General features: G+C 66.3%; 52 protein-coding genes and 3 pseudogenes (2 of these 55 cut by a window edge). 34 read left to right on the forward strand and 21 right to left on the reverse strand.

Features of this window, described 5'->3' with window-relative positions; all coding sequences use genetic code 11:
• The 10 genes from ACWEO2_RS09735 to ACWEO2_RS09780 form a co-directional block, all read right to left on the reverse strand.
• A protein-coding gene (locus ACWEO2_RS09735; protein WP_452404931.1) for an alpha/beta fold hydrolase crosses the window boundary here: on the reverse strand, positions 1 to 326 show its beginning. It extends 457 nt beyond the left edge of the window; the window shows 326 of its 783 coding nt (coding positions 1–326); the start codon lies at positions 324 to 326; the stop codon falls past the left edge of the window.
• Between the two features lie 46 nt (positions 327 to 372).
• Complete coding sequence (locus tag ACWEO2_RS09740; protein ID WP_452404932.1) at positions 373 to 1845, reverse strand: aldehyde dehydrogenase family protein; 1473 nt, start codon at positions 1843 to 1845, stop codon at positions 373 to 375.
• Positions 1842 to 2555: an alpha/beta fold hydrolase gene (locus tag ACWEO2_RS09745; protein WP_452404933.1), complete on the reverse strand. Its 714-nt coding sequence runs from the start codon at positions 2553 to 2555 to the stop codon at positions 1842 to 1844. Before ACWEO2_RS09745 ends, ACWEO2_RS09740 begins: the two co-directional genes overlap by 4 nt.
• A 49-nt stretch (positions 2556 to 2604) precedes the next feature.
• Positions 2605 to 3084: a cupin domain-containing protein gene (locus tag ACWEO2_RS09750; RefSeq protein WP_452404934.1), complete on the reverse strand. Its 480-nt coding sequence runs from the start codon at positions 3082 to 3084 to the stop codon at positions 2605 to 2607.
• Positions 3085 to 3120: 36 nt separating this feature from the next.
• Positions 3121 to 3912 carry an SDR family NAD(P)-dependent oxidoreductase gene (locus ACWEO2_RS09755; RefSeq protein WP_452404935.1) on the reverse strand — a complete coding sequence of 264 codons (792 nt, stop codon included), beginning with the start codon at positions 3910 to 3912 and terminating at the stop codon, positions 3121 to 3123.
• A gap of 8 nt (positions 3913 to 3920) precedes the next feature.
• Positions 3921 to 4715: an alpha/beta hydrolase gene (locus ACWEO2_RS09760; protein ID WP_452404936.1), complete on the reverse strand. Its 795-nt coding sequence runs from the start codon at positions 4713 to 4715 to the stop codon at positions 3921 to 3923.
• Between the two features lie 90 nt (positions 4716 to 4805).
• Positions 4806 to 7607, reverse strand: a complete 2802-nt coding sequence (locus ACWEO2_RS09765; protein ID WP_452404937.1) for a LuxR C-terminal-related transcriptional regulator — start codon at positions 7605 to 7607, stop codon at positions 4806 to 4808.
• Positions 7608 to 7891: 284 nt separating this feature from the next.
• A complete protein-coding gene (locus ACWEO2_RS09770; RefSeq protein ID WP_452404938.1) occupies positions 7892 to 8848 on the reverse strand; it encodes a helix-turn-helix domain-containing protein in 957 nt (318 codons plus the stop codon).
• 399 nt (positions 8849 to 9247) lie between these two features.
• The gene (locus ACWEO2_RS09775; protein WP_452404939.1) at positions 9248 to 9826 is read right to left on the reverse strand and encodes a hypothetical protein; all 579 of its coding nucleotides are present in this window, start codon (positions 9824 to 9826) and stop codon (positions 9248 to 9250) included.
• Positions 9827 to 10746: 920 nt separating this feature from the next.
• Positions 10747 to 14235 carry a protein kinase domain-containing protein gene (locus ACWEO2_RS09780; RefSeq protein ID WP_452404940.1) on the reverse strand — a complete coding sequence of 1163 codons (3489 nt, stop codon included), beginning with the start codon at positions 14233 to 14235 and terminating at the stop codon, positions 10747 to 10749.
• A gap of 186 nt (positions 14236 to 14421) precedes the next feature.
• Here ACWEO2_RS09780 and ACWEO2_RS09785 point away from each other — a divergent pair, with 186 nt between their 5' ends.
• On the forward strand, positions 14422 to 14955 hold the full coding sequence (locus tag ACWEO2_RS09785) for a VOC family protein (protein WP_452404941.1): 534 nt from the start codon (positions 14422 to 14424) through the stop codon (positions 14953 to 14955).
• Positions 14956 to 15004: 49 nt separating this feature from the next.
• Here ACWEO2_RS09785 and mftR read toward each other — a convergent pair whose 3' ends face one another.
• Positions 15005 to 15616 (reverse strand): mycofactocin system transcriptional regulator, encoded by a 612-nt coding sequence (mftR, locus tag ACWEO2_RS09790; RefSeq protein WP_354950635.1) that lies wholly within the window; start codon positions 15614 to 15616, stop codon positions 15005 to 15007.
• A 30-nt stretch (positions 15617 to 15646) separates the two neighbouring features.
• On the opposite strand from mftR, the gene mftA reads away from it, so the two are divergent.
• From mftA to ACWEO2_RS09815, 5 genes are all read left to right on the forward strand, one after another.
• A complete protein-coding gene (gene mftA / locus ACWEO2_RS09795; RefSeq protein WP_452404942.1) occupies positions 15647 to 15805 on the forward strand; it encodes a mycofactocin precursor MftA in 159 nt (52 codons plus the stop codon).
• Entirely contained in the window at positions 15795 to 16103 is a 309-nt protein-coding gene (gene mftB, locus ACWEO2_RS09800) for a mycofactocin biosynthesis chaperone MftB (protein WP_452404943.1), read from the forward strand. Before mftA ends, mftB begins: the two co-directional genes overlap by 11 nt.
• Entirely contained in the window at positions 16100 to 17269 is a 1170-nt protein-coding gene (gene mftC, locus ACWEO2_RS09805; protein ID WP_452404944.1) for a mycofactocin radical SAM maturase, read from the forward strand. The genes mftB and mftC overlap by 4 nt, the downstream gene beginning before the upstream one ends.
• A gap of 14 nt (positions 17270 to 17283) precedes the next feature.
• Positions 17284 to 18609, forward strand: coding sequence for a mycofactocin biosynthesis glycosyltransferase MftF (mftF, locus tag ACWEO2_RS09810; RefSeq protein ID WP_452404945.1), 1326 nt, complete (start codon positions 17284 to 17286; stop codon positions 18607 to 18609).
• 512 nt (positions 18610 to 19121) lie between these two features.
• Positions 19122 to 20069, forward strand: coding sequence for an undecaprenyl-diphosphate phosphatase (locus ACWEO2_RS09815; RefSeq protein WP_452404946.1), 948 nt, complete (start codon positions 19122 to 19124; stop codon positions 20067 to 20069).
• 86 nt (positions 20070 to 20155) lie between these two features.
• Here the strand turns inward: ACWEO2_RS09815 and ACWEO2_RS09820 are convergent.
• A pseudogene (locus ACWEO2_RS09820) lies at positions 20156 to 20315 on the reverse strand (cholesterol oxidase); the annotation flags it as partial.
• Positions 20316 to 20453: 138 nt separating this feature from the next.
• On the opposite strand from ACWEO2_RS09820, the gene ACWEO2_RS09825 reads away from it, so the two are divergent.
• A complete protein-coding gene (locus tag ACWEO2_RS09825; protein ID WP_452404947.1) occupies positions 20454 to 20924 on the forward strand; it encodes a MarR family winged helix-turn-helix transcriptional regulator in 471 nt (156 codons plus the stop codon).
• Between the two features lie 479 nt (positions 20925 to 21403).
• Positions 21404 to 21539: pseudogene (locus ACWEO2_RS09830) on the forward strand (methylmalonyl-CoA mutase family protein); the annotation flags it as partial.
• A 20-nt stretch (positions 21540 to 21559) separates the two neighbouring features.
• Here the strand turns inward: ACWEO2_RS09830 and ACWEO2_RS09835 are convergent.
• Both ACWEO2_RS09835 and ACWEO2_RS09840 read right to left on the reverse strand, forming a co-directional pair.
• Complete coding sequence (locus ACWEO2_RS09835) at positions 21560 to 21853, reverse strand: hypothetical protein (RefSeq protein WP_452404948.1); 294 nt, start codon at positions 21851 to 21853, stop codon at positions 21560 to 21562.
• Between the two features lie 86 nt (positions 21854 to 21939).
• Positions 21940 to 22479 (reverse strand): MarR family winged helix-turn-helix transcriptional regulator, encoded by a 540-nt coding sequence (locus tag ACWEO2_RS09840; protein ID WP_452404949.1) that lies wholly within the window; start codon positions 22477 to 22479, stop codon positions 21940 to 21942.
• Between the two features lie 89 nt (positions 22480 to 22568).
• On the opposite strand from ACWEO2_RS09840, the gene ACWEO2_RS09845 reads away from it, so the two are divergent.
• The 15 genes and pseudogenes from ACWEO2_RS09845 to ACWEO2_RS09915 all read left to right on the forward strand — a co-directional run bounded on the left by ACWEO2_RS09845 (position 22569) and on the right by ACWEO2_RS09915 (position 41438).
• On the forward strand, positions 22569 to 24008 hold the full coding sequence (locus ACWEO2_RS09845; RefSeq protein ID WP_452404950.1) for an MFS transporter: 1440 nt from the start codon (positions 22569 to 22571) through the stop codon (positions 24006 to 24008).
• A 76-nt stretch (positions 24009 to 24084) separates the two neighbouring features.
• A pseudogene (locus ACWEO2_RS09850) lies at positions 24085 to 25116 on the forward strand (zinc-dependent alcohol dehydrogenase); the annotation flags it as partial.
• Positions 25117 to 25273: 157 nt separating this feature from the next.
• Positions 25274 to 25525, forward strand: coding sequence for a hypothetical protein (locus tag ACWEO2_RS09855; RefSeq protein ID WP_452404951.1), 252 nt, complete (start codon positions 25274 to 25276; stop codon positions 25523 to 25525).
• A 383-nt stretch (positions 25526 to 25908) separates the two neighbouring features.
• Complete coding sequence (locus tag ACWEO2_RS09860; protein WP_452404952.1) at positions 25909 to 28173, forward strand: SulP family inorganic anion transporter; 2265 nt, start codon at positions 25909 to 25911, stop codon at positions 28171 to 28173.
• A gap of 289 nt (positions 28174 to 28462) precedes the next feature.
• Positions 28463 to 30718, forward strand: a complete 2256-nt coding sequence (locus ACWEO2_RS09865; RefSeq protein ID WP_452404953.1) for a solute carrier family 23 protein — start codon at positions 28463 to 28465, stop codon at positions 30716 to 30718.
• Positions 30719 to 30868: 150 nt separating this feature from the next.
• Complete coding sequence (locus ACWEO2_RS09870) at positions 30869 to 31297, forward strand: TIGR02611 family protein (protein ID WP_452404954.1); 429 nt, start codon at positions 30869 to 30871, stop codon at positions 31295 to 31297.
• Positions 31294 to 32004, forward strand: a complete 711-nt coding sequence (locus ACWEO2_RS09875; RefSeq protein WP_452404955.1) for a (2Fe-2S)-binding protein — start codon at positions 31294 to 31296, stop codon at positions 32002 to 32004. The genes ACWEO2_RS09870 and ACWEO2_RS09875 overlap by 4 nt, the downstream gene beginning before the upstream one ends.
• 255 nt (positions 32005 to 32259) lie before the next feature.
• Positions 32260 to 34311 (forward strand): threonine--tRNA ligase, encoded by a 2052-nt coding sequence (gene thrS, locus ACWEO2_RS09880; protein WP_452404956.1) that lies wholly within the window; start codon positions 32260 to 32262, stop codon positions 34309 to 34311.
• Positions 34308 to 34898 (forward strand): HIT family protein, encoded by a 591-nt coding sequence (locus ACWEO2_RS09885; protein WP_354950673.1) that lies wholly within the window; start codon positions 34308 to 34310, stop codon positions 34896 to 34898. The genes thrS and ACWEO2_RS09885 overlap by 4 nt, the downstream gene beginning before the upstream one ends.
• A gap of 1 nt (position 34899) precedes the next feature.
• Positions 34900 to 35583 carry a phosphatidylinositol phosphate synthase gene (pgsA, locus tag ACWEO2_RS09890; protein WP_452404957.1) on the forward strand — a complete coding sequence of 228 codons (684 nt, stop codon included), beginning with the start codon at positions 34900 to 34902 and terminating at the stop codon, positions 35581 to 35583.
• A gap of 101 nt (positions 35584 to 35684) precedes the next feature.
• Entirely contained in the window at positions 35685 to 36650 is a 966-nt protein-coding gene (locus tag ACWEO2_RS09895; protein ID WP_452405129.1) for a phosphatidylinositol mannoside acyltransferase, read from the forward strand.
• Positions 36647 to 37771: a glycosyltransferase family 4 protein gene (locus ACWEO2_RS09900; RefSeq protein ID WP_452404958.1), complete on the forward strand. Its 1125-nt coding sequence runs from the start codon at positions 36647 to 36649 to the stop codon at positions 37769 to 37771. The genes ACWEO2_RS09895 and ACWEO2_RS09900 overlap by 4 nt, the downstream gene beginning before the upstream one ends.
• A gap of 47 nt (positions 37772 to 37818) precedes the next feature.
• Positions 37819 to 38862: an NUDIX hydrolase gene (locus ACWEO2_RS09905; RefSeq protein WP_452405130.1), complete on the forward strand. Its 1044-nt coding sequence runs from the start codon at positions 37819 to 37821 to the stop codon at positions 38860 to 38862.
• A gap of 536 nt (positions 38863 to 39398) precedes the next feature.
• On the forward strand, positions 39399 to 40301 hold the full coding sequence (gene pdxS / locus ACWEO2_RS09910) for a pyridoxal 5'-phosphate synthase lyase subunit PdxS (RefSeq protein WP_355178285.1): 903 nt from the start codon (positions 39399 to 39401) through the stop codon (positions 40299 to 40301).
• A 642-nt stretch (positions 40302 to 40943) separates the two neighbouring features.
• Positions 40944 to 41438, forward strand: a complete 495-nt coding sequence (locus tag ACWEO2_RS09915) for a hypothetical protein (RefSeq protein ID WP_355178283.1) — start codon at positions 40944 to 40946, stop codon at positions 41436 to 41438.
• Positions 41439 to 41825: 387 nt separating this feature from the next.
• Here ACWEO2_RS09915 and ACWEO2_RS09920 read toward each other — a convergent pair whose 3' ends face one another.
• On the reverse strand, positions 41826 to 42452 hold the full coding sequence (locus ACWEO2_RS09920) for a hypothetical protein (protein ID WP_452404959.1): 627 nt from the start codon (positions 42450 to 42452) through the stop codon (positions 41826 to 41828).
• Between the two features lie 121 nt (positions 42453 to 42573).
• On the opposite strand from ACWEO2_RS09920, the gene ACWEO2_RS09925 reads away from it, so the two are divergent.
• Positions 42574 to 43395 (forward strand): acyl-CoA thioesterase, encoded by an 822-nt coding sequence (locus tag ACWEO2_RS09925; protein WP_452404960.1) that lies wholly within the window; start codon positions 42574 to 42576, stop codon positions 43393 to 43395.
• Positions 43396 to 43513: 118 nt separating this feature from the next.
• Here ACWEO2_RS09925 and ACWEO2_RS09930 read toward each other — a convergent pair whose 3' ends face one another.
• Positions 43514 to 45205, reverse strand: coding sequence for an APC family permease (locus ACWEO2_RS09930; RefSeq protein ID WP_452405131.1), 1692 nt, complete (start codon positions 45203 to 45205; stop codon positions 43514 to 43516).
• 219 nt (positions 45206 to 45424) lie between these two features.
• On the opposite strand from ACWEO2_RS09930, the gene pdxT reads away from it, so the two are divergent.
• Positions 45425 to 46075 (forward strand): pyridoxal 5'-phosphate synthase glutaminase subunit PdxT, encoded by a 651-nt coding sequence (gene pdxT / locus ACWEO2_RS09935; protein WP_355178279.1) that lies wholly within the window; start codon positions 45425 to 45427, stop codon positions 46073 to 46075.
• Between the two features lie 113 nt (positions 46076 to 46188).
• Positions 46189 to 46944 carry a YebC/PmpR family DNA-binding transcriptional regulator gene (locus tag ACWEO2_RS09940; protein ID WP_354950687.1) on the forward strand — a complete coding sequence of 252 codons (756 nt, stop codon included), beginning with the start codon at positions 46189 to 46191 and terminating at the stop codon, positions 46942 to 46944.
• Between the two features lie 155 nt (positions 46945 to 47099).
• On the opposite strand, the gene ACWEO2_RS09945 is transcribed toward ACWEO2_RS09940, so the two are convergent.
• Positions 47100 to 47306, reverse strand: a complete 207-nt coding sequence (locus ACWEO2_RS09945) for a DUF5988 family protein (RefSeq protein WP_354950689.1) — start codon at positions 47304 to 47306, stop codon at positions 47100 to 47102.
• Positions 47307 to 47506: 200 nt separating this feature from the next.
• On the opposite strand from ACWEO2_RS09945, the gene ACWEO2_RS09950 reads away from it, so the two are divergent.
• Positions 47507 to 47758 carry a hypothetical protein gene (locus ACWEO2_RS09950; RefSeq protein ID WP_354950691.1) on the forward strand — a complete coding sequence of 84 codons (252 nt, stop codon included), beginning with the start codon at positions 47507 to 47509 and terminating at the stop codon, positions 47756 to 47758.
• Positions 47759 to 47768: 10 nt separating this feature from the next.
• Here ACWEO2_RS09950 and ACWEO2_RS09955 read toward each other — a convergent pair whose 3' ends face one another.
• Positions 47769 to 48704 (reverse strand): NADP-dependent oxidoreductase, encoded by a 936-nt coding sequence (locus ACWEO2_RS09955; protein WP_452405132.1) that lies wholly within the window; start codon positions 48702 to 48704, stop codon positions 47769 to 47771.
• An 85-nt stretch (positions 48705 to 48789) separates the two neighbouring features.
• Here ACWEO2_RS09955 and ACWEO2_RS09960 point away from each other — a divergent pair, with 85 nt between their 5' ends.
• Positions 48790 to 49767, forward strand: coding sequence for a GlxA family transcriptional regulator (locus ACWEO2_RS09960; RefSeq protein ID WP_452404961.1), 978 nt, complete (start codon positions 48790 to 48792; stop codon positions 49765 to 49767).
• Positions 49768 to 49813: 46 nt separating this feature from the next.
• Here ACWEO2_RS09960 and ACWEO2_RS09965 read toward each other — a convergent pair whose 3' ends face one another.
• Positions 49814 to 51280, reverse strand: coding sequence for an alpha/beta hydrolase (locus tag ACWEO2_RS09965; protein WP_452404962.1), 1467 nt, complete (start codon positions 51278 to 51280; stop codon positions 49814 to 49816).
• 200 nt (positions 51281 to 51480) lie between these two features.
• On the opposite strand from ACWEO2_RS09965, the gene ACWEO2_RS09970 reads away from it, so the two are divergent.
• The 4 genes from ACWEO2_RS09970 to ruvB all read left to right on the forward strand — a co-directional run bounded on the left by ACWEO2_RS09970 (position 51481) and on the right by ruvB (position 54336).
• Positions 51481 to 51966: an MmpS family transport accessory protein gene (locus tag ACWEO2_RS09970; protein ID WP_452404963.1), complete on the forward strand. Its 486-nt coding sequence runs from the start codon at positions 51481 to 51483 to the stop codon at positions 51964 to 51966.
• A gap of 109 nt (positions 51967 to 52075) precedes the next feature.
• On the forward strand, positions 52076 to 52645 hold the full coding sequence (gene ruvC, locus ACWEO2_RS09975) for a crossover junction endodeoxyribonuclease RuvC (RefSeq protein ID WP_452404964.1): 570 nt from the start codon (positions 52076 to 52078) through the stop codon (positions 52643 to 52645).
• Positions 52642 to 53247, forward strand: a complete 606-nt coding sequence (ruvA, locus tag ACWEO2_RS09980; RefSeq protein WP_452404965.1) for a Holliday junction branch migration protein RuvA — start codon at positions 52642 to 52644, stop codon at positions 53245 to 53247. The genes ruvC and ruvA overlap by 4 nt, the downstream gene beginning before the upstream one ends.
• Positions 53248 to 53253: 6 nt before the next feature.
• A complete protein-coding gene (gene ruvB / locus ACWEO2_RS09985) occupies positions 53254 to 54336 on the forward strand; it encodes a Holliday junction branch migration DNA helicase RuvB (RefSeq protein ID WP_452404966.1) in 1083 nt (360 codons plus the stop codon).
• Positions 54337 to 54346: 10 nt separating this feature from the next.
• On the opposite strand, the gene ACWEO2_RS09990 is transcribed toward ruvB, so the two are convergent.
• Entirely contained in the window at positions 54347 to 54925 is a 579-nt protein-coding gene (locus tag ACWEO2_RS09990) for a DivIVA domain-containing protein (RefSeq protein WP_452405133.1), read from the reverse strand.
• 164 nt (positions 54926 to 55089) lie between these two features.
• Positions 55090 to 55740, reverse strand: coding sequence for a TetR/AcrR family transcriptional regulator (locus ACWEO2_RS09995; protein WP_355178261.1), 651 nt, complete (start codon positions 55738 to 55740; stop codon positions 55090 to 55092).
• A gap of 98 nt (positions 55741 to 55838) precedes the next feature.
• On the opposite strand from ACWEO2_RS09995, the gene ACWEO2_RS10000 reads away from it, so the two are divergent.
• Both ACWEO2_RS10000 and yajC read left to right on the forward strand, forming a co-directional pair.
• Positions 55839 to 57329, forward strand: coding sequence for a flavin-containing monooxygenase (locus ACWEO2_RS10000; RefSeq protein WP_452404967.1), 1491 nt, complete (start codon positions 55839 to 55841; stop codon positions 57327 to 57329).
• Positions 57330 to 57598: 269 nt separating this feature from the next.
• On the forward strand, positions 57599 to 57671 hold the beginning of the coding sequence (gene yajC, locus ACWEO2_RS10005) for a preprotein translocase subunit YajC (protein ID WP_452404968.1). 290 nt of this gene lie beyond the right edge of the window; 73 of the gene's 363 nt are visible here — the first part of the coding sequence; it begins with the start codon at positions 57599 to 57601; its stop codon lies off the right edge, out of view.

The following is a 57671-nucleotide window of genomic DNA, read 5'->3' on the forward strand; positions in this document are numbered from 1 at the left end:
GCGTTGTGAATGTTGGTGATCACGGCACCGCCGTAAGAATGCCCGACGAGGACGACCGGTCCGTCGATACCAGCGAGTGTTCGCTCGATAGCGGAGGCGTCGTTGGTGGGACCGCGTAACGGATTGTCCGGCACCACGACTCGGTACCCGTCGGCTCGCAACTCGGCGGCGACTCCGTCCCAGCTGGTGGCGTCGGTGAAGGCACCGTGCACGAGCACGATGGTCGGGCGAACGGCCTCGGCGTGCGCGGGCGCGGCGGACGTGGCCAGCGCTGCTCCCAGCGCGGCGGCGGTGAACGTTGCTCGCAAGCTGCTGCGAACGTGCATAGTGGTTCCTGTTCGTGTGAGTTGCGATGAGCAGGGGCGGCAGGGCTCAGAACGAGTATCCGCGGCGCCGATGCTGGAGACTGACCCAGTGATCGGTCGTGAATTCGTTCATCGCCCAACGCCCGCCGAAGCGGCCGAGGCCGGACTGTTTTTCTCCGCCGTAGGCGGTGTTGGGCTCGGCGTTGACCGGCGAGTCGTTGATGTGGGTCATACCGACCTCGAGTTGGAGGGCGAATCGTGCGCCGCGTTCGGCGTCTGCGGTGAAAACCGCACTGGAGAGCCCGTATTCGGTGTCGTTGGCGATACGCAGGGCGTCGGACTCGCCACGAGCCTCGATGATCGTGATCGTCGGTCCGAACACCTCTTCGCGTGCGGTCGCGACATCATTGGTGCCGAGCAGTACGTGAGGCGGCACGCTCAGTCCGGCTGGTCCACCGGGCTCGCCGCCGAGCAGCAGTCGAGCACCGGCATCCTGGGCGCGACGGATCTTGTCGAGCACCGAATCCCGCTGTCCGGCATGGATGACGGGGCCGATATCGGTTTTCGGATCTGCGGGATTCCCCACCGCGAGGGTGCGCACGCGAGCCAGAAATTGCGCTACGAACTCGTCGTGGATCGACGCATCGACGATGATCCGGTTCGCTCGCATGCAGATCTGGCCGGAGTTGAAGAACGATCCGAATACCGCGGCTTCGACGGCATAGGGCAGATCGGCATCATCGAGCACGACCAGTGGTCCGTTGCCACCGAGTTCCAGACACAGCTTCTTGATACCGGCGACCCGGGTGATACCGACGCCGACGGCGGTCGAGCCGGTGAACGACACCACAGCGGGTACCGGGTGCGCGACCATCGCGTTGCCGATATCGGCGCCGGGTCCCACGACGACATTCAAAACGCCCGCCGGCAGACCGGCTTCTTCGAGGATCTTGGCGTGCAGCAGGCCGCCCGTCACCGGGGTGTCGCTGGAGGGTTTGAGGACGACGGCGTTACCGAGAGCCAGCGCGGGCGCCAGGGTCCGGTTGGTCAGGAACAACGGAAAGTCCCACGGGCTGATCAGCGCGACCACCCCGACCGGGGTGCGATAGACGCGGTTTTCCTTACCGGGGATGTCGGAGGGCAGGATGCTACCTTCCGCGTGGTGAGGCAGTGCTGCCGCCTCGTGGAATCCCGCACGAGTTACCGCCCACTCGATCTCGCATTTGCCGAGCGTGCCACCCGACTCCCGAACGAGCCAGCCGATGATCTCTTCTCGGCGGGCGTCCATGATGCCGGCCGCGGCGCGCATGACCGCAGCCCTTTCGCCGGGTAGGCGGTCGGACCAATCGCGTTGCGCGCCTCGCACGGCTGTGTAAGCCTCATCGAGGTCCTCGGTCGTGGCCATCGGCAGCTCGGCCAGCACCTCGCCACTCCAGGGATCAGTGTCGGCCAGTACGGTATCGCTCGCGCCGCGCCGCCATTTCCCGCCGATCGGCATGGTATCGAAACTGGCGTAGGGAGTTGGTGCGTCGGTTGTCATTCGCGCTCCAGGCTTCGTGCCGCCTCGATGATCAGGCCCGCCACCGCGTCTGGTCGGCTGACAGCGATGGAATGCGAGCCGGGTACTTCGATCGTCTTCGCGCCCATGCGTTCGGCGAACATGCGCTGAGCGTCGGGATGGATCGCGTGATCTTCGGTGGCGACGGCGAACCAGTTCGGCAGTGTCTTCCAGGCCGGTGTCACGGTGAGCGGTTCGCCGAGGGCGAGAGCGGCTACCGGGCGCTGACTGACCGCGCCGATGGTGGTGACGCTTTCCGGAAGGTCTGCGGCGAACGCCGAGTGAAACAGGTCCTGCTTGATGTAGAACTCCGGTTCTTCGCCTCCCGGATAGGTTTTCGGCTCGAGCGAGACGCCGAGGCCCGGATCGGGATAGTTCGACACCGCTCCCAGGGCGCTCTCGCCCGTATCGATGCCGAAGGCAGCGACGAATACCAGACCGACAGCGTTGGCGGACTTGCTTGCGGCGTAGGTGATCACGGGTCCGCCGTAGGAGTGGCCGACCAGCAGGACCGGGCCCGCGGTCTGGGTGGCGACGCTGGCGACGTATTCGCCGTCGTGGGTGAGACCACGAAGCGGATTGACGAGTGCCTGCGCGCTGATCCCCGCGGCGTGCAGGCGCTCGATGACGTGCGCCCAGCTGGAACCATCGGCGAATGCTCCGTGTACCAACAGAACTGTAGGTGTACTCATGGGTGTTCCTCTGATTCGAATGATGTGATCGCTACTCGTCGTGTCGATTTCACGAGGGTGCGAAAGGGGGGAGCGGCGGGCCGCTGAGGCGGGTGCCGAACTGCCCCGCGGCAGCGGCCAGAGCACCCAGGTCCGGTGGGATCTGTTGCACCAGAGGCGCGGTGGCCTCGAAGAAGCCCTGCATGCCGCCGGGGATGTACATGGTCAGGAATCGCACCGGAATCGTTCCGCCGTTGATCCAGGTGTGGCTGGTGCCTCGGGGAATGAAGACCAATGCTCCCTCCTCGGCATCCTGGAGTACATCGCCGAGCAGGACGCGAAGAGTTCCCTCCAGGACGAAGAAGATCTCGTCGCTGCGATCGTGGATGTGCTGCGGCGGACCCGAGACGAACGGCAACGCGGTCACCTCGGCGGCGTCGAAATGTCCACCGGTGTCCTTGGCGGTCACCTTCCACAGCAGGTGTTCGGTCTCGGTCATGGTGAACGGTTCGCCTTCTTTGGCGTGCACCACTGCGGGTTCGATTGTCATGTCTTGCCTTTGGGATGAATCGGGTAAGGAACAGGGTCAGAGCGTTTGGATGAGTCCGCCGTCGATCCTGAAGTCGGCGCCGGTGACATTGGCGGTCCGTTCGCTCGCCAGCAGCAGCACCAGGTCGGCGACCTCCTGCGGGTGGGTGAACCGTCCGGTGACGCTCTCGGCCGCGGCCTTGCGGACCACCTCGTCGGGATCGGCGGCCGCGGCGGCGCTGACGACGGCGGCGACGCCCTGATCACCCAGCCACAACGCGGTGGTGACCGGTCCCGGCGAGATGGTGTTCGCCCGGACGCCCTGCGGGCCGAACTCTTTCGACAGCGATTTGCTGAAGTTGGAGAGGGCGGCTTTGGCCGCGGAGTAGTCGATGACGCCGGGATCGGCGAGAGAGGCGTTGACCGAGCTGACCGTCACGATGGCGGTGGTGTCGCGCTGGATCAGGTACGGCAGCGCGGCGCGCGCCGTGCGGACCGCGACGAGCAGGTTCGTCGTCAGCGACCACTGCCAGTCCTCGTCGGTCACGGCGAGGAACCCCTGCACGCGGGGGATGACGGCGCCGACGTTGTTTACCACGATGTCGATTCCGCCGAACGCGGTCACGGCGTCGTCGATCAGCTGCTGGGGTCCCTCGGGGGTGGTGAGATCGATCAACGGCGCCCGCACTCCGTCGTGGGCGGCCAGTTCCGTCAGGCCCTGGCTCCCGGTTCGCGATCCGGCGACCACCGAGACTCCCTCAGCGGCAAGCGCTTTCACCACGGACAGGCCGATGCCTCGGCTGGCGCCGGTCACCACGGCCACTTTGCCCGCGAGGTTGAGGTCGAACATCGCGGCCCTCAGAGCGCCTGGCTCTTCAACCACGACAGGCAGGCATCGGCGACCTCACGCCAACCGTGATCGACGACCAGCGAATGGCCCCGGTCCGGGAACTCCAGGAGATCGGTGACCGCGTCGGAGTGGCGATACTGCTTCAGTGTCGCCCTTGTGACGGCCTCGGGAACCGTATGGTCTTTGCCCCCGGTGATCAGCAGGAGCGGGCCGCGGCCCGCGTTGGCGGTGTCCACCTTGGCAGCGGAGTGCGGGTTGAAGTTGGCCGCCGCCGCTTCGAACAGTGGTTTGCCGGGGGCGGGTACCGCCCACCGTTCGTACAGTTCGTCGGATTCCTCGGGGGGAAGCGTATTTCCGAAGGCGTACCGGAATTCCGCGGCCGTGAGCGACACCGCCCTGTTCCGGTTGGCGGGGTTCTTGAATACGGGCGTGGTCGAGCGCAGCGCCGAAAGCGGTAGCGGCAGTACGCCTTTGATCTGGGCGGCGTCGATGGCGATCGCGGCGGCGGCGCGATCCTGCCCGAGAAGTTTCTGGGCGATCATGCCGCCGAAGGAGTGCCCGATGAGGATCGGCGGCTTCGGCAGGTCGGCGATGATCGCGGCATAGTGTTCGACCACGTCGTCGATGCCGTGACCGGCCACACCGTCCGGGGTGGTCCGCGCCGCCTGGACGGTGTCGAGTTCCCCGGGCCAGCCGGGCGCGGAAACCGGGTAGCCGTGTTCGTGGAACAGGTCGAGCCAGGGTTGCCAGGATGCCGAGTGCAGCCAGAGTCCGTGGATGAAGATGACCGGGGTGTCAGTCACTATGTCGCCCTTCGATTTCGGTGGGGTTGACTCGTTCATGAGACCGTGCGCGAGCCACCCGGCGAATCGGAGAAACCCCCCAGCGGTTCCCTAGTCTCCGGGCCCCAGCGTCGCTCCGGGCCCCAGCGTCGCACGAAGCTGTCTGCGGGAGGTCACCGTGAGCTTCCGGAAGACCTTCGTGAGGTGGTACTCGACGGTGGAAGTGCTGATATAGAGCCGAGCCGCGATCTCGGTATTGGTCGCCCCGTCTGCTGCGAGCGTGGCGATCTGGGATTCCTGGGGTGTCAGCTGGGAGTCGGGCGTCGGATTTCTGCGGAGTACTCGTTCACCCGTGGCGGCCAGTTCGGCGCGAGCCCGCTCGGCGAAGAGCGGGGCTCGGGCCGAGCAGAACATTTCGTAGGCGATCCGCAGCTGGATCCGGGCCTCCAGTCGCTGTTTTCGTCGGCGCAGCCACTCGCCGTACAGCAGGTGCGTCCTGGCGAGGTCAACGGTGATCGTGGTCTGCCCGAGCTGGTTGATCGCTTCCTCATACGAAGCCGCGGCGACGTCGTCGTCCGACAGCAATGCCCGCGCTCGCGCCAAAGACCCCAGCGCCCAGTGCGTTCCGCTGGCCCGCGCCTGCGTATCCAGCCTGGCGAAGGCGAGCAACGCCGGCTCGATCTCCTGTGCGCGGACTCCCGCCTCGACCATGTCGGCGAGCATCAGGTTGCTGTGACCGGGCACGTCTTCGTCGTAGAGGGATCGCGCCCGGTCCAGGGCGGCGCGATAGTTGCCCAGACTCAGCTCGAGGACGATCAGGTGGCGTGCCGCCTGTGCCGCCAGCATGGCCCGAGACGGGAAGTCCGCTCCGTCGACACTCGACGCCAGCGCGCGAGCCTCGGCCTCCGCACCACTCCAGACCAGCAATTCGAGCCTCTGCATGTACTGCTCCTCAGGCAGACCGATCACCGTGAGCAGCTCCTGAGACTCCGTCAGACAGCCGGCGCACTCGTCGGGTCGACCCGCCCGCAGTGCGTCGGTCGCCTGACATTCCAGCACCACTCGCAGTCCGACCAGTGCGCCGTTTTCCCTGTCGAAGGTATGCAGCCGTGCGAACACGACCCGCCGGGAGCTGTCGTCCCACAGTTCGTCGCTCGCGAAATGGGCGAATACGGCCAGTGGTACTCCGTCTTCCGCGAGTTCGGCATCGCGCACGGCCCGTAGCGCGGTGCGCCAGAGGGGGATCGCTGCCGAATGGCCCTCGCTGATCCGGGTCGCGAAGGCGACGATGAAAAGGTCGTGCACCGACAGCGCCGACGACCGTCGCTCGAGCGCACGCAGCGCGGCGTGGGCGACCTCCGCCAAGGTGGTGCCCACGGTGTCCCCTCTGGACAGCATCGCCGAACTCAGCGCCTGGGACAGCATGAGCCAAGCCAGGTCGCCGTCGGCCGGGTCCAAATCCGCCACGGCGGCCAGCAGCAGAGCGGGCTGATCTTCGAATCGGCAGAAGTAGGTCTCGATCGCCGCTTTCAGCCAGCGAGCCCGACCTCGCATCGCAGGCACCCCTCTCACCGATTTCGACTCGAGAAGCAGGCGCTGTGCGGACTGGGGGTCACCGCACATCAGATAGACCTGGGCCGCGGCCAGCCGTCTCTCGTCGCGTCGCGGGACCGAGGGAGTCAACTCGGCCGCTCGGGCCAGCAACAGCGCCTCGGCCGCATAACCGCCGCGTGCTCGGGCGCGTTCCGCGGAGTTCTCCAGATCACGTGCGACGGCCTCGTCGGCTCCCGCCGTGGCGGCGGCCAGATGCCAGGCTCGGAGGTCTGGGTCATGGTCGGGATCGCAGGCCGCGGAGATCGCCTGATGCGCTCGCCGTAAGGCGCCCGGATGGGCTGCCGCGTGGACGGCGGACCGGATCAGCGGATGGGAGAAGGCGAAACCGTCCCCGAGTACGAGGACTCCGGCCTCGATCGCGGGATCGGCGTCGTCCCCTGACAATCCGAGCAGCGCCGCCGCCCGCCACAGCAGCGCTTCGTCCCGGATCGGACTGATCGAAGCGAGCAGGAGCAGATCCTGGGTCGGCTTGGGCAGTGCCCGGATTTGCGCGAGAAAGCAAGTCGCGAGTCGCGAGCCGATCGGTAGCGGTTCGGGCAGCGCCGCTTGGCCGCTCAGCTGCTCGGTCGTCAGCGCGGACATCAGGGTCATCAACGCGAGAGGGTTGCCGTCGGTCTGCTCGGTAAGTCTTCGAGCGACTCCCTCGTTGAGAGAGCTGCGGGCGGTGCGGGCCAAGAGCTCCCTGGCGGCCGACCCTGGCAGTCCGGTTACCGGATATACCGGCAGGCCTTCGAAAACCTCGTTGCCGGCAGCCAATTCGCGTACCGCGAACAGCATCCCGACACCTTCGGCATGCAGGCGACGCGCGACGAACGTCAACGCCTCACGGGACTCGCGATCTAACCATTGCGCATCATCGACCAGACACATCAGCGGACCTTCGGCCGCCAGGTCCGTGAAGAGGCTGAGTGTCGCAAGGCCCACCAGGAAGCGATCGGGCGCGGGACCCGTGATCAGTCCGAAAGCTGCTCCCATAGCTGTCTTTTGCGGCTCTGGAAGGCGCTCGCGACGATCGAGGAAGGGGCGAAGGAGACGATGCAGCGCGGCGAATCCCAAGGGCAACTCCGACTCGAGACCCGAAGTCCGCAACACCAGCAGATCCTTCGCGGTATCGGCCATATGGTCGAGTAACCGGGTCTTGCCTATCCCCGGCGTGCCGGCCAGTACAAGTCCTTCGCTCAGACCTACCCGGACCTTGTTGGCAAAAGCCTCCAGTACAAGGCATTCCGCTGCCCTTCCGACGAGCGTCACCCCCGATGCTCGCGTCGGTGTGGGCGCGTGGTCCGCGATTTCGGTCATGAGTGCTGCCTCAGCTCGACATTCGATCTATCCGAGTCCGGTTCAGCGGTGGTTTCGTTGTGTGCCCGGACAGCGGGGCTGGGAAGGACGCCGACATCGAGACGTCGGCCGAGATGCCGGGCGATCTCGACTTCATGACGAGAACCGCGATGACCTCGATCATCGTGTCTCCTTCGCCTCGAGTCGTCTGCGTTCGACGCTAGGGCGAGGGCGGACCGGCGTGAACTACCGGACCGCGAATTGTGCAGGCACAGATAATCGCCGTGCCGAATCAGTCAACTGTGTCAAGGGGCCTGGCGGTCGTTGGTTTGCTGCCATTCCCGGGGCGACATGCCGTAGGCGGCACGGAAGCGGCGCGTGAAGTGGGCGGGGCTGGTGAAGCCCCATCGGTGCGCGACCACAGCGATCGGCACGGCTCGACCCTGACGAGCCAGATCGGCGTACGCGCCCTCGAGACGGGTGCCGATGATCCACTGACTCAGGGAGATTCCACGCGCGGACCAGATGTTGTACAAGTGCCGGACCGAAATGTTATGTGCCCGCGCGATTTGATCGGGGCTGAGACCCGGGTCCCCGAGATGCTCTTCGACATAGGCGGCTATCCGCAGATACAGCGTGTCGTGGAGGTCTCCATGCTGACGAGGGTCGGCTGCGGCGGTGGTGATCAGGGCGCGAACCAGTTGGGTGGTAGCCGATTTGAGCATGATTCGTGCGGGTCCCGGTTCGATATCGCCCTCCGCGCCGAGTGCGGCGATATGGGCGGTGACCAGTCCGTACAGCGGACTCGATTGGAGCCGGGTGGCTGCACTGCGTACGGTTTCGACGGGCAACGCGAGTTGGTCGTAGTCGAAGATCACCACCTTGGAGCCGCCGATACCGGTTGATGAGTAGTCCGAGGTGCTGGTGCCGTCGGTGAGCGACAGCTCCCCGACACTGAGGACCTGGTCCGCACCGCAGTGTGAGAAGGTGCCGGATCCGGTCAGCTGAACACCGAGGCCGACCCGTTCGGGTGCGGCGATGCGCAACTGCTTGTCACCGCGCAGCACACTCAGGCCGGTGCCGACGAACTGCGTCACGTGTACACCAACGCCCAGGTCCCATACGGTGAAGCGGTGCCACAGTTGACCGGCGACCGTCCCGAGCTGGTTGATCGCCGGAATCTCTTTGTCGGCCAGCAGATCCTGCGCTGCGTCGATGCGCTCACCCACCGGAAGCAGACCGGTATCCAACACCACAACCACGCAACACCTCCCACGGCCCCTCTACGGAGGGGTGAACCAGTGGAACAGACTAACTATTGTCGGTCGTGTCCGAGAGACGAATCGCCTGCAGGTCAATGCCTTCGAGCACCGCACCTGCGCAATGCGTCCTGCGTGGCCCCGTTCGACTGGGCGACTACCGAGATGCCTCGACCGGGCGGCTTTCTCGACAACTGCGGCGATCTCGTCCACTGAATGCCTTGTGATGGTGACGATCGGTCGCAGGGGCGAGGCTTGCACGATCGGACGAGTTCTCCTGCGGCCAGCAGACGTCGCTGCCGCCTGGATCGGGGTTGTGGCGTGCGCACGGGTGCCGGTAGGAGTGCGCGCGTGGCGAGCAGCGCGAGAGTTGCCTGCGCCACCGAGCCCTCGTAGAACTCGTCACCGCTGTTCACCCCCGTCGATCTGATCGCGGATGCCTTCGAGGAGGGTGGCGAATGCGTTCTGGCAGACGATGATCAGCCGATTCTGATCCGGATGTGCGGCCGGTAGCACCCGATGGCCGATACGCAGCCGCATCGTGCGCCGGATCGGAGCGGGAATTGGCAACTGGCCGTTGCGAGCGATGGAGTATCCGCCATCCGATGGCGCGGTGACGAGGACTACATCAGGCAGCGTGGGCTCGAGATGGATCGGCGTTTCCGCCTCCCATCTCGAGCACGACAGCACCGATCGTTCCGCGATCCGACCGGCATAGTTGACCAACACCGACCCGTAGACCGCCTTGACCACACTGTAGGAGGTAGGCGTCGTCGTCTCGTGCCGCCCGCGCGCACGCGGAACAACGACCGAATCGGAGGAGGGCGAAGGGACGACCGGCGGCACATTGCCGATCTGGTCCGATGAATGAAAACCGCTGGCAGAAGGACTACCCGAACCGTGTTCCAGTGCACTGGAGCACGTAACACGGTTGTTCGGCGTGTAGACAGACAAATGATGCGCCATCAGGGATTTTGTCATCTCATTTCATCCACGGCCAGGCGGTAGCCCAGCGCTGGCCTGCGGGCTCGGCGATAGTCGCAACGAGCTCGACGAGCCGAAGGAAGGGAGGCGATCGGATGGCACCTGCTCTCCGCCGAGCCCGACGAGAATCGCAACTGACCAGACTGGATTCGCGAGGTTCGATGAGGACGGGTAGCGCCGCCCCCTTCCGGCGAGAATCGCAACTGCTCGTACGCAATCGAGCCGACGGCCGCGTCGAAGCAGCACCAGGACTCCCGGGCAAGAGCTTGTGCATGGGTTGGTGCCGTGGCATCGCTGAGCACGCGGTGCATGGCATGCTGTCAGGTGAAAGCGGAGCTGCCAAGGGGTGAGTGCGGAGCTTCGGAGGTGGTGATCGTGTGTACTGGGCCGTTGTCTTCGTGCGCACTGACAACGTCGGCGTCCGCACTGAGGTCGGATTCCTCGATCGCCCGAGCCGTCGGTGCGGACGACGCTCGTGCCACAGGCGTTGTGCGTGGAGGTGTTCGCGGTGCTGCGGCTAACTGCACGTACTGTCCGCACGTGTGGAAGTCCCTCTGGTCGTTGGAATTTCGGCGACTGTCAGCAGCACAGTGGTCGTCGCTGGTCGAACTGTACGGTGCTGAGTTTGCCGCGCGTCATGCTGCAGGAGCACTACCGTTGCGACCCGGCCATTATCGGCTTCTATGAGTCGATCCGACCCAACTCCAACGCCGGTCGGCAATGCACTACGCCGCAAGTTCACCTGGTTCGACCGGAGATGCCCGGCTACGGCTCGCTGGAGGCGTTGGAGCCGGGCGAGAGGGGCGCGGCCAGCACTCTGTATCCGCCGTTGCGCTTTGATGGATACCCTGACGGAATACGGGGCTGGCTCGAACTCGCCGGTTTCCGCCGCTCTTCAGCGCGAGCCTCAGTCGTCCCTACCGTTTTCCCTCGGGAGTGCCAGGGCCGGTCGTAGGGTTCTGGGTTCCCGAGGGTGTCGGGTGTGGCTTTGAGTCGTCGAGAACCATGGCCAAGAAGGCTTGCGGGACCTGCGGCCATTCGTCGCGCCAATTGCCTTCGCGCAGATCATGTTCGAGTCCGCGGAGCAGGGATCGCAGCCAGGGGCCTTCGTCGCGCAGTGGCCGGATCAGGACGGTGTCGGCGCAGGTGGCCAGTATCGGCACGAGGGTATCTCGCGCTTGGTCGGTCTGTTCGGCTGCCGCGAGGCAGGACGCGAGCAGGAGTTCGGCGTCCAGAGCGGCACGCGGTCGGCGGGTGGAGTCGATCGAATCGCGCAGCGCGCGAGCACGAACGCAGGCGGTGGCGATCAGTGCGGGGTCTGCGGTCCGCAGCAGTGTCCGGATCGCGGAGTTCTCGCCCAGTTCGGCGGTGATGATCGCGATGGCACTATCGCTGGTCGGCTGAACCATGGCGGCCGTCGACGCGGTCGTCAGGCCGAGTCGGACCTGTTCATTGGTGATGCGCGCGGCCAGTCGCGGCAGGGATAACGCCTTCGCGGTTCTCGCGCCGTCCGTCAGCCGCTGCGCCGCGCCTTCTAGATCGCCGCGCACCGCCTTGATGCGGGCGCCGGTCGCGTAGCTCGCCACCATGAAGTCCACTGGGCCGCCCCCGATTCCGAGTTCGACGGCCTGATCGAGCAACTGCTCGGCGGCGTCGAGCTCATCGCGTTCGTAGAGCAGCTCACCGAGCAGCGAACTCGCCAGTCGCGCCGCGTAGGACCGGGTGCCGGAGGCGTCGACGGCAATTTGGAGGGCGGTGCGGAAGCTGTGCTCCGCCGCGGCGATATCGAGTAGTTCGCGCTCGGCAAGGCCGATCAGGCAGTGGCTGTAGACCAGGCTGAATGTCCCGCCGGCCTGCTGGTGGTAGGGCGCGGCCCAGTGGTGCCACGCCCGCGCTCCGTCGAAATCGAAGCGATCGGTCGCCAGAAACGCCGCGAAAGCCGCCGCCGCGCACAGCGTCCACGGTGACAGTGTGTCGGTACGTTTCAGACAGTCGGTCACCACGGCCTCGATACCCTCGACCTGATCGGCCAGTGCGCGTTCGGAACAGCCGATCAGGGCCGCTTCGGCGGTGAGCGTCGGATCGGGTGCTGCGTCCAGTGCCGTCTGGGCCAGGCGCAGCGCGGTATGCAGTTCGGTGGGACGGCGCAATATCGCGTAGGTCCAGGCGAGGGCGACCTGAAGTCGAGCCCGGGTCGCAGTGAGCCGCGGCGGAAGTTTGGCGACCAGCCCTTGCAATGTCGCCAGCTGGGCATGTTCGACGAGGTCCATGGCTCGAGTTTCGAGCAGGTCCACCGCGTAATCGTCGTCGCCGCAAGCCAGCGCGTGATCGACTGCCTCACTGAGCATGCCGTGCTCGGCGAACCAGGCGGCAGCGGTGCGGTGCAGACCGGCTATCCGTTGGGGGCGGTCACGTGCGAGTCGTTGGCGCAGGAATTCGACGAACAGTTGGTCGTAGTGGAACCATTCGCCGCCCTCGTCGATACGGTGCAGGAACAGATTTCGCCGTTCGATATCTTCCAGCAGTGCCTGCCCGTGCTGCTGTCCGGTCAGCGCCGCGGCGAGGCCACCGGAAATCCGTTCGGGCAGTGCGGTTGCCAGCAGGGCATCGAACAATTCGGGATCCAGGGTGTCGAGTACGTTCTCCGCCAGATATTCGGCGATGGCTTGGTGTCGCCCCGATAGGTGGTCGATGAGCGTGGTCGGATCATGGTGTTCGCGCAGCGACAGTGATGCGAGTTGCAGTGCCGCGATCCAGCCTTCGGTGCCGGTGCGCAGCGCGGCGACCTCGTCGTCGTCCAGGGCGAAGCCGCCGAGCCCGACCAGTAGTGAGCTCACCTCAGACTCGTCGAAACGCATTGCGGTGGAATCTATTTCGATGAGTTCATGGCGAACTCGCATGGTGGCGACCGGTATTCCCGCCAATGACCTGCTGGTGATGATGATCTGCAGGTGATGGCAGCCGTTCTCCAGCAGGAACCGCAGGGCCGCCACGGCGTCGGGATCGGTGACCCGATCCCAGTCGTCGATCACCACGGCCACTCGTTTGCGCTGTTCGTGGATGTCGTTGATCAGTGTGGTGAGCACATAGCGGGTGGACTGCTCGCCCTCCTCCTCGAGTACTCGGCCCAGTGTGGGTGCCAGTTCCGGCCGCACCCGGTGGATCGCCTCGATCAGGTGGGCGAGGAACCATACGACATTGTTGTCGTCGTCGGCGGCGTTCAACCAGGCGACCGCCACCTGCTGTTCCTCGTGGAGGTATTTGGCCCACTGTGCGGCCAAGGTGCTCTTGCCGAATCCCGCGGGCGCGTGGATAACGATCAGACGCCGCCGATGGTCGGCTCGCATCGCGTCGATCAGCCTGTCTCGCTGGACCATTCGGCGCCCGGACATGGTCGGGCGGAATTTGGTTTCCGGAGTGGCCGGTGTCGGCCGCGCGGACGATGTCCGGCCGGGTGCGATCGACGCCGCGGCGGTGGCATCCGACGGGATGCCGGGGGCCACGGTGTCGATGGGGCTGACACTCGGCAGCGTCATGTCCTGAACGGGCACGCTATTGGCGCGCTGGATCGCGCGCAGTGACTCACCGAATTCCGCAGCGGACTGCGGGCGGTCCGCCGGGTTGTGCGACATGCTGGCCTCGATGGCGACGCAGACGTCGTCGGGGATGCCCTCCGGACGCAGATTCGGCAGCGGTTCGGCGGCGATGCGCAGAAATTGCGCGACCACCTGCTCGCCCGCGCGGCGTTCGTAGGCGGCGTGGCCGGTGATCATGCAGAACAGGGTCGCGCCGAGTCCGTAGACGTCCGAAGCCACCGACGAGTCGCCCGATTGCAGGACCTCCGGCGCGGTGAATGCGGGGGAGCCGGTGACCACGCCGGTCGTGGTTTCGAAGCCGCCCGTGACGCGGGCAATGCCGAAATCGGTGAGCTGGGGTTCGTCGTAGTCGGTCAGCAGGACATTGCCCGGCTTGATATCGCGATGCAGGATCCCGGCCCGATGTGCCGTCTCGAGGGCGCCCGCCAGTTTGATCGCGATTCGCAATGCCTCCGCCAGCGGTAAGGGCCCCGCAGTCCGGATACGGTCCTCCAGCGAACCACGGGCGTGATACGGCATTACCAGATAGGGACGTCCGCTGCGGGTGGTGCCGACCTCGAGGATGTGCACGATATTGGGATGCCCGGACAGCGCGCCCATCGCCTGCTGCTCGCGCAAGAATCGTTCGGAACTCTCCGACTCGAACTCACCGGAGGTGAGGATTTTGACCGCGACGTCGCGGTGTAATGCCTGTTGCCGACAGCGATAGACCACACCGAATCCGCCACGGCCGACCAGCTGCGGATCGTCGAGACCCGTGCCTGCCAGTTCCTTGCCGATATCCGGCGGCCGGTTGGTCTGTGTTGCCATGGGATCGCGGTCGGCCATGTGCTGCTCGGTGTCGTTGGTCCGCGGTGCTACCGCGCTGGCTTCCCAGTTTATGCCCGGCGAACTCCGGAATCGGGATATCGACCGCCCAGTGGGCGGGTCTCTTGTGGTGGGTGCGCGTTCATGGTCGGCTCATAGCAACGACCATGTCGAAAAGGAGCCGCCCCCATGCCTATTCAGCGACTGAACCATGCCGTCCTGTACGTCTCCGAGGTGGAGCGCTCGGCCGCCTTCTACGGTGCGGTGCTCGGGTTCCGGCGGATCGGCGGATTTCCCGGCGGTGTGTTCCTCCGGGCCGCGGGTTCGGCCAATGACCATGACCTGGGGCTGTTCCAGTCGTCGGATCCGGCCGGCGCGCACCGCACCGGCCGGGTCGGGCTCTACCACCTGGCCTGGGAGGTGGATACGCTGCGCGAACTGGGGCGAGTCAGGGATGTGCTGCGCGACGTCGCGGCGCTGACCGGAGCCTCCGATCACGGGTGCACGAAGGCGGTGTACGGGTCGGATCCCGACGGCATCGAATTCGAGGTGTGCTGGCTGGTGCCAGATGCGGCGGTCGGGCCGGCGCTGGCGGAGATGACCGCGCCGACTCGGCCACTCGATCTCCCGGCCGAGATCGCCCGGTACGGCGCGGACACCCCGGGCGGGCCGCGGACCGACCATGCGATCTGGCAGCGCGCTTTCGCCAAAAATGCGGATTAGGTCGATCCGTGGATCAGCTCTGTGCGCGGGCTGGGCATGTCGTCGAATCTTATTCGGCGTGCGCAAATCCGCTGGCGAGGCCGCGCAATGCGCGATCGAGCGTGGCGGGGAGATCGGTGCCGGGGATGGCGAGCCAAGTGTCGTAGGCGGCGATGGCGACGCCGAGTGCCGAATAGCCGAGGGCCTGCGGAATGAGGTCCCGAGGCGATACCCCGAGCCGGGTGGCGGCGAATTCGGCGACGACGTCGCGCCATTCGCGGTACCGCAGTGTCGAATGTGCCTGCAGCGCCGGAACCGTGAGGATCAGGCGCATGCGCTGGCGGTGCCGGGGCAGTGCCGCGGCGTCGAAGCGGTTGAAATCCACTACCACGGTGCGAACCGCATCCATGATCGGCTGGTCGGCGGGACAGCGGGCGAACCGCTCGCGCATCACCCGCAACTGTTCGCTGAAGTCACCCCAGACGACATCGTTCTTGGAATCGAAGTAGCGGAAGAACGTGCGTTTGGTGATGCCGACCGCGGCGGCGATGTCCTCGACCGTGGTCGCGTCGAATCCATTGCGTTCGAAGAGTTCGAATGCGGCATGTTCCAGTTCGATCGCACTGGTCGAGGGGCGTCTTCCGCGCCGGTTGCGCTGCGCGGCCGCCCGCTGAACGGTCATTGCCCTTCCATTTCGACACTCGGTGACATTATGCTCCTGATCACAGATCCGACCTTCGATATCGAGGAGCATGTCATGCGCCGAGTGGAGACCGAGCCGACCACTACCCGCACCGACGACGACACCGCCGTCGAAGCGGACCTGCTGGTGGAGGATGTCTCGATCGACGGCATGTGCGGTGTCTACTGAGACCAGGCCCTTCGATCCGGCCCGCCCGTACGCACTGGCGGCGTCGGTGTCGTTGCGGCCCGAACGGTTCGGTGCCCTGCTGTACGACTTCGGGACGCGCCGACTCTCCTTTCTGAAGTCCCCCTTGCTGGTATCGGTCGTGCGGGAGCTGGCACATCAGCCCGACGTGACCGCCGCGCTCGCGACGGCCGGGGTCCCGGCGGCGGAACACGACCGCTATCTGCGTGCGCTTGCCGGATTGTCCGAGGCGGGCACCATCCGGCCCCGGACGGACGAATGCGGACAGGAACGATCATGAAACTGGTAGAGCATTTCGAACACGGCCTGGACGCGCCGATCTGTCTGACCTGGGAGCTGACCTACGCCTGCAATCTGGCGTGTGAGCACTGCCTGTCCTCGTCGGGGCGACGTGATCCACGCGAGCTCAGCACCGCCGAATGCCGGTCGGTAATCGATGAACTGCAGCGTATGCAGGTGTTCTATGTCAATATCGGCGGCGGTGAGCCGACCATCCGGCCCGACTTCTGGGAACTGCTCGACTACGCGATCGACCACCAGGTCGGAGTCAAATTCTCCACCAATGGAGTTCGGATCACCCCCGAGCGTGCGCGACGGCTCGCGGCCACCGATTACGTGGACGTCCAGATCTCCATCGACGGCGCCACCGCCGAGGTCAATGACGCGGTCCGGGGTCCCGGCTCATTCGCCATGGCCCACCGTGCCATGCGAAATCTCGCCGACGCGGGCTTCGAGAACTTCAAGATCTCGGTGGTCATGACCCGCCACAACGTGGCCCAACTCGACGAATTCAAGGCCATCGCAGATGAATTCGGCGCCCAGCTGCGCATTACCCGGTTGCGACCGTCCGGTCGGGGCGCTGATGTTTGGAACGACCTGCACCCCACCACGGACCAGCAAGTGCGGATCTACAACTGGCTGGTCGCCAATGGTGAAAAGGTGCTGACCGGCGACTCGTTCTTCCATCTCAACGCCCTCGGCTCGACACCGCTGCCCGGTTTGAATCTGTGCGGTGCGGGACGGGTGGTCTGCCTGATCGATCCCGTCGGTGATGTCTACGCCTGTCCGTTCGCCATCCACGACGAATTCCTCGCGGGCAATGTCCGCGAGCCGGGTGGCTTCGAAACCGTGTGGCGCACTTCGGAACTGTTCGCCGAGCTGCGCAAGCCACAGACGGGCGGCGCGTGCGTATCGTGCTCGGCGTACGACGCATGCAAGGGCGGCTGCATGGCCGCGAAGTTCTTCACCGGACTGCCGCTGGACGGCCCGGACCCCGAATGTGTGCGCGGCAATGCCGAATTGGCGCTCGCCGCGGCGGGCGCACCGCCGCACCCGGATAAGGATCATTCCCGCACCGGCAGGCGGTCGGTGACACTCGGGCTGCCGTCCGTCGGCCGCATCCCGGACCGTGCCTGCGATACCAGTCCCGTGGCGGGCCTGCACTGATCGAGTTCGATGTCGTGACGATCCGGCTGCGCTTGGATACGCGGGTGCGCCGGTTTCAAGGCGGGCGGATCCTTGTGGGCGGTGCACCGCTGCGGCTGCTTCGCCTCGGTCCGGCGGGGGTCGAGTGTGTCGATGCGTGGTCGGCAGGCGAGCCGGTCGGTGCACGGCCGCACGAGCAGGCGCTGGCCCGCCGGATGCTGGACGCCGGAATCATGCACCCGGTACCGGATGGGGGAGCGCTTACCCACGATGATGTGACCCTGGTCGTGCCGGTGAAGAACAATCCGGTCGGCCTCGCGCGGTTGTTCGCCGCGACCGCGGATCTGCCGCATCGCGTCGTCGTCGATGACGGATCGTCGGTACCACTGCCGGAAGCGGCTGTTCGCCACCGTGATTCGCGTGGACCTGCGGCAGCGCGGAATGCGGGTCGGCGACTTGCCCGTACCCCGTTGATCGCCTTTCTCGACTCGGACACCATCCCTGATCGAGGGTGGTTGGACAAAGTGCTCCCGCTCTTCGACGACCCGTCGGTGGCCGCCGTCGCGCCCCGGATCCGATCATTGCCCGATGGACCGCTCGGGCGATACGAGATGGACCGTTCGAGCCTGGATATGGGACCGGATCCGGCTACGGTGCGCCACGACGGCCGGGTCCGCTATGTGCCCACCGCCGCCCTGGTGGTTCGCCGCTCGGATCTGGAAGCCATCGGCGGATTCGACGAAGACTTGCGCTTCGGCGAGGACGTCGACCTGGTGTGGCGACTGCTTGCCACCGGAAAAACCGTGCGCTATCAGCCCTTTTCGATTGTCCGCCACGCACCGCGCGCCACCGTGCGCGCATGGCTGCGCCAGCAATACGACTACGGCACCTCGGCGGCGCCGCTCGCGACCCGGCATCCGGGGCGGCTGGGTTGCGCCCACCTGCCGAAAGTGTTTGCCGCACAATGCGCGTTGGTGCTCACCGGCCATCCCGCGGTGGCCGTGGCCTCTGGCATCCTGGACGCCGGACGGTCGGCGCGCCGCCTGCACGGGCACGGCATACCAGTGCGGGCGGCATCAACTGTCGCGGCTGCCGGACAATTCGCGCTTATCCGTCAGGCCGCCGATGCGTTGCGTCGGGTGTGGTGGCCGTTGGCATTGCTGAGCCGTCGTGGCCGCGTGGTGCTGGCGGGGGCCGTGCTCTCGGCGGCGGTCGTGGACCTCACCCGCGGCCGGAACCCGTGTCCGCGCATTGCCGCGGATCTCGCCTACGGCCTCGGCGTATGGGCGGGTTGCTTCCGGCATCGCAAGGCGGAACCATTACTGCCGCAACGCAATAGATCCCGGGACGTGCCGGGCTGAGACGTCGCCGATGCCGCCCCTACTAGGCCATTGTTGCTATCCGGGCTTGGCTGACAGTCGCTCGGGCAGGGTCACTCGTGGCCGCCATGGCCGGATCGGCGCCCGCAACCAGTGCCACGTCCAGCTAGCTCCCGCCGTAGCGCCCCCTGGGTCCAGTGGGCGGTCGAAGGTAGTCGAATGGTGGTCGCCCAGGCCGTATTTGACACGGCATGACTGCGCTCGGCGAGCAGTCGAAGTGGGTGGGCAGCAATCTGTCTGGACGGGGCGGTAGTCGACGAGCCGCGCACGCTATCGATCGTCAGAGCGGTACACGTCCGCGGATCGCAATGCAATTCCGGATGGAAGCATAGTTGCGGGCGGGGAGTTTTTGCTCTGCGCGAAGCGGTATCAACGGTGCCGCGGTACCCGCTGCGCTCGGCGGCGGACTTATCCGCAGGAGACGAAAGGTGCTCGGGCAGAGGGAGTTCGGGCAGGGCCGCTGCGGGGTTGCTGATGTCTGACGTGCGACACTCGTGACGATGCTCACCTACTTTCAAGCGACGGTTATCGGTGCGGTGCAGGGGATCACCGAACTGTTTCCCATCTCGAGCCTCGGGCACACGGTGCTGCTCGTCGCGTGGCTCGACGGTGATTGGATGAAGTTGGCCAGCCAGGGCGGCGAGTCCGCCACGCACACACCGTATCTGGCATTCGTCGTCGCATTGCATGTGGCGACGGCGGTGGCGCTGCTCGGCTATTACTGGCGTGATTGGTGTGCCATTGTCGCGGGTTTTATCACGACTTTGCGGACCAGGCGGCTCGACACCATTCCGCAGCGGCTGGCGTGGCTGATCGTGATCGCCACCGTCCCGGTCGGTGTGCTCGGGCCGTTGCTGGACCATCCGCTGCACGCGCTGTTCGCTGCGCCGATCTACGCGAGCATCTTTCTGACGCTGAACGGCGTCGTGCTGTTCGTCGGCGAGGGGTTGCGCCGCCGCAACGAACCGACACTCGCGGAATACGGGCGTCGCTTCGCCCTACGGAGCCAGCACGGCGGCGTGCTCACCGCCGAAGTGGAAACGCGCCGCCAATCCGATCGACCACTGGCCGCACTCGGTTTCGGTGATGCCGTCGGTATCGGCTTCGCCCAGGTCGGCGCGCTACTGACCGGATTCAGCCGAGCGGGTCTGACGATGGTCGGCGGTTTGTGGCGTGGTCTCGAACATGAGCACGCGGCGAAATTCGCCTTCTTGCTGGCCACTCCGGCGATCCTGGGCGCGGGGCTGCTGGAAATGCCGGAACTGTTCGGGCCGCAGACCATTGGCATCCGGGGACCGGTGCTCGTCGGTGCCATTGCGTCCGGAGTGTCGTCGTGGCTGGCGGTGCGGTTCCTGGAGCGGTACTTCCGAACGCACAAACTGCTGCCGTTCGCGTTGTACTGCGTTGTCGTCGGGACACTTTCGATCATCCGATTCAGCTGAAGCTCTGCTGGTGCGCCCGCGGCGGTGCGCGGTCCCGCGGGGGAACGCCGGTACACCTACGAGCCGACCTGCATCCTGCATGGACCAACCGAGCAGTTCGGCCAGCGCGTAGTTCCAGTCGATCGGCATCGGGATCTTCGACAGCGGGAGCCCGGCCTTGCGCACATGCTCGGCGAAAATCCGCGAGGCCGTGTAGTTCGAACTGGAGACCAACTCGTCGGGCGCGATCGCGAGCCCGAGCATGCGCGTGCGGACAAGAATGTCCGGTAGCTTTCGTAGTCTGCGGGAAACCGCGGTGGGCGTCAAGAGGGGGGATCGCCGCTGTGCTATATCTGCACCACGGGTCCGGTCGCGGGCTGCTGCGCATCGGCGAGAAGGGTCGGGATGGACAAGCCAATCGATGAAATCGAGCTGGAGACCATGCTGCTCGGACGGCGGATGAACCCGAGCACCTCCCGCAGGCGCGAGGGTGCCCATATCGACCGCTACAGCTCCTATGTGCTGCTGAGCCGTATCGCGGTCGAGGGCCCGATGTCGGTCGGCCAACTCAGCGACGCCTTTGGCCTCGACTCGTCCACCGTGCACCGCCAAACGAACGCCATGCTCAGTGACGGACTCGTCGAACGCATCCCGGACCCCGAGGGCGGCATGGCCCGAAAATTCCGCATTACCGACGAGGGGCGGCACCGACTCGAGCTGGAACGCACCGCCAATATCGAGGGCCTCGGTGTGGTGCTCGCCGACTGGACCCCCGAGGAAGTCGCCGGATTCGCGGCCTACCTGCGCCGCTTCAACGCCGATATCGAGCGACTGGAGGGCCGCGCATGGCCTCGATCCGCACCCTCCGAGCGTTGATCGACGGGGGAGGCTCGCCCTACCCGGCCACAGCCGGGTTCACCCTGCATCGGTACCCCGTTCTTCGCCAGACCTGAAGCTACCTTCCTGGCATTCCCCGCTGGCATCAATGGTCATGTCCAGCAATGACTTTCGCTCAGTCGAGGAACAGGTCCGGGGTGGGCTGGTCGCCATCGCCGTAGTGGGACAGGTCGTCGACTCCGGCGCCGCATGTTCGCGTCGATGAAACAGTTGCCGGGGAGCTGATCTGCCGGGCGGGAACGATTTCGACGGCGGCGGCCGGGATCTCCGGGCCACGTGCGGCCGCCAGCTGGTTCGCGTCGTCCTGGAGATCGGCGACCGCCGAGGTCGCGAGGTAGGTCTGCGGTCATAGGGAGCTGAAGGCGATTCCGGCGTGCCCCGGTCCGGCCGAGGGACAGCAGTGCCATGCCGACCGGTAGCTACGACTCCGATGATCTGGAAGTGAGTGAGGAGGTCTGCCGCCGGAACCCTCGCTGCGGCTGATCGCCGACACCATCGAGCTCTGCGCTGCGGAGGTGCCGCGGTTCAACGTGATCTCGGTGGCGGGCGCGCACTTTCGCGATGGCGGGTGCGAACGCGGTAAAGGGGATGTCGGCTCGGTGCTATCGGATGGTTTATGCGGGGTCCGGGGCAATCGTGATCACGGCGGCGGCTCGGTCGAGTGCTGCGGGGACGGTTCCGCCGAGGTGGGCGACATCGGGTGTGATGACCGCATCGGCGGCCGTTGTGCGGACCGTCGTGATGAGCCGGGCCATCGGGTCCTCCATGCTGCCATTGCAGGTCACGGTCTTGGCGAGGGTGTAGCCGAGGCGTCCCGCCAGGCTGCGGATCTGGATCTCATCCCAGGCCTGGCGGGTGCCGGATACATCGCTGCGCAGGTATCCGATCGCGGTGCGGAAGAGTTTCATGATCAGCTGGCCTTGATCGGCGGGTGGTGATGGGTGCGGACGGTGCGCTTTGGTCGAGCCCCGCTCCGATCAGCTTGACCGTCTCGTCATCGATGCGGAAGCCGGCCGCTGGTAATCGGCCGCGGCCAGGGGCGGCCATCGATCTGCTCGATGCTGCTGTTGAAACGCCGGAGGTAGTCGGCGAATGCGGTCACGTCGTGGGGTGTCCAGTCGTGCATGACGCATTCGAGGCCGCTGATGATGGCAGCGCGTTCGGCCTCGAGTCGGTGCTCGCCCTCCGCAGTGGTGCGGAACTTGCGCGCCATACCGCCGTCGGGGTCGGGAATGCGTTCGACCAGTCGGTCGCGCAGCAGTGCGGCGATCTGGCGGCTGAGGGTGGACGCGTCCAGGTGCAGGGCGTCGCTGAGCTGCCTGATGGATCGTGGGCCGTCGATCGCCAGCCGACTCAGCAGCACGTAGGCGCTGCGTTCGAGCATTCCGTGCGCGCGGCGGCGTGAGCTCAGCTGATACCTGCTCAGCAGCATGGTTTCGAATTCGACCAGGTGTACGGGCTTATCCATGCCGTCCTTCCGTTGATCCGCCGCGCTGCGGGAGGTGCGGGCCGGAATTGCGCCGAAGATGTGCATCACACATACTCTTTGTGCTATGCAATCAGCATGCATCATACATATTGATTGTATGGTGCAAATCGATTCGAGATCCGAGGGAGATTCGCGTGGACAAGCCCGACTCCGCCCGCCCGGGCGGCATCCTGGCGGTGTTGGCGACCGCCGGTATCGTCGCGTCACTGACGCAGACGCTGGTGGTACCACTGCTCGGACAGCTGCCGCAGCTGCTGGACACCACGGCATCCAATGCCACCTGGGTGGTCACCGTGACCCTGCTCGTCGGCGCGGTGACCACACCGGTAGCCGGGCGGCTCGGCGATATGTACGGCAAGCGCCGCATCCTGCTGGCCTCGACGGTGCCGCTGGTTATCGGTTCGGCGGTGTGCGCGACCGCGACCTCGCTCGCGCCGATGATCATCGGCCGCGGCCTGCAGGGCATGGGCGTCGGTATCGTGCCGCTCGGTATCAGCGCGCTGCGGGACCTACTGCCGCCGGAGCGGCTCGGTTCGGCCATCGCCTTGATCAGTTCATCGTTGGGGATCGGGGCGGCTCTCGGTCTGCCGGTGTCGGCCGCCGTTATCCAGTACAGCAATTGGCATGTGCTGTTCTGGGGCACGGCCGTGCTGGCCGCGGTTGTCGGCACCTTGATCTTCGCGCTGATTCCGGACACTTCGCCCGCCGCCGCTGCGGGACGCTTCGACGTACTGGGCGCGATCGGGCTCGGCACCGGACTGGTCTGCCTCCTGCTCGCGGTATCGAAGGGCGCGACGTGGGGCTGGACCAGCGGCAGCATCCTCGGACTCCTCGCTGCTGCGGTCGTAGTGCTCGCGATCTGGGGCTGGTGGGAGTTGCGCAGCTCGGATCCGCTCGTCGATCTGCGCGTGACGGCGCGTCCGCAGGTGCTGCTGACCAATGCCGCATCGGTCGTCATCGCGATGGCCATGTACGCGCAGGCATTGCTCGTGCCGCAGTTGCTGCAGCTGCCCGCGGCCACCGGCTACGGTCTCGGCCAGTCGATGATGGCGATGGGTCTGTGGATGGCGCCGTCCGGTCTGACGATGATGGTGGTCTCACCCCTCGGCGCGAAGTTGTCGGCGGCGCGCGGCCCCAAGGTCACCTTGGTCACGGGTGGCCTCATCATCGCGCTCGGCTACGGAATTTCGATGGCGCTCATGGGCTCTGTGTGGGGTCTGCTGGTGGTGACCCTGGTGATCAGCACCGGCGTCGGATTCGCCTATGGCGCAATGCCCGCCCTGATCATGGGCGCGGTGCCGGTCTCGGAGACCGCTGCGGCCAATAGCTTCAATACGCTCATGCGCTCGGTCGGTACCTCGGTGGCGGCGGCGGTGATCGGTGCGGTGCTGGCGCAAATGACCGTCACCATGGGCACCCACGCCATTCCGACCGAGAACGGTTTCCGCGTCGGCCTGCTGATCGGCTGCGGCGTGGCCCTGCTCGGCGCGGCGGTCGCACTGGCCATTCCCGTCCGGCGTGCGGCGGTCGCGGACCGGATCGTCGACGAGCCGAAGGTCGCTTCCCGGGTCTGAGACCCGATCGCCAACTCCCGGGGGATCTGTCAGGAAAGTATGCACACCATGGCCACAATGCAGTCGGTGCAGGCGCCCCGGTGCCGTCGAGGTCGTCGCGAACGATCGTCCCGAGCCGGGACCCAATGATGCGCTGGTCCGGATCCGGGCCTGCGGTATCTGCGGTACCGATGTGGCCTTCATCAATATGGGCGGCATGCCGAAGAATCTCGGCGTGCAGGTGCAGGCTGAGGCACTGAATTCGGATGCGATGCGGCCGGTACGGCTCGGTCACGAACCCGCAGGCGAGATCGTCGCGCTGGGTGCGGAGGTCACCGGCCTGCGGGTGGGCGATCAGGTGGTGGTCAACCCGCAGGGCGCGCCGTCGTGCATCATCGGCTGTGGCGGCGCGCTCGGTGGGATGAGCGAGTACCTGCTCATCGAGAATGCCGTCGTCGGCAAAAGCATTGCGGTGCTACCGGATTCGGTGCCGTACGAGGTTGCCGCGCTGAACGAGCCGATGGCGGTGTCGCGGCACTGCGTCAACCGGTCCGCGGCGAAGCTGGCCGATAAGGTGGTCGTTTTCGGTGCCGGGCCGATCGGGCTCGGGGCGGTGATCTGGCTGAAGCTGCGCGGTGTCGAGCATGTTGTCGTCGCCGACGCCATCGCATCGTGGCTGGCGACGGCATTGGCGGTCGGTGCGGACGCAGTTATCGATTCCTCGAAAGAGGATGTGCCCATACGGCTTACCGAACTGCACGGCGTCGGGCGCAATGCGCTCGGCGCGCCCCGGCCGAACATCGATATCTATATCGATGCCGCCGGTGTTCCCGTCGTGGTGAATACCGCACTGCGGTGGGGTAAGTGGGGTGCGAAGCTGGTGCTGGTCGCGGTGCACAAGAAGCCGGAGCCGATCGATATCGGCGCGATGCTGCGCAGCGAGATGACCATCGTTGCCTCCCAGGGATATCCGACCGAGATCTTCGAAATCACCCCCGAAATCGTCGAGCACGCCGAATGTTTCGCGCGGTTGATCAGTCACCGGGTGCCGTTCGCCGACGTGCACAAGGCATTCGAGCTGACCCTGACGCCGGGGGCGGCGGAGAAGGTCGTCGTCACCTACGACTGATTGTTGTGCTCGGCGCCCCTGCCCAACTGCGGCGGGCGCCGGGTGCGGCGGCTCAGCCCGCCGACCAGCCGCTGTCGAGGGGCGGGTCATACCGTCGACCACCGTCGACGATGTCCTGGCGGTCATTGTCGAGCAGATCACCAACTCGCCCGCATTCGTGGCGATCATCAATCCCTCCGGAACCGACGATCCGCGCGTCGGCGAGGTGGCCGCGCGTCTGATGAGTCTCGTCGCGGGCAAACTGGAGGATCCGGCCCAGCGCGGTTCATTGCGCGCGGACGTCACGGCGGCGGACGTATTCATGGCCGTGGCGATGCTGGCTGCGATTCTGCTGAAGACCGACGGGCGGTCGAAACGGCAAATGGCGCAACAGGCTTGGGCGCTGTTGGAGCGCGGGCTGACGCGGTGATCTGGGTGCGTCGCCCGGCGTTCGCGCTGTCGTTCACTGCGTCGCCCGGCGTTCGCGCTGTCGTTCACTGCGTCGCCGTCATCGGCTGACTCTGTGACCGGCCTCGGGGCTGGGAACTACTTGATAAACTGTGACTTGGGTCACAGTTTGGTAGCGGTTCGTCCCACTAGCACAATATAGCTTTCCATACGCTTTGCTAAGTCTTTACTATTGCGCCTGACCTTCACAACACCAGGTCATTGCTCGACGAAGTCGCTCTACGCGGGCGCATGAGGCGCTCAGCGTTCTCGCTCCACCAGCTTCGCCCGCCGCTCGTTTTCGATGCCAGTACATGTTCGACCGAAGAACCGATCGGCTCCACGCCGTTTCGGCGAAGGAGAATAATGTCCACCGACACCGATTCCGCACCACGGACGTCGCCGCTTCGCGCAAGTCTTCCAGCAAGTCTCGCCGCCGTCGGCCGCCATGATGTCCCCGCCTCGGTCGTGGTTTTCCTTGTCGCACTACCACTTTCGCTAGGTATCGCGGTCGCCTCCGGCGCCCCGGTAGCCGCTGGCCTCATTGCCGCCGTCGTCGGCGGTGTCGTCGCCGGACTACTAGGTGGTTCGGCAGTGCAGGTCAGCGGGCCGACAGCTAGCCTAACCGTCGTCGTCGCCGAGAGCGTGCACCAATTCGGCTGGGCCGCTACCTGTTTCATCACCGTTGGTGCGGGTCTACTACAGATTCTGTTCGGGCTCAGCCGCATTGCCCGCGGCGCGCTCGCCATCGCGCCGGTGGTGGTTCACGCGATGCTCGCCGGTATCGGCGTCATCATCGCGCTGCAACAGGTCCATATCCTGCTCGGTGGCAATTCGCTCAGCTCGTCATTCGCCAGCCTTACCCAGCTGCCACACCAGTTGATGTCGGTACATCGCGGTGATCTGTTCGTCGGCATGGTGGTGATCGTCATCCTGATCGCCTGGAAGTTTGTTCCGCGCCCGATCCGGCTGGTGCCGGGGCCGCTCGTCGCGGTGGTGGTCGCCACGATTCTGTCGCTGGTGCTACCGACCCATGTCGAGCGCATTGTGCTGAGCGGATCGCTGGCCGACTCCATCGGTCTGCCCGAGATCCCGTCCGGCAGTTGGCTCGCCGTCGCGATGACCATGGTGACGATCGCGCTCATCGCCAGTGTGGAGACCCTGCTCTCGGCGGTGGCGGTGGATAAAGCGCGACCCGGCAATCGAACCAATTTCGATCGCGAACTGATCGGGCAGGGATCGGCGAATGTGGTGTCGGGCCTGCTCGGCGGCCTGCCGATCGCGGCCGTCATCGTCCGCAGCATTACCAATGCCCACGCGGGCGCGCAGGGCAGGGCCGCGACGGTGCTGCACGGCGTGTGGATCCTGTTCTTCGCGGTCGCGCTGGCCGGACTGGTGCAGCAGATTCCCAAGGCGGCGCTGGCCGGGCTGCTCATTCTGATCGGCGTGCAGTTGGTGAAACTGGCCCATATCCGATTGGCCCGGCGCACCGGCGACCTGTTCGTTTATGTGGCAACGGTGCTCGGCGTCGTATTCCTGAACCTGCTGGAAGGCATGGTGATCGGGCTGGTACTGGCCTTCGCCCTGCTGCTGTGGCGCGTGGTGCGGGTGACGATCACTGCCGAACCGGTGGCCAGTGCGCGGCGCTGGGTGGTCACCATCGACGGCACCTGCACCTTCCTGGCGCTGCCCAAGCTGACCTCGGAGCTCACCAAGGTCCCCTCCGGCGTGGATGTGACCATCGAGATGACCGTCGACTTCCTCGACCACGCCTCCTATGAGCTGATCACCGACTGGGCCGGTCAACGCGAAGCCGCCGGCGGCACTGTAGATTTCGTCGAGATCGGCAGCGCGCGGATGGCGACCGCCGTGGCGGGACCGCCGGAGCGTGGGCGCTCGCGGCAGGTTCTCGACGAGGTCATCGGGCCGTGGCGGCGCACGGGCAATTCGGCGGATCGGATTGCCGCGGGTATCGCCGCCTATCACCGCGGTCACGCCCATCTGATGCGTCCGCATCTGCACGGGTTGCGCAATCGACCCGACGCCGACACGTTCTTCCTGACCTGCGCCGATGCCCGCATCGTGCCGAATGTCATCACCAATAGCGGGCCGGGGGATCTGTTCACCGTCCGCAATGTGGGCAACCTGGTCCCGGTCGGAGGCAGCGATGTCTCGGTGGAGGCCGCGCTGATCTACGCGCTGGAGAAGCTGGACGTGCGGGCGGTGGTGGTCTGCGGACACTCCGGTTGCGGGGCGATGGACGCACTGCATCGCGAGGTCCGTACCGGGCCGGGACTCGGCGATTGGCTCGCCTACGCGCGCCCAAGCCTGGACCGGTTCCGGCTCGGCCATCCGGTCGCCGATGCCGCGGCATTCGCCGGATTCGGGCCGGTCGACCAGCTCGGCATGGTGAATGTGGCGCTGCAACTGGAGCGCCTGCACGCCCATCCCGCGGTGCGGCGCGGGATCGAGGATCGCGGTGTCGCGGTATCCGGACTGTTCTTCGATCTCGCAACCGCCCGGGTGATCGAGGTGACCATGGACGGTATCGCCGAATTCGACGATGAGGTGAGCGTCGCTGCCCTGGACGAGTTGGCCGATGTGCGCGGTATTGCCGCGGAGCCCGTCTAACGCCGGGTGCGCCGTCGAGCCGGGCCGAATGATTCTGCCCGGCAAGCGAACTCGGCACGACTATGACTCACATCACGCTGATCCGGCGGTATGGATTGGGGCACTTTCCGGCAATTTCTCAGGCTTTGCTAAGTCTTTACTAATAACCTTGATTCGATTTACATCTCGACCCATTGCCGTGTCGGGAACTGCTCCACCGCGAGATGCCGGTTCGCGGTCTATGCCCTGCTGGACATGTTGATCGTCAACCGACCTCGGCGTTCGCGCCGAGTCGGCGAAGGAGAAGTCAATGGCTATTGATAGTGCCGTAGCCGCGCCGCCGATACCGCCCACCGAGCTGGGCAAGGGGCATCGCAGTTCCGAATCGCTGTCGGATCGTCTGACATCGATCCTGCGCCACGATCTGCCCGCCTCGATCGTGGTCTTCCTGGTCGCGTTGCCGCTGTCCCTCGGCATCGCGGTCGCCTCCGGCGCACCTGTTGCCGCCGGACTCATCGCCGCCGTCATCGGTGGCGTCGTCGCTGGCCTACTAGGTGGCTCGGTGCTGCAGGTCAGCGGACCGGCGGCCGGTCTGACCGTTGTTGTCGCCGAGTCCATCAACCAATTCGGTTGGCGGATAACTACTTTCATTGTCGTCGCGGCCGGTGTGTTGCAAATTCTGTTCGGGCTCAGCCGGATTGCGCGGGCCGCATTGGCCGTCACACCGGTCGTGGTGCACGCGATGCTCGCCGGCATCGGCATAACCATTGCGCTGCAACAGATTCACGTACTACTGGGTGGGTCATCGCACAGTTCTGCCTGGACCAACGTCACCCAATTGCCGTCGCAGCTGTTGTCGCTGCACGGCGATGACGCGATCATCGGCGTGGTGGTCATCGCGATCATGCTCGGCTGGCGCCGGATGCCCGCCAAGTTACAGGTCATGCCGGGCCCGCTGGTCGCGGTTTTGGTCGGCACGGTGTTGTCGCTTGTGTTGCCGTTCGAGGCCGAGCGAATCGTATTGAACGGCTCGCTGTTCGACGCCATCGGATTGCCGCAGCTCCCCAGTGGTGACTGGTCCGCCGTGGCGTTGATGATCCTGACCATCGCGCTCATCGCCAGCGTCGAAAGCCTGTTGTCGGCGGTTGCCGTGGACAAGATGCACACCGGGAAGCGCACCAATTTCGACCGGGAGCTGATCGGCCAGGGCTCGGCGAATGTGCTCTCCGGTCTGCTCGGCGGTCTGCCGGTCACCGGCGTGATCGTGCGCAGCGCCACCAATGTGCAGGCCGGTGCGCGCAGCCGCGCTTCGGCGGTGCTGCACGGCTGCTGGATTCTGCTGTTCTCGGTCGCGCTGGCCGGGCTGGTGCAGCAGATTCCGAAGTCCGCGCTCGCCGGTCTGCTGATCGTCATCGGTATCCAGCTGGTCAAGCTGGCCCACATCAAGTTGGCCAAGCGCACCGGCGATCTGTTCATCTACGCGGTTACCGTGGTCGGTGTGGTCTTCCTGAATCTGCTGGAAGGCGTGATCATCGGTCTGGCACTGGCCTTCGGGCTGCTTTTGTGGCGCGTGGTGCGGGTTGCCGTGGCGGCCGAGCAGATTCCCGGTTCGCAACGCTGGCTGCTGACCATCGACGGTTCCTGCACCTTCCTGGCGCTGCCGAAACTGTCCACGGAGTTCGCGAAAGTGCCTGCGGGTGTGGATGTCACCGTCGAGATGACCGTCGACTTCCTCGACCACGCCGCCTTCGAGGCCATCGAGGAATGGGTCCGCCAGCAGGAAAGCGGCGGCGGCACAGTCGATTTCGTCGAAATCGGCAGCGCGCGGATGGCGCACGCGACCGCGGGCCCGCCCGCCCGCGGCTTCGGGCGCGCGGTGCTCGACGAGATCTTCGGCCCGTGGCGCGGCGACGATGCGAATGCCGACCGGGTCACCTCGGGTGTTGCCGCCTACAACCGCAGCCACGCCCATGTCGTGCGTCCGCACCTGGACGAACTGCGGGACCGCCAGGATCCCGACACCTTCTTCCTGACGTGCGCGGACTCCCGGGTGGTGCCCAATGTCATCACCAATAGCGGGCCCGGTGACATGTTCACCGTCCGCAATGTGGGCAATCTGGTGCCGGTCAGCGGCGACGCGTCGGTCCAGGCCGCGCTCGTCTTCGCGCTCAATGAGTTGAATGTGCGGTCCATCGTGGTGTGCGGGCATTCGTCCTGCGGCGCGATGAAGGCACTGCACACCGAGACCGATACCGGTCCGGAAATCGGCCCCTGGCTCGCCCATGCCCACCCGAGTCTGGAGCGGTTCCGGCTCGGACATCCGGTGGCGCGCTCGGCGGCGGCTGCCGGATTCGGCGAGGTCGACCAGCTGAGCATGGTCAATGTGGCCGTGCAGTTGGAAACCCTGCACCGCCATCCCGCGGTGCGCGCGGCCATTGCCGAGCGCGGTGTGACGGTATCGGGGCTCTTCTTCGATATCGCCAGCGCGCGCGTCATCGAGGTCACCGTTGACGGGCTCGCCCATATCGACGACACCGGCGCGCGCAGCACGCCGGAACTCGTCTGAGTGGATGACATCGGACCCGCCCGATCTTTTCGGGCGGGTCCAGTCGGGTCGCCGATCGGATCCGTTACGGGGCCGGTCGGGACCAGCGGGGCCCGCGTCGCGCGCCGTACCGGGCGGAGGTTCCGTCGGCCCGCTCGTACGCTGGTGGCGATGAGTATTGAGCTGGAATCCGGATCGACCGAGCACGCCGGATGGCGCGCCTTCCGTGCCCGACTGGCCGGGCGACCTACGCTGAACCTCGCCTACCGGATCGGGGTCGCGGTGGTTGGCATCGCGGTGCTGGTCATCGGAATCGTGGCGATTCCCTATCCCGGCCCCGGCTGGGCGATCGTATTCGCCGGACTTGGCATTCTCGCCACCGAATTCGCCTGGGCACGCCGGGCACTCGGCTGGCTGCGCGACAAGTACCGGCTGGGTATGGCGTGGTACTCCGCACGGGGCCCGGCCATGCGGGTGTTCGCGGCCGTCGCCACCTGCGCGCTGGTCATCGCGACACTATGGGTCTTGGGAACATTCGTATTGCTCGGCGGCTGGATCGGAGTCGAATCGCAGTGGTTGCACAGTCCCCTGACGTGGTGAATTCGGTTCCCGGGCGGAATCTGACCGAGCCGGAGTGGCTGTCCGCGCGGATCACGGAAATGGGCCGCTCATGGGGCACCACCGAACCGCGCGTCTCGGGCACGCTGTGGTGGTGCATGGTGGCTTCTGCCCTGGTCGAACAGCTCGCACGCGCATACGCGACCGGGACGGGCGCACCGGAGCCGGTATTGGACCGGTTGGACTGTGAAGTCCGTCCCGATGGCGGCATAGAGCGAGTGCACATCCTGCCCGCCGCTGAATTCGAGGCCGAGCCGGCTGAACCGGATTCCACGGACGTGCCGCACGGCTCACCGGCCGTGGTTGCCGGGCCGCAGTGCGCGGCGGACGCCGCCGCCCTGAACCGTACGTGTGCGAATGCGCTGCGGGAGACCCTGGCCGCGGTGATCGGGCCGGTCGCGGCGGTATCCGGCGCGGGTGTGCCGTCGCTGTGGGCGATTGCCGCCGACGCGATCGGCAATCGCGCGCTCGATGCGGGGAATCCAGACGCGGGGACCCAGCTTGCCAGTGAGGTGGGGGGCAAGCTGCCGGTGCCACGGTTCGTCGAGATCGGCGGGCGCAGCTTCGTGCGCCGCATCTCCTGCTGTCTGGTCTTCGAGGTGCCCGGCTGCGAGATGTGCACCAGCTGCCCGAAAAGGCCCGCTGCCGAACGCACGGCGCTGCTCACCGAGCTCGCCGCCGAGAGCTGATCGCGCTGGCCCTCCGGTTCGCGTCCGGATGGCGGGAGTGCCGCATCGAACCGGTCGGCGAATGTCACGTTCGGGTCTCGCGGATCCGGACCGGCCGATTCGCGACGCGGCGAGCCCGGTCCATCGACGCGGCGCCGCTCGGGTGCCGATAGCATGGTCGCGCCGGAGCAAATTCGCCTCCGACGATGACCCGTGGGCAACCGCCCGCACCAGCGCGGGAACCCGCCCGCCAGGAACGCCAAGGAGTCTCCCGCCGTGACCACCTCAGCACCTATCAGCCCTGTCGCCCTCGTCCGGGTGCCCGCAGGGACGACGGCGGGTGCCGCGGTGCGCGAGGCGGGGCTGCCGACCAAGGGGCCCGACACCATCGTCGTCGTGCGCGATGCCGAGGGACTGAAGGATTTGTCCTGGACCCCGGAGACCGATGTCGAGGTCGAGGCAGTCGCCGCGAATACCGAGGACGGCCGCAGCGTGATCCGGCATTCGGCCGCGCATGTGCTGGCCCAGGCCGTACAGCAGGAGTTCCCGGAGGCCAAACTCGGCATCGGCCCGCCCATCAAGGACGGCTTCTACTACGACTTCCAGGTGGAGCGGCCGTTCACGCCCGAGGATCTGGCCAAGCTGGAATCTCGGATGAAGAAGATCGTCAAAGGCGCGCAGCGCTTTTCACGCCGCGTCGTCGAGGTCGAGGACGCGCGCGTCGAACTGGCCAAGGAGCCGTTCAAACTCGAGCTGATCAGCGATAAGTCGGGCATCGACGATCCGGAGGTCATGGAGGTCGGCGGCAAAGAGCTGACCATCTACGACAACCTGGATCCGCGCACCGGTGTGAAGGTCTGGGGCGATCTGTGCCGCGGCCCGCACATTCCGACCACCAAGTTCATTCCCGCGTTCAAGCTCACCCGCAGCTCCGCGGCCTACTGGCGCGGTGACCAGAACCGCGAGGATCTGCAGCGCATCTACGGCACCGCCTGGGAGTCGCAGGAGGCCCTCGAAGAGCATCTGCACCTGCTCGAGGAGGCAGAGCGCCGCGACCACCGCAAGCTCGGCCTGGAACTGGACCTGTTCAGCTTCCCTGACGAACTCGGCTCCGGTCTTCCGGTGTTCCACCCCAAGGGCGGCATCATCCGCAAGGAGCTCGAAGAGTACTCGCGCCGCCGCCATGTGGACGCGGGCTACGAGTTCGTCAATACCCCGCACATCACCAAGGGCCACCTGTTCGAGGTCTCGGGTCACCTCGATTGGTACCGGGACGGCATGTTCCCGGCCATGCACCTGGACGCCGAACTCAATGCGGACGGCACCGTCCGCAAGCCCGGCCAGGACTACTACGTCAAGCCGATGAACTGCCCGATGCACAACCTGATCTTCCGGTCCCGCGGCCGGTCGTACCGGGAGCTGCCGCTGCGGATGTTCGAATTCGGCTCGGTCTACCGCTACGAGAAGTCCGGCGTCGTGCACGGCCTGACTCGGGTGCGCGGCATGACCCAGGACGACGCGCACATCTACTGCACCAAGGAGCAGATGCACGCCGAGCTGACCAGCACACTGCAGTTCGTGCTCGGCCTGCTCGCCGACTACGGCCTCGACGACTTCTACCTCGAGCTGTCCACCAAGGACCCGAAGAAGTTCGTCGGCTCGGAGGAGACCTGGGACGAGGCCACCGCAACCCTCGCCGAGGTGGCCGAGGCCTCCGGGCTCGAGCTGGTGCCGGATCCGGGCGGCGCCGCGTTCTACGGCCCGAAGATCTCCGTGCAGACCAAGGACGCGCTGGGCCGCACCTGGCAGATGTCGACCATCCAGCTCGACTTCAACCTGCCCGAGCGCTTCAACCTGGAATACACCGCCTCCGACGGCACCAAGCAGCGGCCGGTCATGATCCACCGCGCGCTGTTCGGTTCGATCGAACGCTTCTTCGGTGTGCTCACCGAGCACTACGCCGGTGCCTTCCCCGCCTGGCTCTCGCCGGTTCAGGTTGTCGGCATTCCGGTCGCGGAAGCCTTTGCGCCGCACCTGGATTCGGTGATCGAACAGCTGCGGGACGCCGGCATCCGGGCACAGGTGGACCGCAGCGACGACCGGATGCAGAAGAAGATCTTCAACAACACCGCCCAGAAGATCCCGTTCATGCTGCTCGCCGGTGAGCGCGATGTGAACGCGGGTGCGGTCAGCTTCCGCTTCCGCGACGGTACCCAGGTCAACGGTGTGCCGGTCGAGGCGGCAGTGGCCACCATTGTCGAATGGATCGCGAACCGGGAGAACGCTTCGCCGACCGCCGAGGGTTTTGTGGTGAAGGGCGGCGCATGAGTGAGTGGACCGCGCCCGGGTTCGCGGAGGTGAACGCGGACTCGGACGAGCAGGGGAGCATCGTGGATACCGGGGCCGGTCAGCCGGATCGGTTGCAGCGGTTGTGGACTCCGTACCGGATGTCCTATATCGCCGAGGCCGCCAGTCCGAAAGATGCGACGGGCCATCCGTTCACCGATATCCCGAAGATGTCGGATGAGGACGGTCTGGTCATCGCGCGCGGCGAGCACGTCTACGCCGTGCTCAATCTCTATCCATACAATCCCGGGCACATGATGGTGGTGCCCTACCGCAAGGTGGCCAACCTCGAGGACCTCACGCTGGAGGAAAGCGCCGAGCTGATGGCCTTCACCCAGCAGGCGATCCGGGTGATGAAGCGGGTATCGCGGCCGCACGGATTCAATGTCGGGCTGAATCTCGGTGCGGTGGCCGGTGGTTCACTTGCCGACCATCTGCATCAGCACATCGTGCCGCGCTGGGGTGGGGACGCCAATTTCATTACCGTCGTCGGCGGAGTAAAGGTGATGCCGCAGTTGCTGCGGGAAACTCGGGCGCTGCTCTCGGCGGCGTGGAAGGAAGTCGAGTAGGGTGCTCAGCTTCTTCGGCCGCGAGACGTTCTCCAAAGCGACTGCGCCGCTGGGCAGAGCGCTTGTCCGTACCGGACTCACCCCGGATGCGGTGACGGTGATCGGCACCGTCGCCTCGATCACGGCCGCGGTCACCCTGTTCCCGACCGGACATCTGTTCTGGGGAACCATAGTGATCTGGCTGTTCGTCATGTTCGACATGCTCGACGGCGCGATGGCCAGAGCGCGCGGCGGCGGCACGAAATATGGAGCGGTACTGGATGCCACCTGCGATCGGGTCGCCGACGGCGCGATCTTCGCCGGGCTGGCCTGGTGGGCGGTGTATCACGAGAACAGTAAGCCGCTGTTCTTCGCGACCCTGGTGGTTCTGGTCACCTCCCAGGTAATTTCGTATGCGAAGGCGCGTGCCGAGGCGAGTGGACTCTCCGCCGACGGTGGGCTGATCGAACGGCCGGATCGGCTGATCATCGTATTGGTCGGCGCCGGACTCACCGGTATCGGCGGCTATTGGGGGATCGGCTGGCTGACCTGGGCCGTGCATGTGGCGATGTGGATTCTGGCGGTGCTCAGCATCGTCACGGTATTCCAGCGGGTGCTGGCGGTCCGGAACTCGCCGGGCGCGCGGGATGTGATCCCGCCCGCACAACCGCAGAACCCCGCGGACGCGACGGAGTTGCCCTCGTGAGTTCCCAGCTCGATTCGCCGGGGGAGTCCACGCGGTCCGTTGGCGAGCCCGGTCATCGACTCGGCGAGCGCACGGATGCGCACGGCGGCCTCGGATCTCGGATCACCGCCCGAATGACCGACTGGGCCTACGCGGCGGGTTGGCGCGTCGTGCGTACCCTGCCCGAATCGACGGCCAGGCGGGCATTCGATTGGGGTGGCAACCGAGCCGCGGACAAGGCGAATCGCGCATTCCGCGCCGGTGGCGCACCGAACCAGTTGCGGCGCAATCTCGCCCGCGTGCTGCGCGTGACCCCCGCAGAAGTGCCCGACGACCTCATTCGCGCGAGTATGCGCTCCTACGCCCGCTATTGGCGTGAGGCATTCCGACTGCCGACGATGGACCATGCGGCGCTGACCAATTCGCCCGTGGACGGGGTGGAGAACCTGGAAGCGGCGCTTGCGCAGGGGCGTGGCGCCGTCCTGGCACTACCGCACTCCGGAAACTGGGATGCCGCCGGTGTCTGGCTGGTCGCCAACCACGGCGGGCTCGCGACCGTCGCGGAACGGCTGAAGCCGGAGTCGCTGTTCGAGCGCTTCGTCGCCTACCGCGAGAGCCTCGGCTTCGAGGTATTCCCGCTGACCGGCGGTGAGCAGCCGCCGTTCCCGGTGCTAGCCGCGCGCCTGCGCGAGAACAAGGTCGTCTGCCTGATGGGGGAGCGGGACCTGACCGGAAAGGGGGTTCCGGTGACCATGTACGGCGAGCGCACCTGGCTGCCCGCTGGCGCGGCGAAGCTGGCCATCGAGACCGGCGCCGCGCTGATCCCGGTGCACGTCTGGTTCACCGTCGACGCCGACGGCCGTGAGGGCTGGGGGATGAAGACCGAAGCGCCGCTGGATGTTTCGGGCGGTGTCGCCGCGGCCACCCAGGCATTGGCCGATCGGTTCGCGGCCAATATCGCCGAGCATCCCGCCGATTGGCACATGTTGCAGCCACAATGGGAGCAGGACCTTTCGGCGCAGCGGCGCGCCAGGATCGCCGCGGCGCAGGCCGGGATCGATAGCGGCACAGGGGAGACGACACCATGAAAATCGGCATGGTCTGCCCCTATTCATTCGATGTCCCCGGCGGAGTGCAGGCCCATGTCGTGGAATTGGCGCGGGTGTTCATCGAGCGCGGCCACAAGGTGAGCGTGCTCGCGCCCGCGTCGGAGGACACGCCGCTGCCGGATTTCGTGGTGTCGGCCGGTCGCGCGGTGGCGATTCCGTACAACGGTTCGGTTGCCCGGCTGTCTTTCGGCCCCATGGCCTACACCAGGATTCGTCGCTGGATCGATGGCAACGACTTCGACGTGCTGCATATCCACGAACCGAACGCGCCGAGCCTGTCCATGCTCGCGCTGAAGATCGCCGAGGGGCCGATCGTGGCCACCTTCCACACCTCGACCACCAAATCACTGGTGCTCAGTACCTTTCAGGGTGTACTGCGGCCCTATCACGAGAAGATCAGCGGCCGCATCGCCGTCTCCGAGCTGGCGCGGCGCTGGCAGGTGGAGGCCTTGGGCTCGGATGCGGTGGAGATTCCCAATGGCGTCGATGTGCCCGCCTTCGCCCGGGCCCCGATGCTGCCCGGCTATCCGCGAGCAGGCGGAACCGTACTGTTCCTCGGCCGCTACGACGAACCGCGCAAGGGCATGGACGTGCTGCTCGGCGCGCTGCCCGCATTGGTGCGCAAGCATCCGGATATCGAGATCCTGATCGTCGGCCGTGGTGACGAGGACCGGCTGCGCCGCGAGGCCGGGCCGCTCGCCCGGCATCTGCGCTTCCTCGGCCAGGTTTCCGACGAGGACAAGGCCTCGGCCATGCGCAGCGCGGATGTCTACGTCGCGCCCAATCTCGGCGGTGAGAGCTTCGGCATCATCCTGATCGAGGCGATGGCCGCCGGAACCGCCGTGGTGGCGAGCGAATTGGACGCCTTCCGTCGGGTGCTGCGCGACGGCACCGCGGGAATGCTTGTGCCGGTGGGCAATTCGGATCGTCTCGCCACTGCGATCGACACTCTGCTCACCGATGACGTTCGCCGTGAGGCCCTGGTCCGCACCGCCGATCAGGTGGTCGGCGAATACGACTGGCCGGTGGTCGCCGAACAGATCCTGCGGGTGTACGAGACGGTAACTATCGGCGACACGCGGGTCCGGGCCGCCGGATGAATACCGCCGCTTGCGGCAAATGACCTCAGGGTAAGGGCTCCGAGATGATTACTTTCTCCGCGACGACGGTTCTCGTTCTCGCGCTGATCGCGGCGGTGATCATCGCGATCGGTCTATGGGCGGCCTCGACCGCCAACCGGCTCGACCGGCTGCACGTGCGCTCGGACCAGTCATGGCAGGCATTGGACTCGGCGCTGGCCCGGCGGGCGGTGGTAGCCAGGTCGATCGCCGTAGTGATCGCGGGGCCGACCGCTGAGTCGGCGCTGTCCGAGCAGTCGAAGCGCCTTGCCGCGCTCGCGGATCGCGCGGAGCGGGCGGGACGCGCCGATCGTGAGACCGTGGAAAACCAACTCTCCGCAGCGCTTTCGGCGGTCGATATCGCCCTGTTGCGTCCGCAGCAGGTGGCCGAACTGGCCGACGCCGAGGCCCGCGTCCTGATCGCGCGTCGCTTTCACAATGATGCCGTTCGTGACACCCTCGCCCTGCGCACCCGTCGTCCGGTGCGCATCCTGCACCTCGGCGGTACCGCGCCACTGCCGACCTACTTCGAGATCAGTGAGCGCGCCACTCCGGCCGCCGCGACGGGTCTGGCTGTCGACACCGTCCGCACCTCCGCACGCGTGGTGCTGCTCGACGAACAGGATCGGGTGCTGCTGATGCGCGGCAACGATCCCAAGACCCCCGACGTCTCCTTCTGGTTCACCATCGGCGGCGGCGTCGAACCGGGGGAGACCCTGCGCAGCGCCGCGGTGCGGGAACTGTGGGAGGAGACCGGATACACCGCCGATCCGGCGAATCTGCGCGGGCCGATCTGGCGACGGGTCGCGGTATTCCCCTTCGACGGCGAACTCATCCGCGCCGAGGAACTGTTCTTCGCGCTGCGCGTATCGGCCTACGATCCGAAGCCGGGCAATTTGACCGCAGTCGAGCGCCGCAGCATCACCGCCAATAAGTGGTGCACCGGTGCCGATATCGTCGGGCTGGACCACACCGGTGAAACCGTCTACCCCTACCACCTGGATCAACTGCTCCCCGAGGCCGCGGCGGCCGCATCCGGTGACTCCGATCCCGAGGTCCGCTCCATCCGCTGAGGGCGGTGGCGATCCACCTGCGCGGCCGCATCTTTCACCTGTGATGTGTTTCACGATCGTGATAGCGTCGCGACTGGATTGATGCCGCCTGGGTAGTGCTTACGGGAAAGTGCTGCTCGGAATCCGGTGGTGATTCCACTGCAGTGAGATGTCCGTTGGTGCGTGGAGGTATGCAGTACATGTCCTACCTGTTGTTCGATTTCCTGTTGCCGTTGCTCGGTCCCGCTGCCGCGGAGTACTGGGCACAGCTGTTGGTGATCGGCCCGCTCTAGCACGAAAATCCGGTGTTCGTCGGGGCGGCCGAACTGTGCGTCGACCCGGCGGATCCGATTTGCGGCGGCTCCGTGTTCGCGCCGCAGATGCCCCTTCCGAGCACCGCCCGATCGGTCCAGTGGCTGCGGGCGGTGTGCAGACCCGCTGGTCGGGGCAAGGCCAGTGCTGCGCAACTGGCTATCAAGTGGCCTGATCGGCTTGCCTAGAATCGTTGTCGTTAGTTCCAAGCGACCCGATTGGCGCACATGACTCAGGAGTTTGCCGTGACCACGCCCGAGACCACCAACACCATCGGCACCGCCCGCGTGAAGCGCGGGATGGCCGAGATGCTCAAGGGCGGGGTGATCATGGATGTCGTCACCCCCGAGCAGGCCAAGATCGCCGAGGACGCCGGTGCGGTGGCGGTGATGGCGCTGGAGCGTGTTCCGGCCGATATTCGCGCTCAGGGCGGCGTCTCCCGGATGAGCGATCCGGACATGATCGACGGCATCATCTCCGCCGTCTCCATCCCGGTCATGGCCAAGGCCCGCATCGGCCACTTCGTGGAGGCCCAGATTCTGCAGAGCCTCGGTGTCGACTACATCGACGAGTCCGAGGTGCTGACCCCCGCCGACTACGCCAACCACATCGACAAGTGGAACTTCACCGTGCCGTTCGTCTGCGGTGCCACCAACCTGGGTGAGGCGCTGCGCCGGATCACCGAGGGTGCGGCCATGATCCGCTCGAAGGGCGAGGCGGGCACCGGCGACGTCTCCAACGCCACCACCCACATGCGCAAGATCCGCGCCGAGATCCGCAGGCTGTCGTCGCTGCCCGAGGATGAGCTGTTCGTCGCCGCGAAGGAACTGCAGGCGCCGTACGAGCTGGTGCGCGAGGTCGCGCAGACCGGCAAGCTGCCGGTCGTGCTGTTCACCGCGGGTGGCATCGCCACCCCCGCCGACGCCGCGATGATGATGCAGCTCGGCGCCGAGGGCGTATTCGTCGGCTCGGGCATCTTCAAGTCCGGCAACCCGGCCGAGCGCGCCGCCGCCATCGTCAAGGCCACCACCTTCTACGACGACCCGGATGTGCTGGCGAAGGTCTCGCGCGGTCTGGGCGAGGCGATGGTCGGCATCAATGTCGAGGAGCTGCCGGTCGACCACCGACTGGCCGAGCGCGGTTGGTGATCCGGCGCTACCGCTGAACTGAATCGACGCCCGCGGCAAGGGATTCCACGATCCGTTGCCGCGGGCGTCGTTCGTCGCTGCGGCGCTGTCGCTGGTGTATGCGCTCAGATCAGTCCACGGTCACAGGCATCGATTGCGGCCTGGGTGCGGTCGCGTACGCCGAGACGGCTGTTGCCGTCCCCTTCGGCATCGGCCTGCTGGTGGCGAGGTACGCACTGCTGTACCGGGAAACCGGGCCGTTTCGGCGCGACTGCCTTCGCTGTCCGGTTACTCGGCTTCGGCTACACCGCGATCATCGCTCTCACCGGCACTATTGCGTTCGGCACGGTCCTACTTCGCGCCGATACTGTGCCGCGGATCGCCAGCGTGCTGTACACGGCGGACTCTCGGCCCGCTGCCTGACCTTCCTGCTCCCGGCTCCGTCGTGCGGACCGGCCATCTCGCCGGTATCGGCATGATCTAGTCGGCGTCGATCGTATGGTTGAACGCGGGGCGGGCCGAAGCTGTTGCGCATCCCACACAGTTGTCTTATTCCCGCCACAGAGTTGATGGCTAATTTCGGGATTCGGTCGGTGACCGCGCGGGCAGTTCGCGCGGCACCGGCGGGGTCACGGACCTGTCCGAATGACAAAGGAGATTCAATTGAAGCTTCATAAGTCCGGGCGTATCGCTATCGCGGGTCTGGCCGCCGTGGCCGCACTCAGCTTGTCGGCGTGTGGCAGCGACGACTCGAAGACGACCCCGACCAAGGCGTCCAAGACCAGCACGTCGGCGGTGGCCAACCCGAACCTGCCCCCCAAGCCGACGGTGGCAGAGTTGAATGCCGCACTCGCCCGCGCCTTTGATCCGTCGGTGCCCAGCTCCGAGAAATTGGAATCGGTGCAGGGTGCGGAGGCCGATCCGGATCTGCCGAACCGCTTGGCGGAGGCGGCAAAGAACGCCAATGCGCAGATAACGGTCACCGATGTCACCTCCTTCGGTGACAGCGTGACCGCCAAGGCGAAGTTCGTCGTCAATGGTCAGGAGAACATGGTCGACGTGCCCTTCGTCGCCGAGAACGGCAAGTGGAAGATCGAGAAGTCCTGGGCCTGCACCATGCTGACCAACCTGGGCCAGCAGTCGCCGGCCTGCGGTTAGTTCGCTGCGGCCCGACCGCTGTGGGTTCGGCCGGGCACGGTTCATCTCGGGTGGTGGGCGCCTGTGGCGCTCGCCACCCGAGGTGTTTGTCGGCGCAACCGGTCGAGGCTCGGCGGTGGGGGAGTGGTGCCGCTCGAATTGTGCTCGGCGGGAACAGGATTGGTTTCGAAGCAGCCTGCGGGAACCTGATGACGAGTTCGACATGTCCGGCAATTGGCAGCGGGCGGTACGAGACGGAAGGTTCGGGTGAATCTGTTGCCGACGAGGCAATGAATCATCTGCCTACTTAGATATGCGCATTTAAACATGAAATATGTCAAAGTCCCGCAGGGGAACCGCACGTCAAAAACATTGCAAGGAGGGGGAGCCGCTCGAGTCGGAAGCCGGCTATTTCCGGGCGTCGTCATCGATCCGCAGCGCGGGCCTATCGGGATGTTCCCAACGAATGAAAAAGGTTGGGGCATAGGGATTGTCCCGATCGTGGCGCAGAATGGCGGGAATGGTCCACTGTGCCTCCGGCGCGGTGCGGCGGCGCAGGGCGGCCTCGGACATATCGAGTCGCACCGCCAGATCGAAGCTCAGCCCCCGGCCGAAAAGCATGGGACCCGCAATCAACAGGACGGTGTCGGGCGCCGCGCTGCGGACGGGGGAGCGGGCGGAGCGGTCGCGGTCTTCGTCCCACAGTGCCGGAAGCCAGCGCGCGTCCTCGCGGAGCGCGCGAATGACCTCGCGATCGAGCGCCGCATAGTCGAACCAGGCTGCACAATAAGACATTTCGTCGGTGCGCCCGAATTCCATCCGGAGCGAGGCCGGCCGGATGTAGTCGTGCAGCGAGACCACCTCGGCGGCACGTCCGGTATCGCGAAGGGCGGTGGCGATGCGGTCCGCGATCGCCAGCGGTTCGGCGGCGTCGGCACCGTCGATCGCGATCACCGCGCGTCCGCTGATCTCGCGGATGCGGTCGGTCAGGAGTTCGACAAGTCCGGTATGGCTGATCGGATCGAAATGCGGCACCGGCCCATCCCATCAAAACCGGCTAGCGCACCCCATTCTGGGCGGCGGTTGCGGCCGTTGCCGATCGATCACGGGCCGGCCGAGCGGAGCCCGCGTCGGTGCGCCGGTTAGTGTCAGCCGCATGGCGACAATCGAAGAGGCGCTGGAGATAGAGCGGCTAGAGCGGGATATCTTCCGTGGTGCGTCCACCAAGACCCAGCTCCCGCGCACATTCGGCGGCCAGGTTGCCGGTCAGGCGCTGGTAGCGGCGGTACGGACGGTGGAGCCGCGGTTTCAGGTGCATTCGCTGCACGGGTACTTCCTGCGTCCGGGCAATCCGGAAGAGCGGACCGTCTATCTGGTGGAGCGGATCCGTGACGGCCGGTCCTTCTGTACCCGCCGGGTGACCGGCGTACAGGACGGCGCCGCGATCTTCACCATGTCGGCCTCGTTCCACATCGGTGACGCGGGTCCCGAACATCAGGATGTGATGCCGCAGGTCCAGGCGCCGGACGGGCTGCCGGATGCCAGCACCACGATGAGTCCGGAGCGGCTGTGGGCGATGCGCGAGTGGGAACACTGGGATATCCGCACCGTGCCCCAGGATGTGGTGGCCCGCCGCGACGGTGTCGTCTCCCAGCAGCAGGTGTGGTTCCGCTACCGGCATCCGCTGCCCGACGACCCGGTGGTGCACGTCTGCACCCTCGCCTATATGAGCGATATGACCCTGCTCGGCTCCTCCAAGGTCATCCACCCCGACGAGCCGACCCAGAACGCCTCCCTCGACCACGCCATGTGGTTCCTGCGCCCGTTCCGCGCCGATGACTGGCTGCTCTACGACCAGTCGTCCCCATCCGCGGGCTTCGGCCGTGCACTGACCGGCGGCAAGATCTTCAACCGGCAGGGCGAGTTGGTCGCGGCGGTCGTGCAAGAGGGTTTGATCCGCACGTTGCGCGACGACTGAGCCTCAGCAGGGGCGAAGATCACCCGGTGACCCATAGATCTCGGTGACCGAGCGTCCGCGGTGGTGCGCGGGTGGCCGCCACGCACCACCGCGAACTACCCGTGAGCCCGCATGGGGCTCATCCCACCTGGACGCGTAGGTGGCAGACCACGGTGTCGGTCATTCGGCGGAGTTCGCGTTCGAGTTCATCGCTGCGGTGGCTGGGCAGCACGCGGTCCCAGCCGGTCGGCGGATCGATCTCGGCGATGACGACGACCTTGCGCCGTCCTGGGAAGTTCTCGCGGACGTACCGCGCGACGGGTCCGCCGACGGTGGCGTCGCTGTCCTCGAGCAGCACCAGCCTGACCTCGGGATGCCAGGCCTCCCATGCCTTTGCGAACGCCCGCACCGATTCACCGGGCAGGCAGACATGGACGGCGACCACGTCTTTGCCGATGGACATGGCAGCCGAGAGCGCCTCGCGGCTCAGTTCCGAGACCTCGGAGATCGGCACCACGATCGCCGTGCCGGTGGCCCGCGGCTGGTCCGGAATCGTGCCGTTGCCGCGGCAGCCGCCGATCTTGGTGTAGGCCCCACGCACACGTTCCATGCCGAGCACCAGCGCGGGCAGCACCAGCACGATCAACCAGGCGCCTTCGGTGAATTTCATGGCGGTGGTGACGATCGCGGCGACGAAGGTGAGCACCGCACCGAAACCGTTGAGTGCGATCCGCCAGCGCCAGCCCTCGCCGCGGTCCTGCCACCAGTGCCGGACCATACCGGTCTGGGCGATGGTGAACCCGACGAAGACGCCGATCGCGAATAGCGGGACGAGCGCATTCATATCTCCGCGCGCCGCGATCAACAGCACGGCCGAGGTGACGCCGAGGGCCAGGACACCGTAGCGGTACACCTGACGCGGTGAACTGACCGCGAATCGGTGCGGCAGGCAGTTGTCGTCGGCCAGGATCCGGGTGAGTGTCGGCAGTCCGCCGTATGACGTGTTGGCGGCCAGCGCGAGCAGTACGACGGTCGCGAATTGCACAACGTAGTAGCCGATCCCGTGGCCGAGGGCGGCCTCGGTCAGCTGGGAGAGCACCGTCGTGCCGTCGATCGGCTGCAACGAGAACTTCTTGATGAGCACCGCCAGCCCGATCAGCATGACGCCGAGCAGCGCGCCGAGCGCCACCTCCGCCCGCTGTGCGCGTTTGATCTTCGGTTCGGCGAAGCTGGGCACCGCGTTCGCGATCGCTTCGACGCCGGTGAGCGCCGCGCAGCCGCTGGAGAATGCCTTGAGCAGCAAGAGCACGCCAACGGTGTGGAGATCGCTGACGGCCGCGGCTCCGGTGGTGACGCTGGCCGGTTCCGAACGCACCAGCCCGCCGATTATGACGGCGAAGATGCCCGTGACGAACACGATGGTCGGAATCATGAAGGCGCGCGCGCTTTCTCGGATGCCGAGCAGATTCAGCGCGGTGACCCCGATCAGGATGGTCAGGCAGATCCACACCGTATACCCGTGCAGCGCAGGGAATGCCGAGGTCAGTGCGGCCACCCCCGCGGCGATCGAGACCGCGACATTGAGGATGTAGTCGACGATCAGCGAGGCCGCGGCGACCAGGCTGGTGCGGCGGCCCAGATGCCGCTTGGCCACCGCGTATGCGCCGCCGCCGTCGGGGAAGGCCGCGATCACCTGCCGATAGGAGGCGACCAGTACGGCCAGCAGTGCGGCGATCGCGAGGGTGACCGGCAAGGTCATACCGAGTCCGGCGCCACCGGCCGTGGCCAGTACCAGCACGATGGCTTCCGGCCCGTAGGAGACCGATGCCATGGCATCGAGGGACAGTCCGGCCAGGCCGGTCGACACCGTCAGCCCCCGGCGCGGCGAGACTCTATTCGCTTCTCCACGGGGCGCAGGCGCCTTGCGTGGCAACACGACAATCACATCTGTGAGTGTCGACCGATTTCCGCCCGATGAACCCGCTCTTGATGCAACGTTGACGGTCACCGTGAGCAGGACCACAGCACCCCCGCCTCGTAAGCTCGTGGCGTGAACGTATCGGTCGCCTCGCCTGTTCCCGGCGCGCAGCAGATTCCCACCCGGCCCACCATCGGCGTGCTGGCGCTGCAGGGCGATGTGCGCGAACATGTCGCGGCGCTGGCGGAATGCGGCGCCGAACCGGTGCTGGTGCGGCGTGCGTCGGAGCTGGCCGCGGTGGATGCGCTGGTGCTGCCCGGTGGCGAATCGACCGCTATCAGCAAACTGCTCGAGGTCTTCGAACTCCTCGAACCGCTGCGTGCGCGGCTGCGGGAGGGTATGCCCGCCTTCGGGTCCTGCGCCGGGATGATCCTGCTCGCCTCCGAGGTGCTCGACACCCGCCCCGATGCGAAACATCTGTCCGGTATCGATATGACGGTGCGCCGCAATGCTTTCGGCCGCCAGGTCGATTCGTTCGAGACCGATCTGGAATTCGCGGGCCTGAACGGCGGTCCGATGCGCGCGGTCTTCATCAGGGCGCCGTGGGTGGAGCGGGCCGGCGCGGGGGTCGAGGTATTGGCCACCGTCCCGAGCGGCCCGTTTGCCGGGCGCATCGTCGCGGTGCGGCAGGGCAGGGTGGTCGCGACGTCGTTCCACCCGGAAGTCACCGGCGATCTGCGGGTGCACAAGATGTTCGTCGATCTGGTCCGCGACGCCCAGTAATCGCCCTCGGAAAGTCGTCGCGACCGGACGAGTAGGCTGAGAGAGTTGTCTACCCGGCCGGTGCGGGTACCGTGCGCACGATCAGACGTGCTGTCGACTGGAGGAAGTAGGGAATGAGCGGCCACTCCAAATGGGCCACCACCAAACACAAGAAGGCGGGGATCGACGCGAAGCGCGGCAAGCTCTTCGCCAAGTTGATCAAGAACATCGAGGTGGCGGCCCGCACTGGTGGCGGTGACCCGGCGGGCAATCCGACGCTGTACGACGCCATCCAGAAGGCGAAGAAGTCGTCGGTTCCGAACGACAACATCGAGCGTGCCCGCAAGCGCGGTGGCGGCGAAGAGGCGGGCGGCGCCGACTGGCAGACCATCATGTACGAGGGCTACGGCCCCAATGGTGTCGCCGTGCTGATCGAATGCCTCACCGATAACCGCAACCGCGCCGCGGGCGAGGTGCGCGTCGCGATGACCCGCAATGGCGGCAATATGGCCGACCCGGGCTCGGTCTCCTATCTGTTCCACCGCAAGGGCGTCGTCACCCTGGACAAGAACGGCCTCTCCGAGGACGACGTGCTGATGGCGGTGCTCGACGCGGGTGCCGAGGAGGTCAATGACCTCGGGGAATCCTTCGAGATTATCAGCGATCCGTCCGATCTGATCCCGGTGCGCAAGGCGCTGCAGGACGCCGGAATCGATTACGACTCCGCCGAATCCGGCTTCCAGCCGTCGGTATCGGTCGCGGTCGATCTCGATGGCGCGCGCAAGGTGTTCAAGCTGGTCGACGCGCTCGAGGACAGCGACGACGTGCAGAACGTTTACACCAATGTCGACATCCCTGACGAGGTCGGCGCTCAGCTCGAAGAGGACTGAGTCGACCCCATCGGGTAACTCCGGGGCGGTTCGCACGGCTGCGGACCGCCCCGAGTGCGTCCACGGGTCGGTCCGTCCCGGTGGACGGAGCGAACCGGACGGTGAGTCGGGTGCGCGGGCGTCGAGCGCGGAGAACTACGCGGCGCTGCTGGAACTTATTCCGCGATTCTGGTGCGGTCGGACCACTCGTACACCGGCAGCCGCCCTTCGGGCGTATCTGCCTCGCGGTTGGTGACCTTGAAGTGCTCGTATCCGCCGCGGAATTCGACTTTGAGCTCGACGCCGGGCGGTGTGATCGGAACGATGCGCGCTGGCAAGTCTTTCGGCCCACCTTCGAGGACAGCCTTCACAACATTGCTCATCCTTCGGATGGTAGATCTCCGATGTGATGCCCGCCACAAACGTGGCCGTGCAACCCGTGTAATCCCAGCCGACGATGTCAGCACCGTAACGATTTCGGCTCAATTCCTGATATCGGATTCGAGTACCGCGACAACCGTCGCGGCGACTCGATCAGGTTCCGGACACCGAGAACTTGTCCTGCCCGGAAAGAGACCAACCTATGAGTCGATCCCTTGCCGACGAGCGTCCCGGCCATTCGACCGACCTGAATGTCACCCTCGCCCCGCTCGCGGTCGCGACGGGACTGATCCTGCTTATCGCCGCCTGCGCGACGATGAACCGGATGCCCGGCTGGGCCGACGACTACGGTGCGAGCCTGGTGTACTTCGCGATCTTCCTATACGTGGCGATTGCCGGGCGTTTGACCTGGTGGGGCGCCGACATTCTGATCCGCGCCGCGAAGAAGCGCTGACCAGGCCGGATCACGGCACCGTGAGGACCAATTTGCCTACGGTGCGGCCGGTTTCGCCCTGTGCGTGCGCCTTCGCGGCCTCCGCGAGCGGGAAGACTCCGGCGACGGTGGGACGCAGTGCCCCGGATTCGACGAGTCGAGCGAGTGCGGTCATCCCTGCGTGGTCGTGCTCTACCAGCATGCACACCGCCCGGACTCCGGATCGCTGTGCCTTGGCCGTCAATTCGGTCGTTCCGAATGCGCGCAGCGAGACGAGCAGACCGCCGGGGCGGAGTGTGCGCAGCGACCGCACGCTGTTCTCGGCATCGATGGAATCGAGTACCACATCGACATCGCGTACCGCATCGGCGAAATCGGTTGTGCGGTAGTCGATCGTCTCGTCCGCGCCGAGTTCGCGCAGGAATGCGTGGTTGGCTGCGCTCGCGGTGCCGATCACCTGAGCGCCGCGGGCCTTGGCGATCTGGACTGCGAAGTGTCCGACACCACCGGCGGCGGCGTGGATCAGAATGCGCTGTCCGGCTTGGAGTTTCGCGGTGTCGACGAGGGCCTGCCAAGCGGTGAGGGCGGCCAGCGGGACCGCGGCGGCCTGAATGTGGTCCAGGTTCGGTGGCTTCGGCGCGAAGGCGCGGGCGGGGCCGACGGCGTATTCGGCGAATGCGCCATGGCCGTTGGGGTAGGGGAGCATGCCGAAGACCTCGTCGCCCGGGTGGAACAGGGTGACCCCGATACCGGTCCGCACTACTTCACCCGATACATCCCAGCCCAGGACGAATGGCGGCTCGTCGAGGAACAGTCCCGCGACGCCGCGATGGCGCCAGTCGGTCGGATTGAGCCCAGCGGCCCGCACCCGGACCAGGATCTCGCCGGGACCGGGCGTCGGAATCGGCAGTTCGACCTCGGTCAGGACCTCGGGGCCGCCGACCACATCCTGACTGATCGCGCGCATGGTGGTGTCGTTCATGTCCTTCAGCTTGCCGAGGGCGGCGACTCCGGGAAATGGCACGATTGCCAATATTCGATATGATCGCGCCATGGTCGGACCTTCGGAGGCGCAGCGGCATCGAGTGGTCGTGCTCGCGCTGGATGGGGTGTATCCGTTCGAACTCGGCATTCCGAGCCGGGTATTCGGCACCGCCGCGGACCGCTACGAGGTGAGCACCTGCTCGGTCGACGGCGCGCCCGTGCCGAGCCGATCCGATTTCGCCATCGCCGTCCAGCACGACAGCTGGGCGCTGGCAACCGCCGACACCGTGGTCATTCCGGCCTGCGATATCGAGATGACGCTCGGCGGTACGCTGCCGCCGCCGCTGGCGGAGGCGTTCGCGCGGATCCGGCCGGGCGCACGGATCGTCTCGATCTGCACGGGGGCGTTCGTGACGGCCGCGGCCGGACTGCTCGACGGCCGTCCCGCGACGACGCATTGGAATGTGGCCGACCAGTTCCGGCGGAGCTTCCCCCGGGTTCGCCTCGATACCGATGTCCTGTACGTCGATGACGATGACGTGCTCACCTCCGCGGGCGCGGCGGCCGGTGTCGATCTTTGCCTGCATCTGGTGCGCCGCGATCACGGCAGTGCGGTCGCCAATACGGTTGCACGGCGCTGTGTCGTGCCGCCGTGGCGCGATGGCGGCCAGGCTCAGTACATCGAACAGCCGGTGCCGCCGTCGACTTCCGCGGGCACCGCCGCCGCCAGGCACTGGGCCCTCGAGAACCTCCAATTGCCCTTGACCATGGACGAACTCGCGGTGCGGGCCCGAATGAGCAAGCGCACCTTCGCTCGCCGCTTCCGAGACGAGGTCGGCATGAGTCCGGGCCGCTGGCTCATCCAGCAGCGCGTCTTCCGTGCCCGCCAGCTCCTCGAATCGACCGACCTGACGGTGGATCGCATCGCGGGCGAGGTCGGCTTCGCGACCGGCAGTTCGCTGCGCCAGCACCTACACGATTCGATCGGCGTCGCACCGCTGGCCTATCGTCGGACCTTTCGTGCCGAGTCGGCGCCGCCAGCGTAGTCGCGGGGCTGACCCCCGGCTCAATTCATCGGTCGCGCAATCGGTTTCAGGTCGCGTCCGGCACCGGGAGTCCGACCCGGGCGACTATCCAGGGAAACGACGAGGTGAAGGCGGCCGCGGCGAACTGCCAGGTGTGGCCGCCCTGGGTGGTGTGGATGGTGCAGTCGATGCCGACCTCATGTCCTGCGGCACACAGCTTTTCGGCCGCGCCGACCTCGCCGGTGTCGACAACACCGTCGTGGCCGCCGAAGCCGACGGTGTCGTCGTCGACCGCCGCGGACTGGCGTGCACCATGGGATCCCGGACCGGATTTGGGTGGGGTGAGATCGTCGAACAGACCGGCCATATCGGTGTACGGGCCGTGTTTGCCCATGACGGTGATCGGGTCGAAGGCGGCCCAGTGGTCGGCGTCACCGCCGAAAAGGCGTTTGATCGTCTGCTCTTTGTTGCCCGAGGTCGGGCCCAGATCACCCGCGATATCGACGAAGGTGCGTACCAGCTCGGGGTGCATGACGGCCAGGTCGACCGCGCAGGTGCCGCCCATCGACCAGCCGACCACGGCCCAGTTCGCCGGATCCGCCGACGCGCCGAAGCGAGATTCGAGGTAGCCGGGCACATCTCGGGTCAGATGGTCGGCGGCGTCGCCGCGCGGACCGTTCACGCATTCGGTGTCGTTATTGAAGCTGCCGCTGGAATCGACGAAGACCAGAATGGGGGCGCGGCCGCCGTTGGCGGCGGTGAACTTGTCCACTTCGGGCATGATCTGGCCGCTGCGCATCCAGTCCGCGGGCGTGTTGAACTCACCACCGATCATCATGACGACCGGCAGGGTCGGCGGCGTCGGACCGGCGAACCAGGCCGGTGGCAGGTACACGTATTCGGTGCGATGCGGAAATCCGCTGCCCGCGTCGGGAATTCGCACCGGCACGATCTTGCCGGTGGTGACGTTCGTATTGCGCAGTGCAGGCAGGGCGTCGATATCGGTCTGGTTCGGCAGCGGGCCCGCGGTGAGCGCATTCCACGCCGACTGCACGGTGGGGTAGTAGCCGACCCACTGATTGAGCACGATGCCGGTGCTCAACAGTGCCAGGGGTATGGCGAGCACCGAGACGCCGCGCCGCCACCAGCGCGCGCTGCGCCAGCCGAGCGCGGCGACGGCGATGGCCGCGACCGCCGCCCCGACACAGGCCCACAACTCGATCGGCGCCGGATCCGAGGCCAACCCCTGATCGTTCACATACGCCCACGCGGCCACCGCGCCCGCCGCACCGAACGCCGCGCACACCGGCAGCAGCACCAGCCGCCAGCGCCGGGTTCGCCAGCCGATCGCGAGGATCAGCAGGGCCACCGCGATCAGTTCGACGGTCAACGGTAACCAGCCGTGCAGCAGCGAAATCCCGTGACGGGAGCCGTATTGGTAGCTCGGATTCAGATTCGCCGACGGTAGCCGTGGCGGCGGTGGCGGCGTCACAGGGGTCGCGGGCGCGGCGAGCAGGGCACGGACTACGGGCACCTACGGCATTGTCGAGACCATTCCTCGAGAAACCCTGTGAATCCGCTCCAGCAAAACTGTGGTTCGGTACCGAACCGGTGCGCGTTGCTGAAACGCGGCAGGCTCCGCGGGCGATTCAGAGGCAGAGCTGAAGCGGACTCCGAATGGCCTTGTCCGGTAAAGTCCTATCGCCGGTTGTGCAGGATTCAGGAGGGGTGCACGTGACCTATCAACCACCGCCGCAGTATCCGGGTTATCCCGGGCAAGGGTATCCGGGCTACCCGGGCTATCCGCCGCAGCCACCCAAGGGAAAGCCGGTGTGGCCGTGGGTATTGGGCGGTGTCTTCCTGGCGATCGTGCTCACCGTCGGCGGGTGTGTCGCGGTGTTCGGATCCATCGCCTATCGGATCGACAAGGAGTCGAAGAAGGAAGTCGCGGTGACCTATGAGGTCTCCGGCACCGGCACCGCCGATATCACCTTCACCAGTGGCGATTTCGACAGCTCCAATGCCAACGACGCGCCACTGCCCTGGACCAAGGCCGTGACCCTCACCGGATTCGTCCGCTCGGGCCGGGTGTCGGCCACCGTCAGCGGGTCCAGCGGCGGCACGGTGAGCTGCCGGATCCTGCGCGACGGCAAGGTGGTCGTCGAAGATTCCGATTCCGGGTCGTACGCGTACGTGAGCTGCTATCACTCATTCGACTGAATCGGGTCCCGACGTCGAATCCCGGACGGGCGCCGTGTCGTTAGCGAACGGTGCTCGCGCGGTCCACTAGACTCTCGAACAGTTGTTCGTGTCTTCGAGAGGGGATCGTGTGCGGGTGATGGGCGTCGACCCCGGGCTCACCCGGTGCGGCCTCAGCATCGTCGAGGGCGGGCTGGGGCGGAAGGTGACGGCGCTCGACGTCGACGTGGTGCGTACCCCCGCGGATATGGATCTCGCACACCGGCTGATGGGCGTCGCCGATATCGCCGAACACTGGATGGATACGCACAAACCCGATGCGGTCGCGATCGAGCGGGTGTTCGCGCAGCACAATGTGCGCACCGCGATGGGCACCGCGCAGGCGGGTGGAGTGATCGCGCTGGCGGCGGCGCGGCGGGGTATACCCGTCGCCTTTCACACCCCGAGTGAGGTGAAGGCTGCCGTCACCGGCAATGGCACCGCGGACAAGGCTCAGGTGACCGTGATGGTGACGCGTATCCTCGGCCTGCAGGTCGCGCCGAAACCGGCGGATGCGGCCGATGCGCTGGCCCTGGCGATCTGTCATTGTTGGCGGGCGCCGCTGATGGCGCGGATGGCCGAGGCCGAGGCGCGGGCCGCCGAGGCACAGCGGCGGTATACCCAGCGGCTTGCCGAACAACGGAAGGTGGTGCGCCCGTGATCGCGTCGGTACGCGGTGAGGTGCTCGAAATCGCGCTCGATCATGTGGTGCTCGAGGCGGCGGGCGTCGGCTACCGGCTCAATGTCACCCCGGCGACGCTGTCGACGCTGACCCGCGGCGAGGAATCCCGGCTGTTCACCGCGATGATCGTGCGCGAGGACTCGATGACGCTGTACGGATTCGCCGATACCGAATCCCGTGACCTGTTCGGTCTGCTGCAGACCGTCTCCGGCGTCGGTCCGCGGCTGGCCATGGCGGTGCTCGCGGTGCTCGAGCCCGAGGCGCTGCGCAAGGCGCTTGCGGACAGCAATGTCGCGGCGCTGACCCGGGTGCCCGGCATCGGTAAGCGCGGCGCCGAGCGCATGGTGGTCGAGTTGCGGGATAAGGTGAATCTGGTTCCGGTGCAGGCGGGTCCGCCGGGTACTACGCCCACACCGGTGCTCACGCCGGTGCGCGAGCAGGTCGTCAAGGCCCTGATCGGACTCGGCTTTCCCACCAAACAGGCGGAACCGGCGGTCGATGCCGTACTCGCCGATCAACCCGCCGCCGGCACCTCGGCCGCCTTGCGCGCCGCGCTCGGCTCGCTCGCCAAGAACCGGTAAGCCGTCATGGACTACGACGACACCGAACCCGAATCCCAGGTCACCGCAAGCTATCTCAAATCCGACGGGGAGATCGAGGCCAGCCTGCGCCCGAAATCCCTCGACGATTTCATCGGCCAGCCCCGCGTGCGCGAACAGTTGGCGCTGGTATTGCGCGGCGCCAAACAGCGTGGCGGCACTCCGGACCATGTGCTGCTGTCCGGCCCGCCCGGTCTCGGCAAGACCAGTATGGCGATGATCATTGCTGCGGAACTCGGTACGGCACTGCGCATCACCTCGGGTCCGGCATTGGAGCGCGCCGGCGATCTCGCCGCCATGCTGAGCAATCTGGTCGAGGGCGATGTGCTGTTCATCGACGAGATCCACCGGATCGCCCGGCCCGCCGAGGAAATGCTCTATCTCGCGATGGAGGACTTCCGTGTCGACGTGGTCGTCGGCAAAGGCCCGGGGGCAACCTCGATTCCGCTCGATATCGCGCCCTTCACCCTGGTCGGTGCGACCACCCGCTCGGGTGCGCTAACCGGTCCGCTGCGTGACCGCTTCGGCTTCACCGGTCACATGGACTTCTACGATCCCGACGAGCTCCTGCGCATCCTGCAGCGCTCGGCCCATATCCTCGGTGTCACCATCGATCGCGACGCCGCTGCCGAAATCGCCGGACGCTCCCGCGGCACCCCGCGCATCGCCAACCGCCTGCTGCGCCGCGTCCGCGACTATGCCGAGGTCCGCGCCGACGGCCTGATCACCCGTCCCATCGCCCAGGCGGCGTTGGAGGTCTACGACGTCGACGTGCTGGGCCTGGACCGCTTGGACCGTGCCGTCCTCGGGGCCCTGGTCCGCAGTTTCGGCGGTGGGCCCGTTGGGGTTTCGACGCTGGCCGTCGCGGTCGGCGAGGAGGCTGCGACGGTCGAAGAGGTCTGTGAGCCCTTCCTGGTGCGCGCGGGCATGGTCGCGCGCACGCCCCGCGGTCGCGTCGCAACGGCTGCCGCGTGGGAGCATCTCGGCCTCGTGCCGCCTCCGGACCTGGTCTTCGGCTCCATCGAGGTCCGCGGCCGCGAACCCCACCCCACCCTCGACCTGTTCGAATGACCCACCGGCGCTAGCGGTGGTTGGCTCCATCTTCGAGAGCGGTGACGACCAGGTCGAGGAAGGCGTCCACCTCGTCCCGGGTGTAGCCGCGGGTGCCGAGGCGGGCTTCGGTGAAGCGGACCGCGCGGACTTCGGTGGTGGTGAGGCTGCCGGGTCCGCCGTGTGCCAGGGTGGCGGCGACCAGGTCCAGGAAGGCGTCCACCTCGTCGGTGTCATAGCCGCGGCGGCCGACCGCGGACTGGGTGAACTGCATGTGGTGCACATCGTCGGGGGTGAGCAGGGCGGCGGGGCCGGAACCATTGCCGCCGACGGGGACCGGGCGGCTGCCGCGCTGGCGGAATTCCAGTTCGATGCGGACCCGGTCGAGGAATTCGTCGACCTGGTCGGCCTGGTAGCCGCGGCCACCGAAGCGCGGGGCGTCGAAGGCGACGTGGCGGATATCGTCGGCGGTCAGCACACCCTGCCCATCGAGCGTCGCGGAGACGAGTTCGAGGAAGGCGTCGACCTCATCGGCGTGATAGCCGCGGTGTCCCATCGGCGGCATGGCGAAATGGATTCGGCTCACGTCTTCGGGGGTCACCCGCGACATTGTGTCAGGGGCGGTGCCCTGCTCTGGTCGAATACGCATTTTTCGAACTCGGCGGTCTCTACCGAACACGTGCTGCCCCCGTTGGCCACAGTCGATCTGGCTACACCCTAGCGCTGATCGCCGCGACGAACCGGTGGAGAATTATCGGTCTCGCCGGAGTCGATTCAGTCCTTGCGCACGCCGTCGATGAGCAGTCGCCGGATCGCCTCGTTCAGTTCGCTGACCGCGGTCTCGTCCGGATTGCGCAGCCCCTGGACGATGCCCGCGATGAGCATGCCGGTGACGGCCTTGGCGGTGTTCTTGGTGTCGAGGTCGGCCCGCAGATAGCCGAGCTCGACACCGTGCGAGAGGTAACCGGCGGTGAGCGCGTCGGCCATATCGAGCAGCCCATAGAGCCGGGTGGTGAGTTCGTCATCGATACCGGTGGCGTGGAACAGCAGCAGCTGAGCGACCCGCCGGTCGGCCACCAGGATCCCGGTGAGGGCGGCGCCGATGCGGTCGATCTGGGCGCGGTATTCGTCAAGGGTGGTGGCGGCGTCGGGGGCGTTATCGGTGCCGAGCGCCTCGATGATCCGTGCGGCCAGATCGTCGATGACCACATCGATGATCTCGCGTTTATTGCTGAAGTACCGGTAGAACGTGCCGTGCCCGATGCCCAGCTCATTGGCGATATCGGCGATGCCGGTGGCGTGATAGCCCTTTTCGGCGAAGCAGACGAACGCGGTGTCGATGATCTCCTGGCGCAGCTCGGCCTTGCGTCGCTGGATCGCATTGCCGGCCGCTGGTCGGGGCGCACGCGTGGATGGCTTCGTCACCCACCCGATGATACTGTGTTCACAAACGGAATGAGATGTCATTCCGTGAGAGATGGTTCCTACATTCCCGTTGGAATGTATTCAGCAGGAGGTTCGACGTGGCGCCTCAGTACGACGCGGTCGTGGTCGGTGCGGGATTCGGCGGAATGGGTGCGGGTATCGAGCTCGACCGGCTGGGTCTGAGCAACTTCGTGATCCTGGAGCGCGAGAACGATCTCGGCGGCACCTGGCACGTCAATCACTACCCGGGGCTCGCCGTCGATATCGCCTCGGTGACCTACTCGTATTCCTTTGAGCCCAACCCCTATTGGACGCGGCTGTTCGCGCCGGGCAAGGAGCTCAAGAAGTATGCCGAGCACGTCGCGGACAAGTACGGCCTGCGTCGTCGGATGCGCTTCGGCACCGTGGTGGACGGCGCCCGCTGGGATGCGGAGCACCAGCACTGGGCCGTATCCGTCGCCGATGGTGAAACCATTACCGGCCGTTACCTTTTGACCGCGACCGGGTTCCTGTCCCAGCCCTACACCCCGCCGTTTCCGGGTATCGAGTCCTTCGCGGGCAAGATCATCCACACCACCGCGTGGGAGGACGATTTCGACCTCACCGGCCGCAGGGCCGCCGTTATCGGCACCGGCGCCACCGCCGTGCAGTTGGTGCCGGAGGCGGCCAAGAAGACCAAGGAACTCACCGTCTTCCAGCGCACGCCGATCTGGGTGGTACCCAAGATCGATACCGTGATTCCCGCGCCGGTGCAGCAGCTGTTCGCCCGTGTGCCCGCCACCCAGAAGGCCGCGCGGCTGGTCAACACCAGCCTGCTGGAGGCGCTGATGGTGCTCGGCGTGTTGCATTTCAAGCAGGCCAAACCGCTGAACAAGGCCGCAGGCGTACTTGCCAAGGCGCATCTGCGCGCGCAGGTGCGCGATAAGGAGACGCGCAAGCAGCTCACCCCGCACTACGACTTCGGCTGCAAGCGCCCCACGTTCTCCAACGCCTACTTCAAGACGTTCAACCAGCCCAACGTCCGGCTGGAGACCAACTCCATCGATCACATCGAGCCCGACGGCATCGTGACCGCCGACGGCCACAAGACCGAGATCGACACCCTGATCCTGGCCACCGGCTTCAACCTATGGGATGTGAACTTCCCGGCCATCGAGATCATCGGCCGCGAGGGCGTCGACCTCGGAAAGTTCTGGCGCGACAATCGTTTCCAGGCCTATGAGGGCATCACGGTGCCGAAATTCCCGAACTTCATCAGCCTCAACAGCCCATATTCCTACAGCGGCCTGTCGTACTTCACCACCATCGAGGCCCAGATGAAGCATATGGGCCGCCTGTTGAAGGAGACCTTCCGTCGCGGCGAGACCACCTTCGAGGTGACCGAGCAGGCGAACCGGCACTTCCTGGATCGGGTCACCGACAAGCTGGGTTCCTCGGTCTTCTACGGCGGCGACTGCTCGAGCGCGCGCAGCTACTACTTCAACCAGCACGGCGAGGCCGCCCTGCTGCGCCCGACCAGCACCATCAACGCACACCGCGAAGCGGTCGCCTTCCCGCTCGATGACTACAGCTACGGCAAGATCGCTTAGCACGCCCCATTGCGCAGCCCCGCGACCACACCACGGTCGCGGGGCTCGCTCGTTACCTGTGGCTTTTCGGCCCGGATGCGGGTCGGCATCGAGCAGTGCGGTTGCGTGGAATACCTGTGCCGACCGGTCCGCGGACCGTGCCCTGATGCCCGCCGGAGCGGCGTTCTGGGACGTCAGGGGGTGTGCCGGTGTGGTGGCGACGACGCGAACTGGCAGACTGTTGGTTGTACTTGTCCATCCCACCCACAGACTAGGGACTGACTTCGACGATGGAACTGCTGTTTCCGCTGCTGCTGGTAGCCCTGCTCGTGCCCATGTTCCTCGGTGTGCGCCGTCAGAAGC

This window comes from Nocardia sp. NPDC004278 (assembly GCF_053602975.1).

Bases quoted from the DNA above. Each gene is read 5' to 3' on its own strand.
- ACWEO2_RS09740 (WP_452404932.1), bottom strand. From the start codon at position 1,845: ATGACAACCGACGCACCAACTCCCTACGCCAGTTTCGATACCATGCCG.
- ACWEO2_RS09745 (WP_452404933.1), bottom strand. From the start codon at position 2,555: ATGAGTACACCTACAGTTCTGTTGGTACACGGAGCATTCGCCGATGGT.
- ACWEO2_RS09750 (WP_452404934.1), bottom strand. From the start codon at position 3,084: ATGACAATCGAACCCGCAGTGGTGCACGCCAAAGAAGGCGAACCGTTC.
- ACWEO2_RS09755 (WP_452404935.1), bottom strand. From the start codon at position 3,912: ATGTTCGACCTCAACCTCGCGGGCAAAGTGGCCGTGGTGACCGGCGCC.
- ACWEO2_RS09765 (WP_452404937.1), bottom strand. From the start codon at position 7,607: ATGACCGAAATCGCGGACCACGCGCCCACACCGACGCGAGCATCGGGG.
- ACWEO2_RS09775 (WP_452404939.1), bottom strand. From the start codon at position 9,826: ATGACAAAATCCCTGATGGCGCATCATTTGTCTGTCTACACGCCGAAC.
- ACWEO2_RS09780 (WP_452404940.1), bottom strand. From the start codon at position 14,235: ATGGCAACACAGACCAACCGGCCGCCGGATATCGGCAAGGAACTGGCA.
- ACWEO2_RS09785 (WP_452404941.1), top strand. From the start codon at position 14,422: ATGCCTATTCAGCGACTGAACCATGCCGTCCTGTACGTCTCCGAGGTG.
- mftR (WP_354950635.1), bottom strand. From the start codon at position 15,616: ATGACCGTTCAGCGGGCGGCCGCGCAGCGCAACCGGCGCGGAAGACGC.
- mftA (WP_452404942.1), top strand. From the start codon at position 15,647: ATGCTCCTGATCACAGATCCGACCTTCGATATCGAGGAGCATGTCATG.
- mftC (WP_452404944.1), top strand. From the start codon at position 16,100: ATGAAACTGGTAGAGCATTTCGAACACGGCCTGGACGCGCCGATCTGT.
- ACWEO2_RS09825 (WP_452404947.1), top strand. From the start codon at position 20,454: ATGGACAAGCCAATCGATGAAATCGAGCTGGAGACCATGCTGCTCGGA.
- ACWEO2_RS09835 (WP_452404948.1), bottom strand. From the start codon at position 21,853: ATGAAACTCTTCCGCACCGCGATCGGATACCTGCGCAGCGATGTATCC.
- ACWEO2_RS09840 (WP_452404949.1), bottom strand. From the start codon at position 22,479: ATGCACATCTTCGGCGCAATTCCGGCCCGCACCTCCCGCAGCGCGGCG.
- ACWEO2_RS09860 (WP_452404952.1), top strand. From the start codon at position 25,909: ATGTCCACCGACACCGATTCCGCACCACGGACGTCGCCGCTTCGCGCA.
- ACWEO2_RS09865 (WP_452404953.1), top strand. From the start codon at position 28,463: ATGGCTATTGATAGTGCCGTAGCCGCGCCGCCGATACCGCCCACCGAG.
- ACWEO2_RS09870 (WP_452404954.1), top strand. From the start codon at position 30,869: ATGAGTATTGAGCTGGAATCCGGATCGACCGAGCACGCCGGATGGCGC.
- ACWEO2_RS09885 (WP_354950673.1), top strand. From the start codon at position 34,308: ATGAGTGAGTGGACCGCGCCCGGGTTCGCGGAGGTGAACGCGGACTCG.
- ACWEO2_RS09900 (WP_452404958.1), top strand. From the start codon at position 36,647: ATGAAAATCGGCATGGTCTGCCCCTATTCATTCGATGTCCCCGGCGGA.
- ACWEO2_RS09925 (WP_452404960.1), top strand. From the start codon at position 42,574: ATGGCGACAATCGAAGAGGCGCTGGAGATAGAGCGGCTAGAGCGGGAT.
- ACWEO2_RS09930 (WP_452405131.1), bottom strand. From the start codon at position 45,205: ATGGCATCGGTCTCCTACGGGCCGGAAGCCATCGTGCTGGTACTGGCC.
- ACWEO2_RS09940 (WP_354950687.1), top strand. From the start codon at position 46,189: ATGAGCGGCCACTCCAAATGGGCCACCACCAAACACAAGAAGGCGGGG.
- ACWEO2_RS09945 (WP_354950689.1), bottom strand. From the start codon at position 47,306: ATGAGCAATGTTGTGAAGGCTGTCCTCGAAGGTGGGCCGAAAGACTTG.
- ACWEO2_RS09950 (WP_354950691.1), top strand. From the start codon at position 47,507: ATGAGTCGATCCCTTGCCGACGAGCGTCCCGGCCATTCGACCGACCTG.
- ACWEO2_RS09955 (WP_452405132.1), bottom strand. From the start codon at position 48,704: ATGCGCGCGATCAGTCAGGATGTGGTCGGCGGCCCCGAGGTCCTGACC.
- ACWEO2_RS09960 (WP_452404961.1), top strand. From the start codon at position 48,790: ATGGTCGGACCTTCGGAGGCGCAGCGGCATCGAGTGGTCGTGCTCGCG.
- ruvB (WP_452404966.1), top strand. From the start codon at position 53,254: ATGGACTACGACGACACCGAACCCGAATCCCAGGTCACCGCAAGCTAT.
- ACWEO2_RS09990 (WP_452405133.1), bottom strand. From the start codon at position 54,925: ATGTCGCGGGTGACCCCCGAAGACGTGAGCCGAATCCATTTCGCCATG.